Below are 57671 nucleotides of genomic sequence, written 5' to 3' on the forward strand. Positions count from 1 at the left end.
TGGATTATAGATCGTTTGCTCGCAAATAGTATTCGTTCTATATAGGTGGCATAGAGTTTTCGAAATAATTGTTGCCCCGACATTTTGTTCAACTAGATTAAAAATGGCTTGAACACTAGCTGTCTCTATTTTAGGTTTCACATGAAGCTTTTCTTTGCGAGCTGCACTATCAATTACTTTCCTACATTGATGGATCGTTGGGAATAATATAAGTGGAAGCTCTAAAACATCTTGAAATGCTATTTTTTCAGATGCTAATAGGGGATGCTCGCTATGCGCAACGAATAGCAATTCTTCAGTAAACAATGGAATTAGTTGAAGCTGCTCATGCTCATAATCAAAGTACTCTTGTTTATAGGAAATCGCAAAATCTATTTTATTGTCTTTGAACTGTTTTAATAAATCATCCGAGCTATTTATGCAGATTTGTAAATCTGGGTATTCAAGATGATAATCTAACAAATAGTCCGACACTAAATTAGTTAATTCACCAGGTAAAGTACCGATCACTAATTTCCCTGCTTTTAATTCTTTCAGTTCAATTATTTGATTGCTTGTATTATCTATTGCTCGAAATATATGGGTACATTGTTCATGCAATATTTTACCTGCATCTGTAATCGCTATTTTTTTCCCTAGACGATCGAATAGTGGAATGCCCAGTTCATTTTCCAATACTTTAATTTGATGGCTAAGCGTTGGTTGAGTAATATTCAATTTTTCGGCAGCCTTTGTAAAATGAAGTTCATTGCACAGTACTAAAAAGTATTCAAGCTGTCGTATCTCCATATACGTACCTTCTTTATTAAAAATATTTCTTATATTATAACATTATTCTTATAGAGACCCGTATATTTCATCAGAGAATTATTATCAAATTTAGTAATGTGCAAAGAAAAAAGGAAATATGAAAGGAGTCATGTACAATACTGAACTCAATTTGAATAAATTGCTTAGTGAAATAACCATTTCTATTTTTTGATCTCGTTATTTTACAATTTTCTCGGTATTATAAGTGAGAAATCAGGCTTTTCCTTGAAAATGCCAGTCAGTGTTCGGTCGATTCTATTATAAATTATAGTCGAACATTAACCTCAGTACCGTCCTTAGCTTTGACATCTACTAGCGCGATTCCTTTATAATTTTTCAGTTCCTTGGCGATAGGCTTTAGCGTTTTTTGTCTATTAGCGGAAAGGTAAAGTCCAGTTTTTTTCTTTCGTGCTCTATTGTCCATTTGTTTGCATTTATCTGAAAAAAACTTGAAGACAAAGTAGATTTCTTTAAGCTTGTAGGGGAGAATTATTTGAATACATATTTAAACATTAAAATCGACAACTGAAATATGCTAAATTCACGAACCATTGGTTATTTAACAAGCAATCGTGTAACTAAATTACTATACTCGAACGAAATATTTTCGTGGTATAATATCCCTAAAAAGGAGTGGTTTTTTTGGGAAATCGAAATTATTTTAAAGTCATGAAATTTCTAGTTTGTTTATCCGTTAGTTTATGTATCATGCAGTATCCAATTATTTCCTCCGCTGAAACACTTGATACCCATTTAACTAGTGAAAAAAGCAATTCTACTGACATTGATACGGGGATAGCAGACTTGAACTACAATAGCAACGAAGTTTTAGCGGTGAAAGGAGATAAGATTGATCGTTTTGTTCCAAGAGAAGGTATTAACTCAAAAGATAAATTTATAGTAGTTGAACGTAACAAAAAATCACTTACAACTTCACCAGTGGATATTTCAATTATCGATTCAATGGCGAATCGTACCTATCCAGGAGCTTTACAACTTGCAAATCAAGCTTTTGTAGACAATCAACCTAGTTTATTGGTGGCCAAAAGAAAACCACTAAATATAAGCATAGATTTACCTGGCATGAAAAGAGAAAATACAACGACCGTGGATAATCCTACATATGGTAATGTATCTGGTGCAGTAGATGAGCTAGTATCTACATGGAATGAAAAATATTCAACAACTCATACTTTACCTGCAAGACTACAATATTCAGAATCTATGGTTTATAGCAAATCTCAAATAGCAAGCACGCTAAATGTGAATGCCAAAGTTCTGGACAATTCACTGGGAATTGACTTTAATGCAATTGCAAATGGCGAGAAAAAAGTGATGGTTGCGGCGTATAAACAAATATTTTATACCGTAAGTGCAGAACTACCTAACAATCCATCAGACCTTTTTGATGATAGTGTTTCGTTTGAAGAGTTAACTCGTAAAGGGGTAAGTAATGAGGCTCCTCCCGTTATGGTGTCAAATGTAGCTTATGGTAGAACAATTTATGTGAAATTAGAAACAAGTTCTAAGAGCAAGGATGTACAAGCTGCATTTAAAGCCTTACTGAACAATGTTAATACGAATGTAGAAACTAGTGGACAGTATAAAGATATTTTTGAAGAAAGTTCCTTTACTGCTGTAGTATTAGGCGGAGATTCCCAACAGCATAATCAGGTTGTCTCAAAAGATTTTAATGATATTAGAAAAATAATTAAAGATAATGCAGAATTTAGTCTTAAAAATCCAGCATACCCAATTTCATATACAAGTGTTTTCTTAAAGGATAATTCAATTGCTGCGGTTCATAACAATACAGATTATATCGAGACGACATCTACAGAATACTCTAAAGGCAGCATCATCCTTGATCATTACGGGGCATATGTTGCTCAATTTGAAGTAGCCTGGGATGAATTTTCATATGATGAAAATGGAGAAGAAGTGCTATCTCATAAAACTTGGAATGGAAACTGGAAAGACAAAACAGCTCATTTCTCTACAGTCATACCACTTCCGCCTAATTCAAAAAATATAAGAATTTATGCAAGAGAATGTACAGGTCTTGCATGGGATTGGTGGAGAACAATTATTGATGAATACAATGTTCCTTTATCTAAAGAAATAAAAGTTTCAATTGGAGGAACTACATTATATCCAACAGGTACTATTAATTAGGTATTTCTCAAGAGGGTTTGAAGCGGATTAATTAAAATAAAGATCAAAACACGATCACCCATCCTGGAAAAAGAAACGGCTGAGACTCTTGTTACACAAGAACCTCAGCCGTTTCTATTTTCTCAAACATCCATCCTGATAAATGAACAAAAGAACACCACCAAGTCATGCCACCGTACATAGTAGCGTTGAAGTTAAGGAAGAAAAAAATACTACGGAGGGTTACGGCATAATATGGTAACTAATTTGTAACTTAGTTTAAACGAGTTCGTCGACTATTACGAGGGGGATGTGCATGAAGAAATGTTTTTTATATGTAGTTGCTCTTTTAGGCCTTACGATAACGGGGTGTTCAAATTCTATTGGATTGTCAGGAGAAAAGCCTCCTCAAGTCTTTATAGAGATTGAAAATAAAAAATTTGAAACGACACTCGGTACTTACTGTTGGCAAAATGGATGCGTTGATACTGTTGGACCAGTTGAACTGTTAGAAGGCAAAAAGCCTATAAAAGTTAAATCAGGTGAAAAAATAACACTTGTAATGGACTACGAATCAAAACCGAATGAATTTCATGTTGCACAAATAAGTGAAAACAAAGAAACTGAGGTCATAGTCAAAGACAATCGTTTTACTGCACCTACACAACGTGGCGTTTATTATTATTCTTATGGCGTATGGTGGATGGATGAAAAGGAAGCGAATGTATCTCATGGCGACGCTTTCTATGCTTTCGTTTTAGAAGTAGATTAGCTATCCTATTAAAAGAACGATTAAACTTACAAACTAAATAACTGAGAAAGAATCTATTTGGAATCAAGCTTTTTTTCAAATGGATTCTTTTTATTTGGCTGTTTTCGAAAAGAATGTTGCTATTCAACTAACGAAGCGGGTTAGTTAAAGAATATTGTTTAACTTGTGTTCAACAATCGGTAAAAGCAACCTTTTTATTGTGAAATTAGTCAGATTAAACAATGAGGTATTGTGAAAGGGAGTGTTCATCATTGGAATTTCATTAATAATTTTAATGGTTGTTGGCATTCTTGCATTTTTAACGTTTATCATTCCAGTATTTATAGCTGTTAGAAAAGACAAGAAAGGAAACCCACCTCGAAAAATCTCTTATGTATTAGTAGGACTGTTGGTTTTCCACTGGGTATTTTACTTAGTTAGTGGTTACGCTCTGTTACCAACAAATATTGCGGATGCTGTGTTTATACCCGTATGGTTAGCATTATGCCTCGCAGGTGCAATCACAGCAATCTATGAATTTAAAAACAATAAAGCTTTTGCTATTCCAGTTGCTGGCTTAACCATTATCAGTTTATTACTTTGTATTTTTAGCTATGGAATATCAAAGATGTAAATAATTCCATATACCCTTATTCAACTAACAGGGGACTTTAGTTAAGTTTCAATGCACGAAATATCAAAAAAAAAGCAGATTTATTCTACACGTTTTGTAGATTAAATCTGCCTTTTAATTTTAACAGCAAAAATCTTTTGGAAAACAATTTTTTATTTTTATAATAAAAACATTTATAAGGGGGACTGTAGGCAAAGAAAATAATAATTTTGTTTCGTTTGCGAACAACTTTAAAGGTTCATCTAGTTAGCGTGAAACGTCTTTTTTCGGGAAACCCTTACATTCGATTAATTTTGGTCTGAGGCAACTTATTTTTACTCTCGAATTTTATTTAGTAATGGTAAAAAAGATTGCTGTAGACCCACTCAATATTCGTCTGCTATCATAGTTGAGTGTGAATTGAAGGAAGAAGAGTAAAGGGTATTTGAGGAGAATTCTTCCCACATTTTTTATTGATAAAACTCTTACTCGGAGGAGAAATAAATGGTTAGTGAGAGAGAACAGATTAGCAAAAAAGTTGCATGGATTGCACTTCTATCCAACCTAATTTTAATGATCGGTAAAATCTTCTTTGGTCTTTTTGGGGATAGTGAGGCTGTTTTTGCAGATGGGATTCACTCTGGAGCAGATGTAGTAGCTTCGATTGCTGTGCTAGCAGTAGTTGGAATCTCTAATAAACCACCTGATAAGGATCATCCCTTTGGGCATGGTAAGGCAGAGGTTATTAGTGAAGCAATCGTTGGAATTATTTTAATAATAGTTTCACTATATATTTTAGTAGAAGCAATTTTAGCATTTTTTGAAGAACCTAGCGTACCACAATACAGTGCATTAATTGTAGCTATAATTTCTTACATAGCGAAAGAAATATTATATAGATACTCCATAAAACAGGGGAAAAAGTGGAATAGTAAGGCTATTATAGCGATTGCGTTAGATCATAAAGGTGATATCGTTGCTTCCCTTGCCGCATTTATTGGTGTCCTCTTAGCGATTATAGGAAATGCAATTGGGTGGACATTTTTGTTATACGCTGACGCTATTGCAAGTGCTTTAGTAGCTTATTTTATTTTTAGGATCGCAATGGAATTAGTTAAACCTTCTGTGGATGTGTTAATGGAAAAAAGTGTAGACCAGGAACTTTTAGACGACTATGAAGCTACTATTCATGAATTTAATCAAGTGCAACGAATAGACAAAATTCGCGCAAGAGAACACGGTCACTATAAGCTTCTAGACATTCGGCTTTCACTTAATCATGATTTAACAATTAAACAAGGCCATGATATAGCACGTGAGATAAAAAATGAACTATTAAATAAATACCCAGATGTAGGGGAAGTTCTTATCCATGTAAATCCTTACTATATAGAACCTAATCAAGAGTAGTAGTACCATTTTACGCAGCTTGAACTGGTGTCGCTAATATCGATGCAATTATTGCGTAAATTGAATCATGTATTTGATAAAAACAAGAAACCTTCGAAAAAAGGTTTCTTGTTTTTTTCTTGGCTAACCCTGATGGTGATGCAATTGTAGAGTGCTTAGAAGCCCTGTTCAATTATGAAAGCATCCATTTCGGTACCTGATTATTTATCTACTATCCACTTTTGGCCATATATTGGCGTAATCTATTTGGATTAAAGAAGATAGATAGTTAAATAAAAGTGTTATTTATCAGAAAATTCAGCGTATTCTTGTCATTTTCGTGGTAAAATTTGTATTGCGAAGAATTAGGGAAGGGTGTGTGAAAACTTTTTCATTTATTATTTTTTGTTCATCTGATCGGGTGTTCTAATGAAAATATTAGTGTATGGATTTTAATGAATTTGTATGACAAAGGTACATGGTCATCCTGTATTTTCTCCTCACGGTGTATGAAGAAGATTCATGAAGCGGCCCCTACTACCGATAAGAAGTTGAACCTTTGCTCAGTGACCCATCATATCGTGTAGTAACGGTGAGTCCTCAATGAAATTACCGCATCAAACGCTCCTGTACCATATGAATAGAATAATTGAATGACCTACTGTTAAGTTAATTTGACCGCAATCACCGGCCATCGAAAGGTAAGGAAGTTTCCCCTTATTATCTTCGTGTTGCTAATTACATTCGAAAGCATACAGACGCTCGATTCATAGAAATTGCAGATGTTTTTATGAAGAAATGAAGTGGCCCGTTTAGGGGTGGATGTCCAAAAGGTTGTCCGATTAATTAAAAAGGAGGCTAGGTCATGATAGAAGTCAATCAGGTTCACTATAGTTATGATTCAACCAAAATATTGCATGACTTTAATTTGTTAGTGGATGAGAAAATCATTGTTGGACTTTGGGGTCGAAACGGAACTGGGAAAACTACCTTTATGAAGTTGTTAGCTGGTCATTTAAAACCTAATCATGGTGAGATAAACATATTGGGATTTAATCCTTATAACCATGATCGAACAAATAATCATTTATGTTATATGCAAGAAGATCATCCATTCAGTAAGATTTGGAAGGTAAAAGATGCGTTACGCTTCGGTGATTATTACAATTCAAATTTTGATATAGATTTTGCTAAAGAGCTTTTAGCAGTTTTTAATTTGGACGAAAACAAAAATGTGAGCAGGCTCTCTAAAGGTATGAAATCAGCACTGCAATTTATTATCGGTATTGCCAGTAATGCTGATATAACAATACTTGATGAACCGACCAATGGTTTAGATCTAGCTATGCGAAAGAAATTACACAAAGTATTATTGGAAAGTTATGAAGAAAACCCAAGGCTCATTCTTTTATCCTCCCATCATATCGAAGAAATTCAAACTCTATGTGAAGCGTTGGTAGTGATTCATGATGGTAGAGTATTTCTCCATGAAACAATGGAAACGATGCGGGATAAAGGCATTTGGTTAAGTGGAGAGAAGACTTCCTTTTTAAATCTCATCCAATCGCACACTGTGTTGGAGCAACAAGAATTGGGTACGAAAATGAAAGTCATGCTTGATGAACCTTATACGAACGAATGGAAGCATTTTGCTCAGGCCCATGGGTTATCAATTGAACCAGCCTCTCTACATGATTATTTATTAAATAGAACGGAGGAACGAAATGGGGTGAACATATGAACTTGAACAGTGGGACATTTAGGATGGTTTATGAAGGGGCACTATTTGCCTTAGGAAAGATGCTTTTACTCTATATAACGTTCCCTTTACTGTTGTTATGGTTATTCATTGGCTATTTCTTTCACTTGGGTGAAGAGGTAATCGCCGCCATCTCAGGACCAACGTATTTTTTTATTCCTCTGTTTGCAATTAATGGATTTAGTACGATTTTCCCCGTCGCAATCGGAATGGGAAGTACAAGGATCCATTTGTTGAAAATCTTTTATGCGGTAGGTTTAGCAAGTGTACTGATTGTCACCTTTATTTTAAACGTCTTTCAATGGATTCTCTTAACATTTTATGAGCGATGGAACGTAGCGGCTCATATATTGCATCCAGCAACCTTTTTAAATCAGGAGTATACCTTCATATCCTATTATTTAATAGATTTGATGTTAGGTATTTTCACCTTCTCCTTTGCTTTTTTGTTTTTTACCATATATTATAGACTTGGTTTCAAAAAAAGTGTGATCTGGTTGATGGTGTTAGTGATCATCGGCACGCTATTAAACTACAGTGGTTTGATCGATTTTTCGATAGGGGAATGGTTAGTGACTCAGAACGTTCATATCATGGTGATATTTTCTTTTGTGATCATTATTAGCCTGATTGCATTGTTCATCACATATCCCATCATGCGCAATGCACCGTTAACGGCTAAGTCAAAAAAGGATTAGAAAAAGCCTAAGCAACCAATGTTCTTCAGTACTTCTGCTGGAGAACATTGGTTACTCTTTATGATAAAGCCAAATGTAACCTTGTGGAGGTGGTTTGAATAAACCTCTTTTGGATATATATTTTTAGCCAACAATAACGAACAATTTTACATTAAAGATTTCTGAATGTTCGTATTTAAGCAATGGAAGTGCGATTCGTCTATCGGCTGGATACTGCGTTAATTGAATTAAACACGAATATTACATTTGAAGTGGAATCTAAATATAAATTATTTAAGCTATTATTAATGGAGTTTAAGGATCAACTAATTCGTATTACTTTTTCAAAAATGGAGGACGAAATGTTATCGAATACATGTCCATATTTAAATAATGCTGTACTATTTTCTAGTCCACCAATAAATCAGACAACTGGAGTAAACCCATATTCTTAGCGTCAGCAAGTCGAGTTTCAATCAGAAGGATTTACAATGCCGTTAACAAACAACTAATCATTATCAGCCTATTTATCCAACGAATTTGAACGGTTACGATATTTTAATGTAGCTACTTTGGTGCTTTGTTACTCCAGACATCCCAGCAGTAAACAATAATTTCCTTATCTTTCGGAATGGCATTTAAACAATCAAGCAGCTCTTGTTGGGGAATAATATTAGCATCCTTAATTGTTAAACCACTTACAGATTTTCTGAACGAGAAAGCCCATGCCGGGTGTAGCCCGTCTTGAGACATGGGATGAAAGTGAGGTCAGACAAGAGGTAACTTTTGCTACCTTAATTGTCTGAAAGGGTGTTATACTTCATCTATAGACAAGTAAAAGTCTATAAAACACGCTCGTTCATTGAAAATTGGATATTGTATATGGTTCGATAGCCTAATTCATGCTATCGGTAAAACAATATGTGTCGTCACGAAAAAGACGCTAAAACACATCGGACGAAACCAACTATACGCTATGGTAACAGTAGTGTAGCCCTATCTGCTATATGCACTGGATAGGGAGGGGTAATGGGATACCCCAATCTTGAGAACTGTTCAAAACAGAAATGGACTGCGAACGCTTAGTTACTCAGGAATCCCACTGACATTAGTCAGCTTGTCCTTTTAGGGGTGGGAATCTCAAATGTTTAAGACCATTTCTTACATCAATCAAAAGAACAAAAAAAGCAGATTAGACTATTCAAATCTGCTTCTCGTTTTTAGCTTTTTCCATTTCATCTTTTTTACCTCTAAGGAGCAATGCAATGAATAAAAAACTTGCTACCCAAAAGGAAAAGAAAAAATTTTCAAGCAAAGCCAAATTATTATCTTTGAAATAATCCCAAACTGTTGTAAATAAAAACAGTGTTACAACGAAAGCGATATATAAACATTTTCCGAATGTAGTCAATTTAAGCACCTCGATATGTAATATAAGTAAATTAAAATATAAAGCTGTAGAAAATAATGTTTAAAGGGTCACTGGAAGGACCCTAAGTAACAAATGGGGGAGGCCGTGACGGTCAACTAACGCCACAACCTAAGTGCGTGCGATACACTCAATTATAATTTGTACAAATTATTATTTTCTATACATAAAAAAGCCACAACGTCGTCAAACGCTACAGCTCAGAATGGATTAAAGCCTTTCTAATAAAGTTTTGAAAATAGAGTTTTTTACTATCAAATTTGTTTCATATATAATTGTTCAAAGTAAGTAACATATAGGAGCAAATTATCATTGAAAAAATTTCGTGGGAAAAAGCGTTATTTTCATAATTTATCAAGGGAACTAGACGTAGCACACTATGATTTAGATTTTGGGGAGGAAGGATGGTTTGATATCTGGCATACCCATCTTGATTTTTATGGACTTGGAGATAGTAGTTTGAAGTTAAGAAGAGCGCATATAAAGGCTCATATAATTTTATACAATCGCTTATTAAAAAATCTTCAAGTATTTGAAAAACCTTATCAATCTTGGATAGAATTAGTTGATGAAGACGCAGGATTAGATGGGGTTTATATCCATACCTCTAACCCTAATGATAACAACTTCCCACTTAAGTTAGAAAATATAGAGTGGGATTATCCTATTCCAAAACAATACAAGGATTTAATAAATCTAAATGAGTTTAATGTAGGTCATTATACGGGAGAATCGAATCATCACTTCATAATTCAATCAAAAAATAATGAGATAAGATTATAGGATTTTATATAACGAGAGACTACCTAAAAATTTATGTTGTTATATTGTCCTAATTAACCCGTACCGTTACGCTGGAATGAAGTTTGAAAGTTAAATTACGCTACTTTACATTTTAAAATTGTGCATATTTTAATAATAAATCGAAACGCCAGGATCATTGGTAAGACATTGATCTTGGCGTTTTTAGTTGCTCTTACGTAATAAATAAGTCTGTTTTCTCGAATAATGCTGTTACTCTCTTGACCGAAGAAGGACGTAGAGCCTTATGTTGAGTTTATTGTACTAAGCAGCAGGTTAGTTGAAGAAAACAGGTTCTATTTCTGAAGTTGTAATAGAAAAAATATTTGTGAAAACTATGTATTTTCAAGAAAATACTGTAAAATTATTCTGAATAGCAAGAAAAGGTGAAATGATTATGAATTAGTTCCTTGTGAAAAAATCCACTGCAAGTCACTTCTTAGACTGTTTTAGATGAATGGGATAATATTGGTAATATCCGTTCTTTTTCTCTTTTCCGTTAGTTCGTTTCATTTACCAAATCAACTTGTTCCCATGTGAATGAAACAAGTTCTGAACGTCTTAAGCGATTGGAGGCAGTGGATGTAACTTGAATTCTACTCTTTTATTTGGGTATCTATTTATATCTACATTTTAATCAAATGTAGAAGTTTTTGAGATTGTTTTACAAAAACCTATCGATAGGTAGAAGAAGTATTAAACCCTTATTGAATAAGTAAATCATTCATAAAGTTTTTTGTTATTTTTTTAAAGATGTAAGTATCTACAATAAAATTTTAAAAAGGAGCTATCAAAAATGAAAAAAGTCTTCACAGGTGTTTTCCTTGCATTGATTCTAATCATAACATCGTCACCTGCTTATGCAGCAAAAGCAAACATTAAAATAAAGGTTGACGGTGTAATAGTTGCAACCGATGTGAATCCCGAAACTAAAAACAATCGTACAATGGTACCTTTACGTGTGATCAGTGAAAATTTAGGAGCTACGGTCAATTGGTCGGATTCCCAAGTGACACTCACTAAAAGCGATATACGAGTAATCTTAAAACTGAACAGTAATACAGTGGTGAAAAACGGTCAAAAGGTGTCACTTGATGTAAAACCATATTTAAAAAATGGGCGCATCTTCGTTCCACTTCGATTTCTTGCAGAAACATTTGATTGTAATGTCGATTATAAGGATTTGACAGTAAATGTCATTACAAAGCCACTGGTTATTAATGGTGTAGAAGTGAAAGCAATGCTTCATGAATACCACATGACTATGGGCGGAGTAGTAGAGCAAATAAAAGGGAATGCCTATGTAAAAGAAATGCATAATATTTTTGTAAAAAACAAAGGAAGTAAGGTCAAAGAACCTTCAAATTACACTTGGTCTGTTCACAGCACTATAATTGGTGGTTACTATAAAGGTGGTCAATATGATTTTATAGACCAAAAAGGGAACAGTATAAAACAGTTTGATCTCTATACTCTAGTTCAATCTTTCGATGAAACTTTGCCTGACCCAAAAGTTTTGATTTATGATGCTACTGACAATCAATGGTATTTGTTTAACGATGCATCAAAACAATCTATTTTTCAGTTAACTGATACCGCTGCTAAGAACGGTTTTCTGACAATTATCGAAAATACAGTTCCATGAGGTAGACTAAAGTGTTTTTCTGTTGCCATTAAAGGGCGCTTTTAAAAAGAGTAATGAAGGATAGTGCTTTATTGACAATAATCAGAAGCTTGAATAGAACAACAACCTTTCGATTTACTGTATCCAAGTGAAGATTGACGACAATTCTTAATTTGTTCGGCAACATCCGTAATATTGCCTTCAAAATAAAAAGATAGTAGAGTCCTTAGACAATAATCCAAGTAAATTTTCACATGAAACAAAGCAGTTACTTCTGTCTGAATCTCCTTCTTTGTTAAAAATTACGTTAAAGCAGCTTATAGATGCGCGAGATAAAACATTAGAAGAATGTTTTGCGACAGATATAATCTTGGCAAAAAACTTTTTAAAACATGAAGATTTCTTTGAAGGTGTACGCTCTGTCGTCATAGATAAGGATCAAACTCCACAGTATACCTATAAAACATTAGCTGAATATACAGATGAGGATAAGAAGAAGTTTTTTCATGATAACAGTGTAAAATTTTAGTTTTAGTTAAAAAATCCTGTTTGAAGGGGCAGTAAGCCTGATAATTCAATATTTGTTGCGAAGTTAGTTTTTTGCGACACAATGAAGCCTAGCTATTCAGTAGGCTTCATTCATTTTTCCATAGATACCATGGCAATTTATAATCCATTTTCTCACCTTGTTTACTAATTTTATCCTTCACTATCCAATTACCATCTTTCTTTTGTACTTGATAACTTACATTTGTACCATCTGACTGTTTAAAGAGTATATAACCTGTATTGCCTTTTATATAAGTTACAGGGTCTATAACATTTTTGTAGGGTATCTTTCGCTGGGGTAGCAAAATGTTGGTACCTATTTCTTCTACAAGTTTAAAAAGGGGTTTAAATTCATTATTTATTTCTGCTTGGTATTGCAATTGATTATATGTGTAGGAATGGTAAGTCGCTAAGTTCAGATTAAAAGTCTGTTTTATATCAGAAAGTGATGCACTATAGAATGCAATTAAATCCTTTTCTACTTTATCTCCCACGTGTTGAAAACTAATTGTTTTCAACACGTTAGGGCTTACTTCAAAAGTCATTGTTTCTGTACCATAAGGAGGGTCATGTGCATGTTCAAATGTTGTGACTTGAACTTCGGTAAGAAAGCTAAACTGACCTTCATGCTCTCTGTTGATACTGAGGATCTTAGCATCATATAAACCATATTGCTTAAGATAGCCATAGTAATGAATAATTTCCTTTTCTATAGATGGGTTAAGGATTGTAATCAATGTATCATACATAAGCTTATAATCAGCTTTTTCATTTTGGGCATAAATCGTACTGGGAATAATCAAAATAGTTACTGTAGCCATTAAAATATAAGTTAATTTTTTCACGGGATATTAAGCCTCACTAAAATACATTTTATAAATAACATGTGTTAATAAGAGCAAATTATCTAAAGTTTTTTAAGAAATTGAAGTAAACGATCCTGAGTTGAGAACTTGTTGTAGTGCAAGGAGGTCCCAACAAGCAGAGGAAGCAAGCGTATTCACACATGAAGATTACCGTGGTAAAGGGTACGGAATAGATATTACAAATGCTTGGGCAGCAGAGGTACAAAAAAGAGGTCGAATTGCTCTATATAGTACCTCGTGGGATAATTTCGCATCCCAATCTGTGGCAAAGAAACTGAAATTACATCAGTTTGGAATAGACATTCATATGAGTTAAAGTTACTGCTGAAAATTTTATAATACGACATGAAGGACCTCATTTTGATTAATTTTTCAAAATGAGGTCCTTCAAAAATGAGGCCACTCGACAGCTTTATTTACATTTACAAAAATCGTAAAATTTCTCCTTTTCCATCAATTCGAATCGTTTTATTCACCATATCAACTGCCTTTTTTAAGAAAAAAACAAAAATAGAAAATTAAGTATTTTGATTTACATTAGTGATATAATAATATAGTTATTTTAGATTATAGAATTGGAGAGAAATGTTATGTTGAAACGATTATTCTTTGTAAGTTTTCTATTTTATCTATGTTCTTTAATGTATATAGGAGGTGGTAACTACGCACATGCAAATAATGCATACTTTAATGAAGTAGTATTTTCAGATAGTGGTAAAGCCATAAATGGCAGAACTATGTTACCAATGAGAAGTATATTTGAATCATTAAATGCAACGATTGCTTGGGATGCCTCTAGCCAAACCGTAACAGCGAGTAGAGGTAATACAACTATTAAATTAAAGGTAGGTTCTAAAAAGGCAATAGTTAATGGTAAAGAATCTTTTCTAGATAGCCCAGCCATAATTATTAACTCAACTACAATGGTACCAGTAAGATTTATTGGTGAATCCTTAAATTTACCAGTTGAATGGGATTCAACACTAAGATTAGTTAATATAAACACAGAAGGGAAAAATATTTATATATATGTTAATGATCCTACAATAAATACAGATAAGAATTCTAATGTTAATAAGTATAATCAATTGGTGCATTTACAAAATAACCTTTCACGTGTATATCAAAATTTAGTGAGGCAAGAATCATTATACCCTACTTATTCTCAAGATTATCGTAATATATTAGATAAAGAGATACTGATGGCCAAACTTAAAATACAAGTAAACAATAGAATGATAGCACTATTAACTGAAATGACAAGACAAGGAACTAAAATTCGATAATAAGACATTAACTTCAATGCAAAAAGGGAACCGCAATTGCGATTCCCTAAATTTTTATTTATTTGCACTGTTTATTACACTAAGTGAATTGTTAAGAGCAGACTTGCACTTGTGGGCATCAGGGTTTGATGAACGAACGGATGCTAATACAACATCAATCGTTCCATCAATATCTGTCCATGTGTTGCCATCAATTGCCCTAAGTCTAGGCTCCTGTGTATCCCATTGATGTTCCAGATCATCCGCAACTTTTTTCGCTGAGGAAAAGTCATTTGAGTTAACAGCTTTTAGTATGTCATTTTCAATTTTGATAAAATCTGAAAACTGTCCAGCTAATGTCGTTTGCGATGCATTAGATTGTGATGCAATTTGGTTACTGCGCCAAATATAACTACCTACTCCAAAAACTAAGAAAATACACAATACCACAATGGTTTGTACCATAACATTTTTCTTGTTTCCGTTTGTCATTACTGTTTCATTTTTTGCTGTTATATCAATTTTTGAAACAGCAAGAAAGATGATGATGGCTAATATAGCTACAAGAAAAATGACACTTGTAACAGTTGTCCCTAAACCTAACCCTCCATTAGCTTTGGGTTGAGATAAGTAATCTCCGATTGATGCACCAAGCGGACGAGTCAAAATATACGCAATCCAAAATGCTAATATTCCATCCAATTTCATTTTCCATGCCAAGAATATACAAGCAATGATGACAATGACTGTTAATCCTGTTTTAAGATAGCCAAAACCTAATTGTTCAGAATATAAATCGCCAACTGCTGTTCCAAGTGCAAAGGTGAAAAGAATGGTAAGCCAATAGAAAACTTCTCTTTTTCTTGTATAGATCGAGTGGATTGACAATGTTTTTTCACTAAGATACCAAAATAGAAAAGTGAATCCAAGAAGTACTGAGAAAATTATTATACTAACCTCAAGGCGTATTCCCATATTATCGGTCATGTTATCTGTTACCAATGTACCAAATACACTTATAAGTACAACTGTTAACCAATAAATGCCTGGAACATATTTATTTACTCTAAACTGAAGGTACAAAACAATAAAAAAGGCGAATCCCATTATAATGGTCGTATTCATTAACCCAAATCCAAGATTCAAATTCAAAAAATCAGCAAACGTTTCCCCTACAGTTGTACATAAAACCTTGATGATCCAGAAGAAAATAGTAACTTCCGGTACCTTATTTAACAATTGCCAACTTGAAGGTTGGGCTATTTCAGTTTGTTCAGAATAGGATAAGTTTCCTTTCAAAGAATTCATCTCCTTTTTGTAAGTAGTCATTGTTACTAAGCAATTTCCATCTCTATTTTCATTTGAGATGAAGCCAGTCCCTGCTTTATTCGAAATTTGGGGACTATTTATTATGAATTGATTAAAATATACTTAATTGTTAATTAAGTATAGGCTGCTAAGCAACCGATGTTTTAAATGAAAGCATATTCCTTTTTTCACCTCCCAAAATGATTTTAAAATCTCAAAAACTTTGAATGCTTTAATAATTCCCTTCAAATAGTTTCATTCATGAAATCTAAAAATTTTTATGCATTCTAAAATAAGGCATCCTTAGTTTATAAAACAAAACTGTACATTTCCTATATAAAAACTTAAAAATTCCTTAATTGGCACCATTACTTTTAAAATAATGATAAATTGTAGATAAAGTTAAGGTGCTTCCTTCTTTTTTGAATAAATATTGTTAATAATTTTGGAGGCTTTTATGTCATATTTAATTACTTTATTTGAACAACATAGCTACTTGATTTTATTTATAGGGATCTTTTTAGAGCTCATGGCTCTTCCTATATCTGGGGAATTTTTAATGAGCTATGCAGGATTCTTTGTTTATCAAGGGGAAATGAATTATTTTTTGGCCATTCTCACAGTCTTTTTATCTGCTGGTGCAGGAATTACGTTAACTTATTGGATAGGGAAGGCAGGAGGCTATAAACTAATCGAGAAGTATGGTAAATATGTACACCTTGGACCTTAAAGATATAAAAAAACAGCTGCTTGGTTTGAACGATCAGGCAGTAAATTATTAGTTTTTGCTTATTTTATCCCTGGGGTAAGGCATTTTACTGGCTATGTTTCAGGTGTTTCAAAAATTCCTTTCCGAAAATTCATCATACCGGCATATACAGGTGCTTTTTTATGGGGAATTTGTTTTATTACCCTTGGAAAAGTATTAGGTCCAAAATGGGATACTTTCCATCAAGCAGCAGGTAAATATTTAATTATTTTTCTTATTGTTTTGGCTGTTTTTTTAGGAAGTTTCCTCATATTTAGGTTTTTTAAAATTCAAATTAAAAAATTTTTTATTCGTTCGATAACATGGTTAACAAACCGATTACGAACAATAAGAGCGACAGAAATTTTTCTTATATTCCTAGCGTCAGCTCTAATTGGTTTGGTGATCCTAATGTTTGGAATAGTACAAGATTATTTTGAAAATGATGTTGCCGAGTTTAATCAAATCGCAGAATATGTGGTTCATTCTAATTTTTATATAAACTGGTTGGGAGAGCTTTTGATTTTCCAACAGTCGATCACACTTAGCAGCATTATAGCTGTAACCATCCTAAGTATTTGGATTAAGAAACAGAACAGGTTACTAGAGTATCTTCTACTCATTGTTTCCATATTGGGAGGTATTCCGTTTCGTGCATTCATCTTGGAGGTTTTTTCGCTTCTCCAATCGATTGGATTTAGGGGCGAATTTCATTCATCCAATTTTCCTGATTTAAAGGCCACTTTGACAATTATCATTTATGGAACATGTATATTTTTACTTGTACGTCACTTGAAAAACAATTATTTGACAATTATTATTCCTTTATTGGGTTTACTCTTATTAATGGGGCTCGCGTTTGGGAATATTGTATCGACCAATGTTCTTCCCAGTGACATTGTAGGTGGTTATATTTGTGGTGGAGTTTGGATATTTTTTAACTTCCTGTTGTTTGAACTGTTTCGACTTGTGCTCGGAAAAAATGAAATATAGAGAAATACTTTTATAGGTGGAGAGAGGATGAGTATGAAGTGAAAGCACATGTTCTTTTAATTGAGGATGAAACGCAGATAGCTCGTGTCGTAAAAATGGAGCTGGAATATGAAGGTTATCAGGTCACAGTAGAACATGACGGTAGAGCAGGTTTTGAAGCAGCCTTACAAACAAACTTTGATTTAATTTTATTAGATGTGATGCTGCCTGGGCTAAATGGAATCGAGGTATTAAGAAGGCTAAGAAAGGAAAATAGGAATGTTCCTGTTATTCTTTTAACAGCTCGAAATACAACATTAGATATAGTATCAGGTTTAGATCAAGGGGCAAATGACTATGTGCCCAAACCATTCAGAATCGAGGAATTATTGGCCAGAATTCGAGCTTGTTTACGCAATCAATCTAAAGCAATTCATGAGAATTCCGTAATGAAGGTGAATGATTTAATAATTGATGCAGATGCAAGAGAAGTTACTAGGAATGGAAAAAACATTACGTTAACACCCAAGGAATATGACTTTTTGCTTTATTTAGTCATGAATAAAAACAAAGTGGTCACACGGGAAAATATTTTACTGAATGTTTGGGGATGGGAATATGAAGGTGAAGGCAACATACTCGATGTTACTGTAGCCCATCTCAGAAAAAAAATAGACGAAGGATTTTCCTCCCCATTATTCACGACCGTTTGGGGAGTGGGGTATACCCTAAAGGAGAAAACAAATGAGGATTACCACAAAAATTAATCTATTAACGACTGCTTGGATGCTGTGTATTTTGATACTTGTAAATATCGCTGTCTACTTTTCGTTTATTAAATTCACGACTAATATGGAAGAAGTAGAACTGTATCAAAAAGCAGAGGACATAATAAAAGTTATTGATTCACTCGATGGATCCAGCAATATTAACGAAAAATTAGGTGAATTTTTAACTCCCTATTCCTATATAAGAATTATACATCCGAATAACAACGTCATTCACGAAATAACCAATGATTCATTACTTTCAAAAACGTTGCAAGGTAAATACTCTGAAACAAAACAAGCACAAACACATTTGATTTCGGCAGAACAAGTTGAGGAACAGGTTTTAATTGTTCGTGTTCCAATTAAAAATGGTAATCAAATTACCGGGAGTTTAGAAATTGGAGAACGATTATTAGGTTTTGAAACTGATAAAGAGATACTTCGTGCCATTCTAGGCCTCTGCACCTTATTAGCTGCGATTTTTTCCTTGCTTGGTGGCAAATGGTTGTCCAGTATGATTATGAAGCCCATTTCAAGCATGATTAAAACTATGGAGGAAATTGAAATAAGTGGGGTTCCTAAGCCCATCGCCATTCAAAATCAGACAAAAGATGAACTCCATACAATGGCAAGAACGTTTAATCGAATGATTCACAGACTTCAAGAAAATATGGAAAAACAAAAACAGTTTGTGTCTGATGCGTCCCATGAATTAAAAACACCTTTAACTATCATTATGAACTATACTGATTTTTTAAGAAGGCATGGATTAGAAAATCAAGAAATTACAGATGAAGCAATCAATGCCATTACTTCGGAAGCGACCAGAATGCAAAAAATGACACAGACACTTCTAGACTTAGCTACCTTAGAGAATGAAAGTGCTCTAGAATTGAATGAGCTAAATTTGGTGTCTTTATGCCAGAGTATTTTAAATCAAATGAAACAAGTTTATGGGCGTGAAATATCGTTACATTATGATGAGGATCCAATTGTTATATTTGCGGATGAATTAAAAATTAAACAGCTTATGATTATTTTGCTAGATAATGCCATGAAATATAGTAATGATAAGATTGATGTATTTATTGAACAGGATCATCAACATGCCATTATACGTGTAAAAGATTATGGAATTGGGATACCACAGGAAGAGCTTCGTAATATTTTTGAACGATTTTACAGAGTGGATAAAGCAAGAACCAGAAAAACAGAAGGCTCTGGTTTAGGACTAAGCATTGCGAATAGAATTATGAAATTATATAAAGGTGAAATTAAAATTACAAGTAAAGAGGGAACAGGGACGACAGTAGAATTGTATTTACCATTTATTAATAAAGTATAAACAGGTCTCGTCAATACTGGCTCAATTAATTATGAGCCTGGGCATTTGTGTTTATTAGAACTTATTCCAACTACGCCGGCCAAATATGAAGTTTGCAATCAATTTTAGTTTTAATAATTAAATTTCTGTAACATAGAACTTATTATTTTGTAAGTGTTAGGGGACCATGTTGACAATCTAATATTTTTCTATTATTATTTTAAAAACGTTAAGGAATTAATATAATTTCGTATAACCCCAATAATATGGTTTGGGGGTCTCTACCAGGAACCGAAATTCCTGATTACGAAGAAAGTACAAAACTTGTATTTTCTTTGTAGTCAGGAATTTTTTTGTATTTTAATCTAAAGAAATATTTCAGGAGGTCAAAAATGAACTTTTTAGCATTGCCCAAAATTGAACTTCACTGTCATTTGGATGGAAGCCTAAGGGTTGAAACTATTATCGATATTGCACAGAAGGAAGGCATTCAGTTACCCACTTTTGATAAGGATGGACTGCAAAAGGAGCTGATTGCTCCGTTAGAATGTGAATCTCTTGATGAGTATTTAAAAAGATTTTCTCTTCCTAATTTGGTCATGCAGTCCAAGGAGAACTTAAGAAGAATTACTTTTGAGCTATTTGAAAATGCAACAAGAGAAAATGTGAAATATTTAGAAGTCAGATTTGCCCCGTTACTTCACACATTACAAGGTCTTGGTGTTGAAGAAGTTATTCAATCTGTTATAGAGGGGATGAGGGACGCTGAAAGCTGTTACGAAATAAAGGGAAATATAATCCTGTCTTGCATGAGGACGATGTCTGTAGAAAGCGCATTTGAGGTGGTTGAAAAGGGGAAAAAGTTCCTTGGAAAAGGTGTGGTGGCAATTGACCTATGTGCATCCGAAGAAGAAGGCTTTTGTGAAAAATTCGTAGATCCGATCGCATTAGCCAAAAAATATGGCTACAGAGTCACTATTCATGCCGGTGAAACGGGAATTGGTAAAAATGTTCTAGAGGCTGTTGAAATGTTGGGTGCTGAAAGAATAGGACATGGAGTATTTATTAAAGATTGTGCCGAGGCTTATAAGATTGTGAAAGAAAGACAGGTAGTGCTTGAAATGTGTCCAACAAGTAATGTCCAGACGAAAGCTGTTCATCATTATTCGGAACATCCGATTTATAAGTTTCATAAAGATGGAATAAAAGTGACATTTAATACAGATAATCGAACAGTATCAGATACTACAATGGCAAAAGAAATCCATTTAGTTAACAATGAATTTAATCTAAGCGAAGAAGATTATCGGCAAATTTATTTAAATAGTGTAGAAGCATCCTTTGCGGATCAAGAAACTAAAGAATGGTGCTTAGCACAATATTAAAGAAAATTAGGCTTAGCAACAAAAACAAAATTAGCAGATTGTGAAGAAATGTATTTAAAAATAACCAGCTTCGATATCTTTTTTTAAGCAAGTCTCTTTTGGAACGCAGATGCACCATTTTCCATACACAATGATGAGAGTTTGGCTCTTTTCCTTTTAGTTAATCTGCCCCATTCAAATAAGAGCGTGTTTTGATCAATCTTTTTCAAAACATGCTCTTTAGATTGGTTCTCATATCAAGGTTAATATCATTAATTTAATCAAACTTTATGACAAAACTACAGGGATTAGGTTTGTAAGTTCATTCTCTTTTTATAAGTTGTAATTATTCAGTAAAGGACACGCCATAAATAAAAGGTAGCGTATGATTCCCAGTTTTTCCACGGAAACGATAGTTCTAAGATTTCCTCTTTCGTAGGCTTTCGGTCCATATTACGTAATAATTTTATCGAATTAATAAGACCCACGTCATCGATTGGGAAAGCTGTCTGGAATCTGAGACAGCGCATTAGAACATAGTTGGCTGTCCAGGGACCGATTCCTCGTATTTTAATTAAGCTTTTTTCAGCATCTTTAAAGTTCATTGTCACTAATTTTTCCCTCGATAATTCTCCACTTGCCATTAATTTGGCAATCCCAATGATATATTCACTTTTTTTTACCGTCATTTTAATATCTGCTAGGTCGGTAGGTGTTAACTGTGCAATTCGTTCATACGATGGGAACACCCAATACTTTTTACCATTCCATTCGATAGAATCGCCAAATCCTTCTACAAATTGCTTCTTTAAGGAGTACGCGAAGGCTAAGTTAATTTGTTGCCCTAAAACTCCCCAACATAAAGCCTCAAATAAATCGGGAATGCCGACAACTCGCAATCCATAGAATTTCCGGGCAGGCATTTTAAGTAATGGGTCTGCTTTTACCATTTCATAAAATGGTGTTAAATCGTTATCAAGATCAAACCATTCATGAATATATTTTACAATCTCTTCCCGTTTCCACTTTTCAATAGGTCTAGAATCATTTAGGAATTGAACAACCATTTGTTTATTATTGATGACGCTTACCTGTACTAAGGACCGAATTTCCCCAATGGCTATAACTTTTGTAATAATATCGTTTTCTATTTCATACATGCATTCATTTTTTTCCCTTGTTAGATAGGCTAGGTTTGCATTCATGTCGAAATTGTCAGGTAGTGTGATTACAATATCATCATTGACTTCATACCATGTCACTTTTTCATTCTCCTCATCTTATTACGATTTTCTATTGCAATTTTACTTTATCACATAATACTCTTTACTAATTTTGTTATCTTGCTATTACATTCTAAACACCTTATTTTTTTCTACTTATGAGGTTATAGTGTTAGTTATCAAGAATGCTAAATAGGGGTGGATAAAAATGGTCCAAGATATAAAAACACGTATCGAAAACTTAAATTGGGATTCAATTCAAAATGACTTAGATGAGCAAGGATTTACAAAGCTTCCAGCGATTTTAACAAAAGAGGAATGTGAATTCTTCATAGAATTGTATTGTGAGGAAGAGTCATACAGAACGACAATCAATATGACGAGATATCGCTTTGGGAATGGAGAGTACAAATATTTTTCCTATCCATTACCTGAAATCATCCAAAGTTTAAGAGAGTCCTTTTATGTAGAGTTGGCCAAGACAGCTAATCGATGGTTGGGTTATTTAAAGAAAACAGAACAGTTTCCAGATCATCTTCAAGATTTTTTGAACACCTGTGAAGAATATGAACAAACTAGACCGACACCTTTACTATTAAAGTATGAAAAAGGCGGGTTTAATTGTTTGCATCAAGATTTATATGGCGACATATTTTTCCCGTTTCAAGTAGTATTTGTATTAAATCAACGAGAGAAAGACTTTTGCGGTGGAGAATCTCTATTAGTGGAACAAATTCCACGTGCTCAGAGTAGGGGACATGTCATTACTTTAGAACAAGGCAGCGCGCTGATCTTTCCGACTAACCATAGACCTGTTCTAGGTAAAAGAGGATATTACAAAAATACGGTTCGTCACGGAGTAAGCACGGTTACTTCTGGAGAACGATTCGGTCTTGGAATCATTTTTCACGATTCTAAATAAAGTGAAACTTTGATCAGTGGGGGTTTTCTTCATCCCCCACTGATCATTAGTTAAACCAATCGGGCCTTTACGGGCTGTTCATCTCCCACCTAAACTTCTCCGATTTTTCTAAGTTTTGAGGTGGGAGTCTTACAGCCCGTTAATGCGGGATGAAAATTAAACTTCAATATCTTGCTATTCCATTCCCAGAACTATACATTCTGAATTTAAAGGGAGTATATTGTTAGAAGAGGTGAGATAAATGCCGGATAGTATCAATAACGGACATAAAGAGAGCCATGATCATAGAATTTCGGATGATGTAGAAATGATAACAGATGAAAAGTGGCAAGCAATATTAAATAATGATGCAGCGTACAATCATCAATTTTTCTACGCTGTAAAGTCAACAGGGATATTCTGTAAACCATCCTGTAAATCTCGCGTTCCGAAAAAAGAAAATGTATGCATTTTTCCAAACGCAGAACAAGCTATTCGCGCAAATTTTCGCCCTTGTAAACGGTGCAAGCCCACTAATGAAAATCTGCCTGATAGCGAGTGGGTTGATGTAATTACTGAATACATTGATAAAAATTTCACAGAAAAATTAACGCTAGAATCGTTAGCAACTATTTGTCACGGGAGTCCGTATCATATGCATCGAACTTTTAAAAAGATAAAAGGTATTACGCCGATAGAGTATATACAACAAGTTAGAGTACACGCGGCTAAAAAGTATTTGATTCAGACAAATAAAGCGATTGGAGATATCGCCATATGTGTGGGGATGGCTAACGCGCCTTATTTTATTACTTTATTTAAAAAGAAAACTGGACAGACACCAGCACAATTTCGGCAAATGAGTAAAACGGAGGAAAAGTACAATGGAAACAAAGAATAAACCAACTCTTTATTGGTCTTTACTAACGTTTAAGGATTGGCATTTTTATATTGCTTCAACTTCTAAAGGGCTTGTGTTTGTAGGTTCACAGAACAAACCATTCGCGGAATTGTTCGAATGGGCTAAGAAACGCTTTCCAGGAAGTCCTCTTGTTGAAGATGATGAAAAGCTTGAACCCTATGTCGTTGAAATCATTCAGTATCTAGAAGGAAAGCGAAAAACCTTTACTGTTCCATTTGAGTACGTAGGTACGCAATTTCAGCTAGCAGTCTGGCACGCACTTTGTGAAATTCCTTATGGACAGACGAAATCCTATTCCGACATTGCAAATGCTATAAATAAACCAGCAGCTGTTCGTGCTGTAGGCGCAGCGATTGGGGCTAATCCGGTATTAATTACTGTACCGTGCCATCGTGTAATAGGAAAGAGTGGCTCATTAACTGGCTATCGGGGTGGATTAGAAATGAAGACACTACTCCTGGATCTAGAAAAGCTAGCTTCATCTAGCAATGAGTAATTATTGCCGCACAATAATGGAGGTACCGTCATGAAAAATGAATTATTCTATAAAAATCCGAAAACCATTCTGAATAAAGGGACTGGCTTTCTTTCTGGCTATACTCATTCACTAAATCCTTATACAGGCTGTTCATTTGGGTGTTCCTATTGTTATGTACGCGAAATGCCTGTATCTCTTTTTCGAGAAGGGGAATGGGGAAATTGGGTCGATGTGAAAAACGGAGCTGCGAATTTATTAAAAAAGGAGCTTCATCGCGCCAAAGCCAAAGGGGATGTAACGATTTTTATGTCATCAAGTACAGATCCATATCAACCAATAGAGCATAAGGAAAAAGTGACACGATCTTTACTAGAAGTTATGGTAGAAGATCCCCCTGACTTCCTATTAGTACAGACTAGAAGCCCACTTGTAAGCCGAGATATTGATTTACTACAACATTTTAAAGATAAAGTGCGAGTAAGTATGACTATTGAGACAGATTCGGATACGATACGTAAACATTTTACACCAAAGGCACCCCCAATCCAGGCGCGCTTTATGACATTGGAAAAATTAGCAGCTGCGGGAATACCGACCCAAGTTGCTATAGCCCCCATCTTACCGAGTGGGGAATATTTTCCTGAGAAATTGAAGCCATTCGTCGATCGGATATGTATGGATGACTACTTCATGGGCGATGGCAGTGGTGGAAAACGCACAAGAAAACTTGGTATTGAGAAAAAATATGCCCAACTTGGTTTAGAAGAATGGTATGGACCACATGTAATTAATAAAGTATATAACCAATTTATTGAAATCTTTCCGGAAAATCAAGTTTATGTAAGCCAGGCTGGGTTTGAGCCGTAAAAAAATAGGCAGTAATTTATTGCAAATACAATAAAAATAACTTAAATTTAATAGAGAGTTAACTATAAAGGAGTGTAATCAATGACAGTAAAATTAGCTAAGTGTAGTATAGGAGATTTAATAAAACTACAAGAAGTCAGTATCGAAACATTCAATGACACATTTAAAGATCAGAACTCACCTGAAAATATGAAAACTTATTTGGAGAAAGCATTTAATACTATACAGCTGGAGAAAGAATTGTCCAATCTAAATTCGGAATTCTATTTCATCTATTACGACGAAGAAACCGCTGGCTATTTAAAGATAAATGTCAATGAGGCTCAATCAGAACAAATAGGGGATGAATCACTAGAAATTGAAAGAATTTACATTAGAAATAAATATCAAGGAAAAGGACTTGGAAAACATTTAATCAACAAAGCGATGGAAATAGCTGTAGCACAAAACAAAAAAAGCATCTGGTTAGGTGTTTGGGAAAAGAATGATAATGCATTAGGTTTTTACAAGAAAATAGGTTTTATCCAAACTGGGGCTCACTCTTTTTATATGGGTGATGAAGAACAAATTGATATCATCATGACAAAAACACTTCTATAAAATATTTATGGCAGAAACGTTGCTATAACAACATTTCCGCCTTCTTTTTTAATCACTTTCTATTTTTCTTCATGGCTTCTGCCACTGCAGAAGCATTAGGATCCTCTTCTTTATAAAGCTTACTTATAATATTTGCGTAATCAGTAGCATTACGATTTTGACTTAATTTATAGGCAGCTTGAACTTCTTTTATTTTAATTCTAAATCCTTTTATTCCTTTTATCTCTTGTTGTAACATTTCAGGAGAAAGATTATCCCACAATACAGGGTTTTCACGAAATCCCTCATATTTTTCAAGTAAATTAGTCAAATCCTGTTCTAACTCATTTCCTTCCATGAGACTTGCTTTTCCATAAACATGAACGGATTGATAATTCCAGGTCGGCACATTTTCTTTTTCATACCAAGAAGACGAAATATACGCATGTGGACCATTAAATATAACTAATATTTCATCTATGTCCTCAAAAGTTCTCCATAGAGGATTTCCATATGCAAAGTGACCTGTGAGGAAATATTCATCCTTAATTTTATTCAATAATAATGGTACATGGGAGGCTATTGGTTTTCCTTTTCTTATGGAAACAATTGTTGCAAAGGAATTGTCTTTAATAAATTCTTTGATTTCTTCTACATCAGTTATTTTGTAGTACTTAGGAATATACATGTTAAATCTCTCCTTATATAATAGAAATCATTGTGGTTTTTTAAAAAGAATTATTATCGGACATGTGTTTACATTTTCTCTGCCACAATGTAGATTTTATTATAATAACCCTCTGGTATTGTTAAAAGTGCCAAGAATGTTATTTGCCAATAATATATGCTTGAAATTACACCAATATGAAGAACCACTATATTTTCAATTTATATAAATTCATAAAAGTTGAACTAAAACCAAATTGCATCTCAACGAAGCTTAGCTAAACATTTAAACATTAGTCGCAACACAGTTGACGCTGCATATCAACAGCTTCTTGTAGAAGGGGATGTGGTAAGTAGAGAAAGAGAGGGGCTATTTGTTGTAGAACTTGAAAAGGATTACTTAGCGGGTATTGGTTTCCCAGCATATCTAAACTCACCATCATAATCGTCCTCTAGCTCATGCCCAGATCAGAGAAGATTCTGACTAACTTTAAGGTGTCGAAAAAATAATGATTTAAATTATGATAGCAATAGCGCCCCCTGAACAAAACAGGTGGGTGCTATTTGACGCTTACCTTTATTCTTTCTTTGCTATAATATTATGCTGCGGATGAATCCTCATCATTTGGTATAATAAAGAATAGATTTTTTGGAACGGAGCGATTGATATGAATGGAGCGCAAAAAGCGTTTTTTGAGGAAAAGGAGCGTTCACTTGGTGTTCGTCTAAATGATGTGCAGACGCAGGCGGTGTTGCAAACGAATGGCCCGCTGTTACTATTGGCATCTCCAGGTTCAGGAAAAACGACGACGATTATTATGCGTATTGGCTATATGATTGAGGCGCTTGGTGTGAATCCTTCTCGCATAAAGGCTGTCACGTTTAGTAAGGCATCGGCCGGTGATATGAAGTCACGTTTTGCAAAGTTTTTCCCGCATTTGCCACCGGTTGATTTTTCGACGATTCATAGTTTAGCATTTCAAGTTGTGCGGCAGACACTTGAACGTCAGGGCATTTCGTACGGCATCATTGAAGAATCGGACAAGCCTGGTGTTGTTTCAAAAAAACGAGTGCTTCGCGAGATTTTTGAACAATTAAATGGCTCAAAAATTACCGAAGACCAGTTAGACGAGCTACTGACGTACATAACGTTTATCAAAAATAAAATGCTGCCAGAACAGGAATGGGCAATTGCAGAAGTAAAGGTGCCAAGAAAAGTCGAGATTTTACAGCGTTATGAGGAATATAAACGCACAGGTAGTGACCGTTTGTTAATTGATTTTGACGATATGCTATTAATGGCGAATGATATTTTCACGAAAAATCGAGAGGTGTTGGCGCAATACCAACGCCGCTACGATTATTATTTAACGGATGAAAGTCAGGATACATCGCCCGTTCAACATGCGATCATCGCGAAGCTCGTCGCAGTCCATCAAAATTTATGCGTCGTTGCAGATGAGGATCAGGCCATTTATAGCTGGCGTGGTGCAGAGCCAGATTATTTGTTGAATTTCCGAAAGATATATCCGGAGGCGCATGTTTTACTTATGACGCAAAACTATCGTTCATCTGCAACGATTGTAGAGCCAGCCAATATATTCATTCAGCGAAATAAAAAGCGTTATAACAAGCAAATGTTTACGGAAAATCCTGCAGCAGAGCCAATCTCGTTTAAAATCTTAGAGAATTACAATTTACAGGCCAAATATTTAGTGGACCGATTGAAGAATCTGGCTAAGCGTGGCTCCACGGCTATTTTATATCGAAATAATACGTCAGCCATTCCGCTTATGGACGCGTTTGACAGAGCAGGTTTGCCTTTCTATATGAAAGATTCCACGATTCGCTTTTTCACGCATTGGGTAGTGGAGGATATTATGAACTTCATGCGTCTAGCGTACAATACAAAAAATACCACGGTATTTGAAAAAGTTTACAGAAAAATGAATGCTTATATTACACCAACGCAATTGAAGGCGCTACAGAAAGTGCAGGAGGATAGCTGTGTATTCACACAGTTGTTAGAGCATGTGGAGTTAAAGGATTATCAGCCTGAATATATTAAGCGGATTCGCAAAACGTATGATAGCATTCAATTTGATAAAACGACGCCAACAGCCATGCTAGAGCATATCCGTTATGACTTTGGTTATGAGCGTACCTTAAAGAAAATGAGTGAGAACCTCGGATTTAATTATGAAAATTTACTAGATATTGTGGATGTACTTGGTTTAATTGCTCGTCATACGCCGACGATGACCGAATTTGCAGGTCGTTTGAAGCAGCTTGAAAATTTAGCACGTTCGTCCAATATAAAAAATGAATTGAATGCAATTACACTGACAACATTGCACAGTTCGAAAGGCTTGGAATTTGACCATGTGTATTTGATTGACTTGATTGAGGGGATTTTACCTAGTGAGGCAGAAGAAGAAATCGAAGAAGAAACGCGACTCTTTTATGTCGGTATCACGCGCGCGATTCGCCATTTGGAATTAATTTCGTATAGTAAGCGCTTTAAAACAAGTGTGGTGCCATCGATTTTCATGAAGGCGTTAAAACAAATCGTCTCACCGCAGGAATTGCCAAAGAAAGCGCCGAAAAGTCTAAAGAAAGCACCGAAGCAATACCGTAATGAGCGGACGATTACAACCGAGTCAGCGTTAATCGTTGGCTCAAAAGTAAAGCATGTGATTTTGGGAGAAGGGGAAATATTAGCCGTTACGAGTAGCACGATTGAATTGTCATTTGCTACGGGGATTAAGAATTTTTTGACGGATGCATGTTTACAGCAAGGCTATTTAGAAACGATTGAAGAAAGAACGGTTGAATACCGTTAACGTCTTACTCTCTACTTATATTATAACCCCATCTGATAATTATTTATAGACTACTTTTTCACCCATTCCTTACCTTATACTGTTATACGCAAGTTAAAAAAAGTATAAGGGGTGCGTTTATATGAATGACAAAAATAATATCTTAGATCTCGGTCCGTTCTTTCATGGTACTAAAGCAGAACTGAAAATCGGAGACCTACTTGAACCTTATTATCCCACTTGAAGATATTTCTGCACATCATATCTGAAAGTGAAATAGCTTATAATATTCGGACTTTGGGTCATAAACTTCGTATTTGGCTGGTGTTGAAAAATGAACAAGAAAGTGTTGTAAAATAATGTAGAAACTGAAGACTTAGGAGATGATGGAGGATGCAAATGAGATTATTACAGAAATCAAAAGATATGGCAGAAGTCTATTTGCAAAACCCGAAAATTGAAGCTATAATCCTGGCAGGATCGGTTTCAAGAAACTTACAGGATGAAAATTCGGACATAGAATTGCACATTTTGTGGTCAACACCACCAGAAGAGGAAGACCGAAAGACCCCCATTAAAAAGGTTGATGGAAACATTTTGGCGTATCATCCTTATGAAGAGGAAGAGTGGTCTGAATCCTATCTAACTGGAGATGGGATTAAATTAGAAATAAGCAACTTTTTAACCATAACAGTTGAACGCTTTATCTCAGATGTGGTGGATAAGTACGAAACTGCCTATAATCAACAATGTATTGTAGCCTCAATTTATGATGGAGTAAGTTTATATGGAAAAGAAAAAATAAGAGAGTTAAAAAATAGAGTTGTAGAATATCCCTTAGAACTTTCTAAATATATGATTTCCGAAAATCTTTGGTTAGGAAACCGATGGAATAACCGAAAAGCTTTATTAAAACGAAAAGATTGGCTTATGCTTTATGATGTAATTTGTGAAGTACAAAAGAAGTTGCTTGGTGTTTTGTTCGGTATGAATAAAATGTATGTACATCATCCTGCATTTAAGTGGATGGAATATAGTATTGAACAAATGAGAATCAAACCTAAAAATCTCTATGATCGAATGACCAATATTTTGTTAAGAAATCCAGAACACGGTCTATATGAATTGGAAGTATTAATTGAAGAGGTACTAATTCTTGTTGAAAAATACTTCCCAGAATTGAATATAAGTGAACAAAAGAAGCAAATTGGATTTCTGAAGTAAAGGGGCAGTACAACTAGAGGGACACTTGAGATAGAGTGACCAAAAGTCAGAGGGTATAAAAGATAAACATTTAATAAGTTATATAGCAGTAGCGAAAGAATTAGAAATTAATCATTCAATGGTAAGACGTTGGGTTTCAGGCAAGAGACTACTAAAGTGCCACAGCAGAAGAATTTTATTACTCTTTGTAATACGGTTACTAAACAACAACACTTGGAAATGTTTAGGATAAACAATGGCTTTAAGGGTTTACCTCGTGAATGCAGCAAAAGCAGGAGCAAATAAAATTGAAACAGCTAAACTTGCATAGGTCATTAATGTTATAGCGCGTAACACTAATGCCCAGTTCTCAATTGTACATATATGCAATGTATCACATTGAGACTCCCACCCCTAAAGGGACAAGCTGACTAATGTCAGTGGGATTCCTGAGTAACTAAGCGTTCGCAGTCCATTTCTGTTTTGAACAGCTCTCAAGATTGGGGTAGTATCCCATTACCCCTCCCTATCCAGTGCATATAGCAGATAAGGCTACGCTACTGTTACCATAGCGTATAGTTGGTTTCGTTCGATGTGTTTTAGCGTCTTTTTCATGACGACACATATTGTTTTACCGATAGCATGAATTAGGCTATCGAACCTTATACAATATCCAATTTTCAATGAACGAGCGTGTTTTATAGACTTTTACTTGTCTATAGATGAAGTATAACACCCTTTCAGACAATTAAGGTAGCAAATGTTACCTCTTAGTCTGACCTCACTTTCATCTAAAGACGGGCTACACCCTGCATGGGCTTTCTCGTTCGGAGAATCTGTAAAAGGTCAATTTTTTTAGAAAAATGGGTGGAAATCTATTGCATTTATTATTCAGCAAGCATAATATAAGTGTATAGTTATATATTAATTTAGTCACCTGTATTTATCCGGTGATTTTATTTTAAACCATATATAAGCAAATGATTATACAAGGAGAGCAGATATGGAAAACACACTAATTGAAAAACAACTAAAGGCAGCAGCTGACTTGAATCGCATTAAACTACTTGCATGCATGAAAAATGGGGAGGTCTGTGTATGTGATTTTGTGGATGTTCTAGGAATATCACAACCTGCAGTTAGTCAGCATCTTCGAAAATTAAAGGAGGCAGGTATTATTACTGAGCGAAAAGTAGGAACTTGGAAACATTATCGTTTAGTTGAGGAGCAAACGCCGTTGATGAAGGGCATTTTAGAACAAATCCAGCCTGTAACTGGATGCGATTGTGGCACAGACTGTTGCCATATAGGAGGAGATGTAAATGAGTAATGAATCCTTAACGAAACAGCTTTCTTTTCTAGATCGCTACCTTACGTTATGGATTTTTGTAGCGATGGGGCTAGGTGTTTTATTAAGTATTACAATGCCTAATATTGGCGAAGCATTAGAATCCATGTCTATTGGGACCACATCTATACCGATTGCTTTAGGGTTAATTGTCATGATGTATCCACCTTTGGCAAAAGTGAAATACGAGGAAATGTGGCGTGTATTTAAGGATTGGAAGGTTCTCTTACTGTCACTATTCCAAAACTGGCTGTTGGGTCCGTTTTTAATGTTCTTTTTAGCGATCATCTTCTTAAGAGATTATCCAGAATATATGGCAGGGCTCATTATGATTGGTTTAGCTCGATGTATTGCAATGGTAATCGTGTGGAATGATTTAGCGCGTGGAGATCGTGAATATGTTGCTGGTCTAGTTGCATTTAACTCCATTTTTCAAATCTTAACGTATTCGATTTTTGCCTACTTTTTCTTAAATGTACTACCTGGTTGGTTTGGTTTAGAGAATTTCAATGTGTCCATTTCAATGTGGGAAATTACGAAAAGCGTACTTATTTACTTAGGGATACCATTTGCTGCCGGAATTCTAACACGATGGATCGGCATCAAAACAAAAGGGAAGCAGTGGTATGAAGAAAAATTCTTACCTAAGATTTCTCCACTTACTTTAATTGCACTGCTTTTCACCATTGTGATGATGTTTGCATTAAAGGGTGAAAAATTAGTCGAATTACCACTCGATGTTGTACGAATCGCTATCCCATTATTTATTTACTTTGTTGTGATGTTTGCTGTTTCATTCTTCTCTTCACGTAAAGCAGGGGCGTCCTATCCTGTCACAGCCGCCCTGTCGTTTACAGCGGCTAGTAATAACTTTGAATTAGCAATTGCTGTAGCTGTAGGTGTTTTTGGACTTCATAGTGGAGTAGCTTTTGCCGCTGTCATTGGTCCACTTGTTGAAGTACCTGTACTCATTGGACTTGTATGGGTTGCTCTACGATGGCAAAAGAAATATTTTAAAACTATTAAATTATAAGAATTATAAGGAGTAATGTGGGATGTATTAGATGAACATTATGAAAAGGGTACGCCAATAACTATGTTTGTAGAAAGGAAACTTTAAGATGTTAGAAAATGGCGTTATTTAGTTTTTAATCGCCACTCGAAAAACAACAATCAAGTTAAACAGAACCTACTTTTTAAATAAGGCTATTCGTAATTAATAGTGGAATGTAACTTATAAAAACTATATTCCACTATATATTTGAAACAAAATGTGCAGTAAAAAAGCCAATTAGAACATTCTAATCAGCTTCTGTTTTTTAGTTTTTTTCCTGTTTCAATACCCGCACCGAAAACTGCCGATACCATACAAATGAAATATAGAATTTGTTGGAATCTATCTGCTGTCCAATATCCCAAAAAATTCATAAATACAAGGATGACAAACAAAATTGAAGAAACAATGAGTGAATAAAAGCTAAAACTATGAGACATTTTAACCCCCTAATTTATGTTAATGAAATTACATTTTCAGGTTAACATAAATTAGGTGTTAAAACCATATTACTACTGAATACTTTGAGGGAATTGTTTAGCAGAGGAAAATAATATAGGGTATTCCACTACTTATTATGAATACCTTATATTATTTGTCCTTATTTTTAGTATATATAACACAGAAACGTGCGTGATGTTATTGGCAAACGTATTGAACAATTTGTAGCAGAGGAGTCGAAATAAAATGAAAAAAATTCATATTTATGAGCAAGCAATGTGCTGTTCTACAGGATTATGTGGACCATCTATTGACCCAGAGTTATTACGTATGTCATTTGTAATGAATAATTTAAAGAAAACAGATATAGAAGCTGAACGATTTAATTTAACAAATGAACCAAATGCCTTTGTAGAAAATGAAGCCATCAATCAGCTTCTAATGTCAGAAGGAATGGATGCACTGCCTGCAACGTTTGTAGATGGAGAACTACTTTGTAAAGGGAAATACCCTACAAATGAACAATTTTCACAGTGGTCAGGACTTTCAGAAGAAGAACTAGTACAAAAACCAAAAGTACGCATATCACTAAAAGGAGATGCGTAAAAATGGAACGCTTTACAAGAAGTCAATTCCCGGATACTCCTTTCCTCTTTTTCACAGGGAAAGGGGGCGTTGGAAAAACGTCTGTAGCTTGTAGTTTATCAATAGCCATTGCAGATGAGGGAAAAAAGGTGCTGCTAATTAGTACGGACCCAGCATCCAACTTACAAGATATTTTCGGTCAAACACTTTCTAATACCCCAACAAAAATTGAAGGTATAGACAATTTATTTGCATTAAATTTAGATCCTGAACAGGCAGCACAACATTATAAAGAGCAAATGGTTGGCCCGTACCGAGGAAAACTGCCTGATGTTGTAATACAAAACATGGAGGAACAACTTTCAGGTGCATGTACAGTTGAAATTGCTGCATTTAATGAATTTGCAACACTATTGACAAATAGTTCAATGATTGAAAGCTTCGACACAATCGTGTTTGATACAGCTCCAACAGGGCATACATTACGTCTATTACAACTACCTTCTGCATGGTCTACATTTTTAGATGATAACACTACTGGTACTTCGTGTTTAGGTCCATTAAAAGGACTAGAGCCTCAACGTGAAATCTATAAAGAGGCTGTTGAACGTTTAAAAAGTGCCGATCAAACGACACTAATGCTTGTGACACGTCCTGATGTAAATCCTTTAAAAGAGGCAGCACGTGCATCTCATGAACTGTTCGAAATCGGCATTCAAAACCAGATCTTACTAGTTAATGGCTATATGAAAGATCTTAATTCAAATGATGAAATGGAGAAAGCATTCATTGCACGCCAAACTGAAGCATTAGAGATGATTCCTAAAGAGTTAAAACAATTTGAACAATACTACTTACCGTTTGTACCTTACTCATTATCAAATATGGAGCGTATGCAAGCATGGATGACAGATCAGGTTATCACACATGAAAATGAACCAGAAAAAGGTATTACAATTCCAGAAGTAGAGGAAATGATTACTCATTATTTAGAACGAAAACCGAAGCTTATTTTCACGATGGGTAAAGGTGGTGTTGGTAAAACTACAGTTGCTTCGTATATTGCCCTACGATTAGCAGAAGAGGGCGTGCATGTGCATTTAACTACAACAGATCCAGCCGCTCATCTAAATTGGACATTCGGAGATGACAAAGTTAAAAATGTAACGGTTAGTCGTATTGATCCGAAAGTAGAAGTTTCAAACTATGAGGCAGAAGTGCTTGCAAAGGCCAGTGAAACGATGAATGAAGAAGGTTTAGCATTTGTCAAAGAAGACTTGGCTTCTCCTTGTACAGAAGAAATCGCAGTATTCCGAGCGTTTGCCAATGTTGTAGAAAATCATCAAGATGAAGTCATTATTATTGATACAGCTCCGACGGGTCATACGTTGTTGTTATTAGATGCGACAGAAGCTTATCATCGTGAAATAAGCCGTTCGCAAGGTGACATCCCTCCAGCTGTTTCAAACCTGTTACCACGATTACGTGATGCAAGTTATACAAGTGTAGCAATCGTAACACTGCCTGAAGCAACACCTGTTTTTGAAGCAACACGTTTACAGGAAGATTTACAGCGAGCTGGTTTATCTGTTGGTTGGTGGGTTGTCAATCAGACATTTTCATCTATCAAAACAACAAGTCCAACATTAATACAAAAACAACAGGCCGAAACAAAATGGTTAGAAGAAATCAAATCCATCAGCAACAATCAATTCGTGGCAATCCCATGGGTAAAAACACCACCAGTAGGAACAAAAGGTTTACATGAACTTAAAGGAGAGAACATCAAATGAAAATGAGTCCAGAAGGTAAAAATTATTTAGAGCAAGTATTAGCTGATTCTGAGGTGAAAACACTGCGTTTCTTCGGCATCCCAGGATGCTGTGGTGTTAATTTAGGTGTGGGCTTAGAAGCACCAACAAATGAAGATGCTGTAGAGACAATTGAAGGGATCGAAGTTGCCATTCATCCTGATATTGCCCCTCAATTAACAGAAGTCACAATTCATGCAGAAGAAGAAAATGGTGAACTAGGTTTAGTGTTAGTAGGATATTCACCAAAATCTTGCTAAGGTGGGGTTTTAAATGAAAAGAGAAGATGATATTCGTGCAAATGTACGTGAAAATTATGCGAAAGTAGCCTTAAAATTAAACAGCACACAAGGATGCTGTACACCGGCTTCTAGCTGTTGTAATCCGGATGACAATCAAAATATTTCCATTGAAGAAATTTCGCAAAAAATGGGCTATACAAAAGAAGAGCTAGCTTCTATTCCTGACGGAGCTAATATGGGGCTTAGCTGTGGCAATCCACAAGCTATCGCGGATTTGAAGCATGGAGAAACTGTTGTCGATTTAGGTTCTGGCGGAGGTTTCGATTGCTTCCTAGCTGCACCAAAGGTAGGGAAAGAAGGTCAGGTAATTGGTATTGATATGACACCTGAAATGATTTCTAAGTCACGTCGGAACGCAGAAAAACCGGGTTTTGAAAATGTAGAATTTCGTTTAGGTGAAATTGAACATATGCCTGTTGCGGATCATACAGCTGATATTATCATTTCAAATTGTGTGATCAATCTATCACCAAACAAACAACAAGTATTTAAAGAAGCCTACCGTATTTTAAAAACAGGTGGTCGTTTAGCGATTTCAGATGTTGTGTTAACAGCAGCCTTACCAGAAAGTTATTTAACAGATATGAATTTATATTCCGGATGTATCTCTGGTGCTATTTCAATTGAAGAATATGAAGAACTGCTAAAGGATGCAGGCTTTACAAATATCTCAATTGAACCAAAAGATGATTCAAAAGAATTTATCCGTGAATGGGAACCTAATTATGATTTAGAAAGTTATATTGTCTCAGCTATTATTCAGGCCGTTAAATAGAAGGGTGAACAATGGTGACCGTTAATCATGCTAGTGTGTTAACAAAAGAATATTTCATTTCATATTTGACTCTAATTATGAAAAGTAGAGAATATACATTACCTCAGGCTGAATTATTTGCTTATGATTTCTTCTTTAAAGGAGATAAAGAACGCTATGGCGATTCAACATGGTTCCAATTCGAAAAAGCTACAAAAGAAATAGAGAAAAAATTGTGTGAAAATGAAGGTTGATAGTTGCATCATATTAAATTACGTCTAGCTTAATGCTAGACGTAAAAAATACACTATATATAAGAAAATGCTTATGTTCCAAAATTTTATAGAGAAGAAGGAATTAATTTATGAAAACACTTAACGTAATTAAACAAAATGGTTCTTGCTGTACTACTGCTAAAAACAATGAGGTACAAGAGACTTTTAGTGATATAAATAAGGAACTACCTACTGTAATAATTGGTGGTGGTCCAATTGGGTTAGCTGCAGCTGCTCATTTAGTGGAACAAAATCAGTCCTTTATTTTACTAGAGGCTGGGAGTGAAATAGCTCATAATATTCGTACTTGGGGTCATGTTACACTATTTTCTCCGTGGCGATATAACATCAATAAAGCTGCGAAAGCTTTACTTGGGGAAACTGATTTCGCAACGTATGGAATTAGAGCTACCAGAAACAGGCGTATGCAGTAGTAATCTTAATAAATCAAATACATGTTGTTAATTATTCGACTGTTAGCTTTTGCTAACAGTCCTTTTCAAAATAGTAAGGGGAAAATTGTATGATCACATTACTTATTCGTAAAATGGAACAAAAAGATTTAAAAGAGGTATTAAAGATCTATCCAGAAGGAATCGATACTGGTATGGCTACCTTTCAAACGGAAGTTCCAAGTGAACGAGTATGGGATGAAGGACATCATGCTGCTTTGCGCTTTGTAGCAGAAGAACACAATAGAGTGGTTGGTTGGATTGCCATTTCACCTGTCTCTACACGCGCTGTGTATTCTGGAGTTGGTGAAGTAAGTATTCATTTATCGAATAATAGTAAAGGAAAAGGCATTGCCTCTAAGTTGTTTAAATCACTAATTGAAGATAGTGAAAAACAAGATTTTTGGACACTTCAATCATCTATTTTTGCAATCAATGCTTCAAGTATTCAATTACATAAAAAGATGGGTTTTAGAATAGTTGGTATGAAAGAACAAATTGCTCAGTTACATGGGAAATGGCATGATACCGACGAACAAGTGCCTTAGTAATATCATTTGGTCAAATAATTGATTATGTGACGACTATAGTAAGGCAAAAGCTGTTCAGATCATATTCGTAGTCAACAAGTGTATTTCAGAAGAAACTCATCGATAATAGCATTGATTAACATAAATAACGTTTAAACGAAGATAATTATCGTTCAAAAAATCGATAAACGGTTCACGACAAATTATTGAGGAACTTGTCACAACAAATAAAAGATTGTACGTGGACATGAATCTACGGACACCCGAAAAGTCATTAAACAAAAAGAAATAGTTGTTGATGGATAAGATCAATCTCAGTTGGATAAAATATTTGTGAACTTAAAAAGTTCAGATTTCAAGGATTGGGAGGACTAAATATGTCATCTGAAATGGGAGAAACACATCGTACTGGTCGAGACATTAACGACGAAATAGTACATTTTGGTGGGCAAGCTGAGAGTATTTTTAGTTCATTGGCTGAACAAGGTCGACTTTCAATACAAAAGAAAGCAGACGAATTAGCTGCACAGTATCTTGAAAGTAATCCTAATCCAGACTATTATGATTGTGTTGAAATTGTAGCAGAGGGAGTTTTGACAGCAGGGAAAGAAATAAAGGCTAGCAGTGGTTCTTGGGGAGAATCAGTAGATGCAGCACTTGGTGCTGGTGTTGAAATTCCAGCAGCAAAAATAGCTTGTAAAAGAATAACGATGTTGTCTTAACATTAATTTTTGAAAAAGCGTAGGCGTAAAAAGCTTATGCTTTTTGATATTTATTGATTTCTTTTATCCTCTCCTCAATAGTAATTTTAGTTTACATAATATAAATACATTGGTCACAACTTTCTAATTATCGGATGTTTCCCATATTTTATCGTTCAAAAGGGGATTATTCGTTTAAATAATGCTAATTATCGTTTAATGTAGATTTGTCCAATATTCATAAAAGTTATTCATAAGTGTGAACAAACTAAGCTAGTTGATACCTTATCTTAACAAAGGATAAAAAGTTGATATGGAGTATTTCTCCTTATCAACTTTTTTAAAATAGGCTTTGTTAAATTTTAATGTTGATTTTTAAGTAAGATGTAGGAACTCCAGATATTATGGAGTTCCTACTGCAATTAATTCCAATAGTTAAAGATAATCTGTCCTATCGTTTCAGGCTTCCAGTAAGATATCTGTACCAATTCAGCACAATTTAATACGCTCTTTTCTCCTGAATTTTGTTTAATAGGAAGGTTTAATTCAACAGTATCTATTACTTGATAGAAAGGCGTAAATATCGTTGGAGTCAGACTAACGGATGGGCTCTATGGCCATAGTTCATCGACCTTCTTCGCTAGCCATACTAACCTATACCTGTTGGTTTAGAAAAAAGTTTGATTATTAATTACTCTAAACCCTTGACTTTACTGTATATAAAAAGGTGTCGTTTTGAATAAAGATTGATCAAAATGACAGCTTTCTTTTATTATTAATAACTGTTTATATTAATAATAATGATTCCTAATACAATGAAAAAGAGCCCTTAACTGTCATATAAAAACAGTTAAGGTTTTTTTATTAAAATTCTTTGATATATTGGTAATGTATGTTATATTACAAATATAACATACATTATACAGAGAGGAGGGTGGATTCCTTTGATTATTCATTTAGAGTTTGAGTCTAAAATACCAATTTATATACAGCTTATCCATCGTATTATTGCAGGTATTGCAAAGCAGGAGCTTGTTCCAGGTGAACGATTACCATCTGTTCGTTCATTAGCAGCAGATATAGGAATCAATTTACACACGGTGAACAAAGCGTATAAAGAGCTAGAACAAAAAGGATTTATTATAAATCATCGTCAAAAAGGAGTTGTGGTTAATCCAGAGGGAATTCCAAAGGCAGATGTATCTTTTCAGGAAGAAATGAAAGAAATATTACATCCCCTAATTGCAGAGGCCATTTGCCGAGATGTAAATAAAGAAGATTTTATGAAGCTTTGTGAAGAGATTTTTACTTCATATGTTCACCAGGGGGGAAGCTAACCAATGGATCATATCATTTGGATTTCAATTATTTTATTCATACCTATTTTTATTAGTTTGATTGGTATGCCGTATTGGACACGACGTACAGAGAGTTTTGGAGTTTCTATTCCGTCTGATGTCTATATGGATGAAAAACTAAAAAAAATGCGAAAACAATATGCTTCGGCTATGACAGCTTTTAGTATTGTTATACTATTTATTTTTTATTTTATCGTAGGAAAGTATTCTCCAAACGATGGAGAGACAATGGGGATTGTTTTATCGATAACTATACTTGGTTTTATGATTATTTCATTTTTAATCTATTTAGTGTTTCATAAGCAAATGAAACAACTCAAAGAAAAAGAGAAATGGAATGAACAAAGACAACAGAAGATTGTACTACAAACAAATTTTTATCAGCAAAAATTAATTCATTCTAATTATTGGTTTTTAATTGCTTTTGCTTTAGTAGCTGTCACGCTATTTATTACCTTTACGCAGTATGGAAGAATTCCTGAACGGATTCCAATGAAATATGATTTCTTTGGTGAGGTTACCAATTGGGCAGAAAAATCATATCGATCTGTCTTAATCATGCCAATAACACAAATCTATATGATTGCTTTATTCATGTTTATTAATTGGATGATTGGAAGATCAAAACAACAGCTGAATGCTCAAAATCCAGATGAATCAATAGAACAAAACATTATTTTTCGTAGAAGATGGTCGGTTTTCCTAATTGCTAGTGGAATCTTGCTTACAGTTCTTTTTAGTGTAATCCAGCTATCATTTATTTATTCGATTTTAACAACTTATATGACTGTAATTTCGTTAATGATTACAGCAATCATGATTATTGGTGTGATTGTACTTGCCATTACAACTGGGCAGGGTGGAAGTCGTGTGAAAAATGTAAGAACGACAGATGGTACAGTGATAAATCGTGATGACGATCATTATTGGAAACTTGGTCAATTTTATTTTAATCGAAAAGATCCCTCATGGTTCTTAGAAAAACGTTTTGGAGTTGGCTGGACAATGAATTTAGCAAATCCGCTTGCTTGGTTAATTTTAATCGGAATTATTGGCATAGCTGCTGGCTTACCAATATTACTAAGTAGATAGGAGAGGGGAAAATGGATGTTTTATTGCAGGGATAAATTGACCTCGACTAATATATGTTCTTTTGTAATATAACAAAAGAAACAAAGATACGTTATTCAATAACTTTCAAGCTAGGAGGTTACTTATGATAAAGCAAAAAAGTATTAAAGGATTATTAATTTATTTTTTGATTGGAATCATTGCATTATTTTTCTCGTATCTTTTTGGACTATCGACAAATTCGACTCAATTAGAGCAATTGAGTGAAATGACGGGGATATCAGGACCACCTGAAATGTTAGGCTTACTCGCCGTTATTCCAAATTTTATTATATTCATCATTACTCTTGTCATTGGATTTTTCATTGCTCATAAAGTAGGTTTAAAATCGGCTATTATTCACCCTCATGCTAGAGATAAGTCAAAATCAGAATGGATAAAAGGGATTAAACTAGCTATCATATTCGGTTCGATTGCAGGAGTCGTTTTGAGAGGATTCGATTATCTTTTCCAACCGTTCTTACCAGATGGTTTAATAGAACTATTACGACCTTATAATGCATTAGAATTTATAACAGCTTTACTCTACGGAGGAATTCTAGAAGAACTACTAGTGCGTTTTGGTTTAATGAGCTTGTTAGTTTTTGCTTTTTGGAAACTATTTGATCGAAAATCGGCAAAACCTTCAAACTGGGTCTTTATCCTTGCCATATTCATTAGTGCCTTATTATTTGCATTAGGTCACTATAACATAACCGCAAGTAATATAGAAATGACCGCATTCATTTGGTTCCGAATGATTCTCCTAAATGGTTTACCTGGCTTGTTCTTTGGTTGGATTTATTGGGAGCATAATCTAGAACTTGCCATGCTTGCACATATGTTTACGCATATTGTCATGAATTTACTAATGTTGATTCTCTCCTTTTAAATAAATGCGGTGAAAATACACTTTGAAAATTTGCTTGTAGAAAATGTATCTATATGAGGATGTAGACAAGAAAGGATGAGGTTATATGATTGAAAAAAGCAATTGGATATACTGCCCAATTTGTGATTCAAAGACACGTACTAAGGTATGTGCCGATACAATATTAATTAGCTTTCCTCTTTACTGTCCTAAATGTAAACAAGAAAGTTTAGTTAACATAAAAAAATATAAAATTACCATAATTAAAGAGCCAGACGCTAAGACGCAGAGCCGATAATTTTGAGGTTAATATATCTCATTTTATCGGTTCTTTTTATAGAAATTTAGGTTCATTCATCTTTGGTGTTATGAGCTTGTTAGTTTTTGTTTTATGGAAACTATTTGATCGAAAATCGGCAAAACCTTCTAACTGGGTCTTTATCCTTGCCATATTCATTAGCGCATTATTATTTGCATTAGGTCACTACGGGTCAACCGCACTTATGACAGAAATGACCGCATTCATTTGGTTCCGAATGATCTTCATGAATAGTTTAGGCGGCTTGTTCTTTGGTTGGATTTATTGGAAGCACAATCTAGAACTTGCCATGCTTGCACATATGTTTGCGCATATTGCCATGAATTTACTAATGTTGATTCTCTCCTTTTTTATGTGAAAATATCAAAAAAGGACGTAACATTATCAGCAAAAAAGTTACGTCCTTTTACCAATAAATTGGATTAGAAGAAACTAATAAAACATCATAAGTTAAGGAGATGAAAGAATGGGAATCCTAGATATTAAAAATTTTTCAAAAGTGTATAAGGGTGGAAAAAAAGCAGTCGATAACATAAGTTTATGTGTTGAAAATGGCGATGTTTTTGGATTTATAGGTCATAATGGAGCAGGGAAAAGTACAACGATCAAATCAGTAGTAGGAATACTAGATTTTGAGGAAGGCGACATCTACATTGATGGGCATTCTATTAAGAAAGAGCCTCTTGAATGCAAATCGAAATTTGCTTATATCCCTGATAGTCCCGAATTATATGAACATTTGACAGGAATCCAGTATTTAAATTTTGTAGCAGATATTTTCGGAGTTCCGGAAGATGTTCGAGTAAAGAGAATAAAAGAACATTCTGGAATGTTTGGAATAACAGAAAGTCTTGGAAATCTAATATCCTCTTATTCTCACGGAATGAAGCAAAAGTTAGCAATAACTGGGGCTATTATTCATGAACCAAAGCTTTTGATTCTGGACGAGCCATTTGTAGGTCTTGATCCAAAAGCAGTAGTTGTTTTAAAAGAGATAATGAAGAAAATGACTGCTAAAGGGAATGCAATATTTTTTTCAACACATGTCTTAGATGTTGCAGAAAAGCTTTGTAATAAGGTGGCTATGATTAATCGTGGAAAGCTAGTTTATAGTGGTACGATGGATGAAATAATACAAAATCAAACATTGGAAGAGTTCTTTATGAAGGAGTTAAAAGATGAGGCATTTATCGATTCTTCTAAAAATTAGGATTGTTTCACTGGTGAGACTTAATACCCTAAAAGGTAAAGCCGGCATTGGTGATAAAATGGCTATTGTTGGTATATTTATTGCGGCTGTTTTCGGGCTAGCGTATATTACAAGTCTTGGATATATGCTGAATGAAAATAATATGAGAGAACACATACTTGCATTTTCATTTTTATTGAGTACTCTTTTATCATTGTTTATAGCATTTTTTAGTGCTAGTGATGAGTTTTTTGGAAAAAGAGATTATGAGACATTAATGTCACTTCCTATTAAAACATCAATAATAGTTGTAAGTAGATTCTTATATATATATTTCTTGAATACGGTAGTATCTTTAATAATCATGCTTCTAATGGGAGCAGTATATTTCTTTACAGGAACAGTAAGCGGAGTTTTTTGGATAAAGATGATGATTGGAATACTTACAGTTGCATTAGTACCATCAATTGTAGCGTCAATTGTTAGTATATTAGTTTTAGAAGTTTCATCGAGAGCAAAATATTCTCGTGCGGTCTCTTCAATTAGCTATATTATTTTATTTTTAGTATTAGCACTAACATTGAGTGGTGGTTATAAATTAGATCAAAGCGATATAAAATTGATATTAACAAATATATTGAATCAGGCTAACCAAGTGTATCCAATGTTTTATTTGTATAATAAAATACTGGTAACAGGAAAAGTGGGAGATTTTCTTATATATATAGCAGTTTCATTATTGTTAACAGTGATTTTCATTATTAGTCTTTCGTTTGTATACAAAGGACTAAATACTAAAATTCGATCAATGAGTAGTAACAAAAAATATGAAGTAAAAACATTAAAAAGATCAAGTAAATTAAAAGCATTATATGTGAAAGAAATCAAGCGACTATTTTCGTCCACAACGTACTTAATAAACACAGGATTCGGAATGATCATGATGGTTATTTTTACGATTTCTTTAATGAGCTCAATCACAAAAGTGATGGAAAAAATGCCTATGGATAATATTAATACAGTAGCGACTCTGTATGGAGTAACACCATATATAATGTCATTGTTGGTATGTCTATCAAATACAAGTAGCGTGTCTTTTTCACTTGAAGGTAAAAATATTTGGATAATCAAAACTTTTCCATTGTCGAAAGAATTGGTTGTAAAGAGTAAGATACTTGTTAATCTTACGGTTACAATACCTCTTACGATTATAAACGGAATAATAATCGGAAGAGTGTTTGGAGCAACATTATTTGATTCCATCATATTAGTACTTCTTCCATGTGTATTTGCAGTATTTTCAGCAATATACGGTGTTGCTATTAATTTAAGATTTGTAAATTATAGTTGGCAATCAGAACTCCAAGTAGTAAAGCGGAGTGTATCAAGTATATTGGGGTTTTTCGGTGCAGCGATTCTGGTACTCATTGCAGCAGTTCCAAGAGTACTATGGTCAGGTTCGATATTAGGCATATATGATGTTGGTATTATTTTATGCTTGGGCATCGTAACTAGCATGTTATATTCTAAAACAATAAATGGTGAACCTATTTAATTTGGGAAAAGTAGTGTGAAAACGAAATTAATAAATAATACTGAAAAAAGGTAAGCTAAATAAAGACCGCAATTAATTGAAAAATCTATTAAAAAAATAAAGTGTTCCGCTCACTCGTTTTCATTACTGTTTGTGTCGTGAAGCGGACACGGGAGAGAATGGAGATTATTATGAATAAATCTAAAAAGTCAGTACGTATAATTCCTTGGATATTTTGTGCCTTATTTTTTGTGTTTTCAATTATTGGTGTACAAAATATATCGGATGAGATTCCTATTACCTTCAACATGGCCGGTCCAAATTTGAACGGCAGTAAGTATTTTATCTTTATTTATCCTGTATTGTCATTTTTTATAGGGATTACTGCGTTAGGTGGATTAGGGAAAAAGAAAAATATTAAATTACAAGGAAACTTACTATTTATAATTATTGGGAACTTAGTAGTAGGTGGATTTATGGTTTATACAATCTTATCAAATTGGAATATGTAAATAGAGATATTCGTGGGCTTAAATTTAAAGATAGTGTAAAAAGCTTTATGCATTCGATTTGTAGACATGATTTTGTAATTAGTATTATCAGCGATAATTATTTAAAGTCAGTACATAGCGCGATTATGAAAGAAAAGAATTTTGTTTTAGAGGAATATTTAGACTATTGTCCAATATTGATGAAAATTATTCACAAGAGTGATGAACTTAGCAACGGGAATGTCTGAAGAGTCGAACATACAAATTTGTATGTTCGACTCTTTTTAATTGATTGGATAATTTTCTTTTAAATTTTACTGAATTTGACTGAGAAACAGTAATAAGTCCGGCAAATCAAAACGGCTTATAAACATTAGTTTAGTTCTTTTGTTAAACAAAGGTTATTATTAACGTCGTCGTAAAATTAGAGTTAATAGTAATTGCGGAAGTAGTAGGGATTTTTAGTCTTGTCAATCAAACCAACGAGACTTAACTAAAGTAGCAGACTGCGGGGGAATTTAAATGGATAGTTCAATTACTATTAATTCTATGTGTTCAATTATGGAAGGTGGACCGAACGCATATAATTCTAGAGCTGAAAAATAAAGTATAAAAATTAATAGCCTGAGTTATATGAACTTCCTAAAGCATTAGGAATGGGGGATTAATGCGTTAATATCATCTAAATCTAAAGTTAATAATTTATGGTCTTCCTTGAACCCATTTTTTCTTTGAAGTGGATGTTTCGGAAACTTAATCCGTTTGTTTAATCTACCAAATTCAAAAGCTCTAAGTTTTCTCAAGTTGGTGGCTAAGAATGTTCTTAATGGGTAGTGACTAGATAATGTAGGAATACCCCATTTTTGGCCACTCTTTCCCCACGCTAAAACTGCAATCTCGAATTGACTAACTGCAAATTTAATGTACTTCCACGCTTCATCGTCGACTACAAAATCCGGTTCATCAGCTTCCTTGGTCCTAATAAAAGGGCCGGTGTTAACAACGTACAAAGATCCACATTTGTTGTGCTTTGCAACCTCCATCATAAATTCTACTGTAGGATCGTTAGAACAAGATGAGGCAATACTCGGATTCATACCGAAGAAGGTCATAGTCGGTAGACTACTATCCCAACAACGGGATAAAAAATAACGTCTGTGAGTTGAATGGCTATGGTTGTTAATTTTGTATTTGCTATGAAAAACGGTTATATTTCTTCCTACTTGAATTTGGGAGGGTAGCTGCTCCGAGAGCAAAAGAATGATTTTGCGATACGGTATATCCCTTTGCTAAAAGCCATTCATTTAGTTCGGCTTCAATTTGTTCTTTGGAATTACCGTTACCGGATTCGATTAAGGTGTTTAATAACAGTGGCATAATAAGTTCCCTTCATATGTATTTGCACTTTACTTCAGATTCACCAATATTATAGCTTCGGGGATCCACTGATGAATTAGTATCGTGCGCTGTTTGAATATCGGTAGCAGCTTGATTTAACGAAACTGCTCCAATGCTAAAATAAATTCTACAATAATAATGGTATATCTTTCTAGTGTTAATTCCACAATTTAGTAAGTACATATTGAAAGTTGTAGGTGAAAATGATTAAATAATTAGTAATAAAAAATAGGTGGGATTGTATGAAAAAATGGTTTAGCTTTAGTATCCTTTTTGTATTTATTTTGATGGTTATGTATGCTTGCACAAGTAAAGAGGATAATGTTGTACAAAATAGTTCGAAAACACAGAACCAAAAAGAGAAAACATTGGCCGAGCAATTAGATGATGTGGAACTTGACGAATATGATAAACTTCAAAAGTTTTATATAGACTTTGAAGATTCTTGGAATTACGATACAGCTATTGGAAAAGTTAAAGAACAAGGTTTTTATTTTACTGAGAATTCCAATGCATACGGAAAAAGTGCGAAAGTCGCCTTAGATAATGAGGTTGCACCAATGACACACGCAAAGGAAGGAGATTACATAGAGTTTAGTTATGATACAGAATCCAAATTTGAATACTTAACATATTTCAATCAAGATATATTTATCACCCTATTAGACTATAAAAAGGGTACTTATTTTGATTTTAGAGACAGTACGGATTATCAGGGATTGTATGTTAATACTTACTTAGATAAAGCAGGCTCATTCACTTTAAAATATTCAAATGAGAATACAACAGAAGTAGATTACTTAAAGTTAAATTCCAAAGAAGAACAATTTAAATATATGAAACTATACTCAGATAAAAAGAGATAAGTAATTACATATATAAACGCTTGGATAAGTTATGTCCAAGCGTTTTTTCGTGTTAAATGACGTGTAATATGTTTTGCAAATACACTATATAGAGAGCTTCTTTTTAGAGGTCTTTCATTTCTCCAAAAATGAGATACCAACATATCTATGAGGCATCTCATATAAACGAATTAACTTTCGGGACAAAGGTTATCTGCCCGTGCTACGCAACAGGATCTTATGGTATAAAAGGCTACTTCATAAGAGAAGATAAACCAAACCACTACGGTCTAGGAACCGTATTATTTGAGCTATCAGAATACTTATCATCACCAAGTCGGATTTCAACCTGAAGTATTTACAATGCCGTCAACAAATTTGAATTATCCATTCAACCGCAGTCAATGACTAATCATTATCAACCTAATTATCCAACACATTTAAACGGTTACGAAATATTTAATAAAAGATAACTACCCAATTACGGGGAGTTTCTTTCCTAGAAAGGAATCAAAATATTCGAAAAGAATCAATTGCTTTCTTTTTCTGCTCAAACTCAACATGGGTATAGACTTGGGTTGATGTAATACTTTCATGGCCAAGTAGTTCTTGAAGTGTTTGTAAGTCATCGTTTTCTTTATTTTGCTGTAACATCAATGTTGCAAAAGTATGCCGTAAGTGATGTAGTGTGAAGCGGGTAGGTGGGAGGCCTGCCTTTTTCAACACATCTTTAAAGATGACATGTAAACCCCGCGGATCTAATGCTTTACGATTTTTATTTAGAAAAACAGGCTCTGTTGGATAAATTTGATATGATCTAAAAGAAGCTTTATAGGTTGCCAGAAGCGGAATTAAGTGTGGATGTAGGGGCAATATCCGTTCTTTTTTCCCTTTTCCATCAATTCGAATCGTTTCATTTACCAAATGAACTTGTTCCCATGTTAATGAAACAAGTTCAGAACGTCTCAGGCCTGTTGTCGCTAATAATTTAAACATTAGCTCATTCCGCATCGAAAAACGTGATTAGGCGCGTTCTAAATAGTTAAATAGCTGTTGTAGATCCGTCAAGGTCATATAGATTGTAAGTCGAAAAGTATAGATATTATGGGTAGTTGACGAAGCACTCTTTCACACAAAATAATTTTAGTTTACATAATATAAATATCTTCGTCATAAACTTCTAAGTATCGTTTAAAGTATATTTAAACGATACTTGCAAAAATTATTACATAAGTAATACATACATAAGTTGCAAACATTGTGTTAACTTTCTTTTTGGGATATTAAATGAGGTATGCATGACATATAAATAAAGAAATGTAGTTATTCAGTACAATTTATATCTATCTGAAATATAAATTTTTACAGTAAGTAGAACGAAAGAGAACATTTAGTTGACCTTATTGCAAAGCTGCCTTTCATACAGCATAGAGCCATTAATAGTACTTATTTCTCTCATCAGGAAGGGTGATGGCCAATTATGAATAGACATTCTTTTGGACTAGACCATAAGAAAATTTTATTATTGCTGGTTGGATGTCTTGTATTAATGATGATACTTGGTGCTTGTACAAATGAAAAAAAAACAAGTCAATCAGAATTTAAAAAACAATATTTTGAAGGTATAAGTGATAATTGGTATATAAAAATGGTAAGCGAGATGGATAGCAATAGGAGCTATATCATCTCTTATATTGGAGAAGGAATTAAACCATTAAATTTTAAATATGAAATATATGAATCTTCATACAACCCAACATTTGGCGAAGGCGAATTTAAAAATCAAGAGGAATTTGAAATTTATGTAAACTGCGGTGGGCCGTGTGATGCCCTTCCTAATAGTGTACCTATTCAAATTAAATGGGAAGGAAAAGAAGAAAAAGTAGCGATTCGTAATAAAAAATAGAATGATGTCAATAACATCGTTCTATCCTAAACTTTTTGAATTATTTAGTAGACATTACATCAAATCTCGAGAGAAATACAAGTTGGACTAATCTACCAATCTGATGGAACGAATGCTCTACAAGTGTATGTACACCTGCATTATCAGTAATTAATTGACCCTAAGTTAATTCAACAAGATCAGAACGCCGCATACTTGTAGTTGCTAGCAATACAACATTGCCATATTCCTAGGTGCTAAACGGCCTTCAGCTCGCTCTAAATAAGCTAAAAAGCGAAGTAGCACTTGCAATGTCTAATAAGTAGGTAATTTCTTATCAATTTCGGCTTTTCAATACCAATCAATATTTTCATTCACACCATTTTTAACGAAAGAACGTAAGGATGAAATTTTACAAATCAATTGAAGATGGGGCCAAATGATCATTTTAACACGTTCATGGATATACCAACGAACAAGTGCTTTAGTATTATCATTTGGTCTAATATTCGATTATGTGACTCTAGAAAGGCACAAAGCTGTTCAGATCATATTCGTAATCAATAAGTGAAATGTCCGAGCGATTTTTTCAACTTCTAAATACATAAGAAATTCATCGATAGTAGCATTGAGTAACATAAATAACACCTCCGACGATAAATCACAAAAATTGACAACTTGTTTAAACCGAGGTAATTATCGTTCAAAAAATCGATAAACGGTCCACAATAAATCATTGAAAATAAGCGGGGGATTGAAGTGATATATAGTTAGAGACGATTGTTTACAAATTTCCTAACAAAAGATAATTAACGAACTATCTTTCTAAGGGTAAAACCAAATGTTCGTATTTAAGCTACAAAAGTGCTATTCGTCCATCGCATGGATACTTCATCATTCAAGCAAAACACGAATATTATATTAGAGGTATCTAAACGTAAATAATAACGGCTGTTTTCCCAAAAATTGTTGCTCTCTTGACCAAAGAAAGACTTAGTGCCTTTATATCGAACTTATTGTACTGACGGCGCTGGATAGTTGAATAAGCAATTTAGATACAAGTTGTTGAAGTAGTAATTATATAGCCATTGTTCAGATAACGATGCCAGGAAATGATCAATACATAAATAAATCGAAGTTACAGATTAAACAATAATTATTTGCTTTTATAGGTATTACTTCTGTAGTAATAATTTTCTTTACAGTTCCTAAATTAACAATAATAACAACTATAATTACTAAATACGAATCCATTGAAAAAGTAATCACAAGTAAATTTCTTGAAGCTGAAAAATCTAAAGTTTAGATAAAATAAAGTCACTAGCGTGGCTTTTTATTATGCTTTTAAAGGTTGAAAGGTGGAATATAAAAAAAGGTCACCGGAGGATAGTGACCCTTAGTAATGAAATAGAAGTGAAAGGATAAGTTTGTTTTATCCTAATAGTTATGAGCATTAGAGGCGGTGTTAGGTATTAATAACCTTTAGTCATGAAAGTAGCGCCGACAATAATTAAAAGAATGAATAGAACAACAATTAGCGCAAATGCTGATCCAGTTCCACTACCGTAGTACTCAGACATAGTAATTCCCCTCCTTCCATAATTTATAATATGTAAAGTTTTCAATAGGGATTGCGATAATTATCTACTTAATAAATTTCATTTTAAAAAATAATTTTCCAAATATATCAAAAGTCTTATTGAAAAAGGTCACTCTAATAAAAGGACCCTTAAATGAGGTGGTGTAAACCTAAATAAGCTGTACACATCATTCTCGCTATTTGTGATTTGGTATTAACAAAGACTTTTTAGATTAATACATGAAAGCAGCGCAGACAATAATCAAAAGGATAAATAGAACGACAATTACAGGAAGCTATTGCGGAGGGACTTAGAATAAAACTTATAAACACCGAGCCTGCTGTTTCATTAAGAAAATAAAGTTATGGCGTTCTACGAAATCCTTTGTTGACATGGTTTCATAGAACTAGAAATCGATGTTACTGTGACTTTAAGGTGGAATAACATATGATGCATGAGGCTATATCATGTGCCAAAGTGGTACAATGTCAACTATCAACCATTATAGATATGCTGGTTATTGTTATGATAAAGATATATGAATCCTTTATCGTTGAAATCTATAAGATGGAAACGAATTAAACAAGAGAAAACACAACATAATTAAACAGATCGAACAGCCAAAACCCGTTAATAAGGTAAAGAAGAGCCGTAAATCATATTCATAACTCATGACCGTATTGACCAGTATTTTTTCAATCTCAATATAGCAATATACAAAATAAACTCATCAATGGCAGCATGTTGCAAGTATAAAAACTTCCAGAACAATACTTCTTATCTGTACAAAATCATCCCATTATCGTAAAAAAGGAGAATTATCGTTCACATGAAAATTATAAGGAACTTCAGAATTACAAGTCGAAAAGTACAGATATTATGGGGAGTTTACGTATTCAAGCTCTCCTCCTCGCCAAATAATTTTAGTTTACATAATATAAATACCTTGGTCACAACTTTCTAATTATCGGATGTTTCCCATAATTTATCGTTCAAAAGGGGATTATTCGTTTAAATAATGCTAATTATCGTTTAATGTAGATTTGTCCAATATTTATGAAAATTATTCATAAGTGTGAACAAACTAAGCTGGTTGATACCTTATCTTAACAAAGGATAAAGACTTTTATTATGCGCTGGGAGAGTAATCGAGATGGGCAACGGTACGCGTTACTGAATCTCGATACGTCTCATAGCGCTATCATTATTTTGAAAATTAGTAAATTACATCAGTTGAAGCATTAAGAAAAGATAAAGAGCACCATTTACCAGATGCTTTTTAAACGGATTCATTGGAGTACTGTTATTCAACTAACGGCAGTTTAGTTGAATAGTGTTATCTAACAAATGTTCAACAATCGGGCCATATTATTGAATAACATTCTTTTATGAAAGGTTACCTTACAATGATTAAAAACCTCCCAAAACCACGCTTAATAAGAACCAGACCTATATAATTAAACCCAAATGTGTTCATACACTCCAAACATTGTAAAGCGGTTGTTGTACTTTAGCTAAATTAATAAATATAACAGACAGAAATGAGCTGCAAAGAGGCAAATCTTTTCTGTCTATTTTTTGTTTGTATAAGAAAGGAGTCGTTTTAATTTAAATGAGCTTTTCGAAGTAGTTAATTAAAACAACAGCAACTTCATACTCATCTACATATTGATAATCTAATCGTTTATATAATGCCTCTGAACGAGAATTCTATTGATCTACTTTTAGAGATACACAAGAGTGAGGAAGGAAGTAACGTGTGCTTTCCCTGGAACTCATAGACTTATAATGAAAGATACAAAAGTAAGATATAGTAGAGCTAATTTAATAATAAAGCTCCCAGCCAAAAATTAAGATGACAACTAGTAGCGCAGAGACACAAGAAAGTCCATAGCGAATTTTTTGACCACGTGTTGTCGTCTTTTTCCGCCACTCTAATAATAGTGCAACTATACAAACTGCTACCATGACAACATACGCATAATTTATCCAAAAATGAATTCTTAGTGAGGCATAAGGAGTGTAATTAAATGTTCTATAAAATAAAATAATTACATTTATAACAGGTATGATATTCGCTAAAAGTAGTATTGTTTCCCGTTTTTTTGAAATTGTAGATTGAACTGTTTTTTTTCTGTTATTTATAGATTGGATTAAGCTGATTAGTAGAGTAATGACTGTATAAAGAATACTAAAAGTTACGGCTACGATACTGAGCAGCTTAAAGATTTTCGAACTTTGAGAGACCGGTATCATATCACTTGTTAGCATTGAGATTTTTTCCATTTGACCATTGTTCAAAGTCACATGAAGATAATCATTAGAATCATCTGTAGATTTATAAAGAAACGGAACAATTTGTTCATACGTCCCTCCAAAAGCATTAATTCTGTTTGGTTCTGTCACTTCAATATTAGTAATATTTAGCGCCCCATATAGCTTGGTGAAACCTTTATAGGGCTGCCTTGCCCAATAGTAACTGCCCTCATGCTTCTGTACATTGGGCATGGCTTGATTCCCGTTTGCTGGTGAATATTCTCCGAACAGGAGTGTTGGTAAGCCATAACTAAGCTCTACTTCATTCTTCTGATTGGTCATGATAATTAAACTCAATTTGTTTTCTTTGGAAAAGATGAAATTGCTAGAAAAACTATCCGTATTTCCTGCATGCCCCAATACACCTACTGCATAAAGACCTTCCCAAAAACCATGCGCATTTCGTGGAAAGCCATTGTCATAAAAATCACTCGTCGTCAGCATTTCTTCTAATGTACTATTGTTTTTAAATAATGGGCTATTCTCACCATCTGCTGGCATAAGCGCCATCATAAATTTAGCTAAATCCCCTATAGTACCAATTGCACTACCATCTGGATACAAACCGATAAAGATACGCTCATTTTTTGAAATACTTAACTCACCTTCACTACCACGATATCCAAAAACTGCATCTCTTTTTGTTGCTATATTTAGGTTATCTTGCTGTGTAGGGTGAATCGATGTGTCTTTCATATTCAAAATAGAAAATATATGTTCATTTACATATTCATAAAATGGTTGTCCAGTGAGATGTTCTACAATCAAAGCGGCCAGTGCTACACCATAGTTTGAATAGGCAACTATACTTCCTGGCTCATGCACTTGATAAGGCTTAATAATGTGAAGCATTTCTTCTAAGGGCTTTATTTCATTTGCTGACTTATAGAATAAATCTATATATCTATCCTCCCACCCAGCATTATGGTGCATAAGATTCAACATCGTGATAGGAGCATTATATTGCAGTTTGGTTAAAAATCCGTCTGGCAAATACGTGCGAATATCTTCATTTAATTCTAACTTTCCCTGCTCTACAAGTTGCATTACACTGCTCCACACAAGAAGCTTCGCAACAGAACCCCACTCAAAAACAGTATCTGGTGTGACTTTAATCTGATTTTCAATATCTGCGTAGCCATAGGACGTATTCATGAAAATTTCTCCGTCCTTCACAATTACTACATTCGCGCCAGCTGTAGATGTCCCAATATATTTAGAAACATATTCATCCACACGATCCTTTAATTCAGTATAAGGAATCCCTGAAGGTGTCATCACATCTTCATTTGCAGAAACAGCTGATACAGAACAAAACACTAGTACTAATACTATTAAAATTATTTTTCGCATTAACGCTCTCCCTTTTACATCAATCTATTGGAAATGTTTAAATATTCCATTCGATTATATTGTAATTAAGAATAGGTAAAATAACTAGTGGAATATAATATTTCATTTAAATGGGAGCGAAACCTGTATAATAAAACCCACCAACATCTCTTGTGTTGCCACTTATACTCCACACATATGGTATGCGGGAACATAGTCTACACCTAAAATAATTTTAATGTTGAAAAATTTAGGGGTGAAATAATTCTAATTCTTAGTTTGAATAGACAAATATGATGTTCAACAATCGGGCGCTTTCCTGGAAAAAGGGGAAGGCCCCTTTTCTAATTTTAACTGGTTAAAAAGACTTTAGAAATTATCAATATCTTAGCTTATTGAATAATCACTGTATGAAAAAGCCTCTCTCTGAACATAATAGAATATAGAATACTAGATTTAACCTTAGAAGGAGAGTGAAAGATAAATGTTATTATCCGAGGCGTGGAAAAAATACCAACAAGATAAAAAAATCGAGGGATATTCAACACTTACATTAAAAACATATTGTTTTCAATACAATCTTTTATTGCGGTTTTTTGGTGATATTGATATGAACGGATTTAGTACAGAAAAATTAAAAGAATACTTAATACAGTCAGGAAATCACTTAAAGCCTTCTAGTTTAGGGCATAGGATTCGTTGTGTTTAAATGGTCACATGAAGAGGGATATATTCTAAAAAATCCTGCTGCTAAATTGAAAGAGCCGAAATTAGGTAAAAGAATTCCTAAGTTTCTCTCAGAATTAGAGATTGAACATCTAAGGGAAGCTTGCCAAACAACGATGGAAAATGCGCTATTTGAATTTATGTATTCAACCGGTTGCCGTATTGGGGAGGTAGTAAAATTAAATCGTGAAGATATTGATTTTCGAACAAATTCCGTCATTGTACAAGGGAAAGGTGATAAAGAAAGAGAAGTATACTTTAATACTCGCTGCTCCATTTGGTTAAAAAGGTATTTAGATGAACGAGAGGATGAAGATCCTTGTTTGTTTATTACGGACAGAAAGCCTAAAAGGCGTATGAGCATTGATAATTTAAGATATATTATTAAGCGCGTATCAAATCGGGCTGGAATAAAAAAGAGTATACATCCGCATCAATTACGACACAGCTATGCAACGCATATGATTAATAACGGTGCGCCAATAGATGTCATCCAAAGTTTACTTGGGCATGAAAAGAGTGAGACTACAAAGATATATGCTCAGTTAAGCGGAAAACTAAGACAAGATTATTACAGTAAATACTTTTAAAATTAAACTCTTAGTAATTCAAGACACCCATGTAAAAGTGCGTGTCTTTTCTGTTATAGGGCCATATTGTGGAGCAATACCACCCAAGAAATAGTCTTATGGACCGACCTAGATAATGATGTTCAAAGGACAGTCTAGCTTACATACTAAGCTAACCAACGTTTGAAAAAATGCATTACCAAGTAACTTCTTAGAAGAAACTTAGGTAATGCATTTCGTGAGTATGTCTATTTAGTAAACAATCGTATGTGGTTAATATCTTTTTCTGAAAAGGACTGTTGTAAGATAGTATTTACCTCACTTCAAACCGCGGTTAGCTTTTTTTAACTGTAACAAGAAATCTTCTTTCGTGTTAGTACTTTGTACATCTTTCATATAGAACAAAATGGAGTTGCTATCAGCAGGTCCCCTCATGTCTTCGACGACCACATAGGTAATGGGAGCGCCACTTTGTTTTATTAAATTTTGCAATTCAAAGAAACGGTCCAATTCATTTTTTTCAAAGGTAGCCATTTCAATTGGAGCAGCAGTATATAAATAAAGAGCATGCTTTTTCGTTTCATCCGAAAAGAGTATGCTGATCTCCTTATTAGTATAGTCTGGACCTTGAAACCCGAGGTCTTCAATAGCTGGAATCACTTTATCCAATTTGTGCAATGCTTTATCCGCTTCCAAGGCCCTTGCATGGTTATCTGTTATCGTATCTGAATAAGGATTTAGTATGATTTTGAATTCTAAATGTTGATGATCTTTTGGAAAGACAACGTATTCATAATCAGAACCAATCCCTGTTCTATATAATTGTTTAATCTCTACATCATAGCCATATGTATCTTCTGCATACTTTTTAACTTTGCGTTTTTCAGAAAAGTCACTAAAATATAACGCGATACTTGCGATCAATAATACAAAAACCCCAAGTATAGTTAAAAGAACTTTTATAAAGGTATTCATTCTTTCACTCCGTGCTTTAAGCATATTTATTGTAGTTTAACAATATATTTTTGATTTTATCAAAATACCTTGGTAGTAAGAATGGG

56 protein-coding genes, 6 pseudogenes and 1 riboswitch (1 of these 63 only partly in view) are annotated in these 57671 nt (G+C 34.1%); of the genes and pseudogenes, 47 read left to right on the forward strand and 15 right to left on the reverse strand.

The genetic code is table 11. The features are described from left to right. Positions 1-789 carry the 5' portion of a LysR family transcriptional regulator gene (locus ACFCYJ_RS02325; RefSeq protein ID WP_376070164.1) on the reverse strand. The gene continues 162 nt to the left of window position 1, outside the view, so the window shows 789 of its 951 coding nt (coding positions 1-789); its start codon is at positions 787-789; its stop codon lies off the left edge, out of view. Positions 790-1075: 286 nt separating this feature from the next. Beyond that, positions 1076-1269 (reverse strand): annotated as a pseudogene (locus tag ACFCYJ_RS02330) (hypothetical protein). Between the two features lie 210 nt (positions 1270-1479). Between ACFCYJ_RS02330 and ACFCYJ_RS02335 the strand changes: the two are divergent. From ACFCYJ_RS02335 to ACFCYJ_RS02365, 7 genes are all read left to right on the forward strand, one after another. Then, positions 1480-2985, forward strand: coding sequence for a thiol-activated cytolysin family protein (locus tag ACFCYJ_RS02335; RefSeq protein ID WP_376070601.1), 1506 nt, complete (start codon positions 1480-1482; stop codon positions 2983-2985). A gap of 295 nt (positions 2986-3280) precedes the next feature. Next, complete coding sequence (locus ACFCYJ_RS02340) at positions 3281-3736, forward strand: hypothetical protein (RefSeq protein WP_376070166.1); 456 nt, start codon at positions 3281-3283, stop codon at positions 3734-3736. 241 nt (positions 3737-3977) lie between these two features. Continuing rightward, the gene (locus ACFCYJ_RS02345; RefSeq protein ID WP_376070169.1) at positions 3978-4349 is read left to right on the forward strand and encodes a hypothetical protein; all 372 of its coding nucleotides are present in this window, start codon (positions 3978-3980) and stop codon (positions 4347-4349) included. 483 nt (positions 4350-4832) lie between these two features. Continuing rightward, positions 4833-5738: a cation diffusion facilitator family transporter gene (locus ACFCYJ_RS02350; protein WP_376070171.1), complete on the forward strand. Its 906-nt coding sequence runs from the start codon at positions 4833-4835 to the stop codon at positions 5736-5738. 844 nt (positions 5739-6582) lie between these two features. After that, the gene (locus ACFCYJ_RS02355) at positions 6583-7458 is read left to right on the forward strand and encodes an ATP-binding cassette domain-containing protein (RefSeq protein WP_376070174.1); all 876 of its coding nucleotides are present in this window, start codon (positions 6583-6585) and stop codon (positions 7456-7458) included. Continuing rightward, positions 7455-8174, forward strand: a complete 720-nt coding sequence (locus ACFCYJ_RS02360) for a hypothetical protein (protein ID WP_376070177.1) — start codon at positions 7455-7457, stop codon at positions 8172-8174. Before ACFCYJ_RS02355 ends, ACFCYJ_RS02360 begins: the two co-directional genes overlap by 4 nt. A gap of 188 nt (positions 8175-8362) precedes the next feature. Then, entirely contained in the window at positions 8363-8608 is a 246-nt protein-coding gene (locus tag ACFCYJ_RS02365; RefSeq protein ID WP_376070180.1) for a hypothetical protein, read from the forward strand. Between the two features lie 112 nt (positions 8609-8720). Here ACFCYJ_RS02365 and ACFCYJ_RS02370 read toward each other — a convergent pair whose 3' ends face one another. Continuing rightward, complete coding sequence (locus ACFCYJ_RS02370; protein WP_376070183.1) at positions 8721-8906, reverse strand: rhodanese-like domain-containing protein; 186 nt, start codon at positions 8904-8906, stop codon at positions 8721-8723. Between the two features lie 448 nt (positions 8907-9354). Next, positions 9355-9564 carry an RNA polymerase subunit sigma gene (locus ACFCYJ_RS02375; protein ID WP_376070186.1) on the reverse strand — a complete coding sequence of 70 codons (210 nt, stop codon included), beginning with the start codon at positions 9562-9564 and terminating at the stop codon, positions 9355-9357. A gap of 330 nt (positions 9565-9894) precedes the next feature. Here ACFCYJ_RS02375 and ACFCYJ_RS02380 point away from each other — a divergent pair, with 330 nt between their 5' ends. The 3 genes and pseudogenes from ACFCYJ_RS02380 to ACFCYJ_RS02390 form a co-directional block, all read left to right on the forward strand. Further along, complete coding sequence (locus ACFCYJ_RS02380) at positions 9895-10365, forward strand: hypothetical protein (protein ID WP_376070189.1); 471 nt, start codon at positions 9895-9897, stop codon at positions 10363-10365. Positions 10366-11179: 814 nt separating this feature from the next. Next, positions 11180-12028, forward strand: a complete 849-nt coding sequence (locus ACFCYJ_RS02385) for a copper amine oxidase N-terminal domain-containing protein (protein ID WP_376070192.1) — start codon at positions 11180-11182, stop codon at positions 12026-12028. A gap of 187 nt (positions 12029-12215) precedes the next feature. Then, positions 12216-12536: pseudogene (locus ACFCYJ_RS02390) on the forward strand (enoyl-CoA hydratase/isomerase family protein); the annotation flags it as partial. Positions 12537-12642: 106 nt separating this feature from the next. On the opposite strand, the gene ACFCYJ_RS02395 reads toward ACFCYJ_RS02390, so the two are convergent. After that, entirely contained in the window at positions 12643-13401 is a 759-nt protein-coding gene (locus ACFCYJ_RS02395) for a DUF3888 domain-containing protein (protein ID WP_376070195.1), read from the reverse strand. A gap of 100 nt (positions 13402-13501) precedes the next feature. On the opposite strand from ACFCYJ_RS02395, the gene ACFCYJ_RS02400 reads away from it, so the two are divergent. Then, positions 13502-13738, forward strand: a complete 237-nt coding sequence (locus ACFCYJ_RS02400) for a GNAT family N-acetyltransferase (RefSeq protein WP_376070197.1) — start codon at positions 13502-13504, stop codon at positions 13736-13738. A 274-nt stretch (positions 13739-14012) separates the two neighbouring features. Further along, entirely contained in the window at positions 14013-14708 is a 696-nt protein-coding gene (locus ACFCYJ_RS02405) for a copper amine oxidase N-terminal domain-containing protein (RefSeq protein ID WP_376070199.1), read from the forward strand. Positions 14709-14762: 54 nt separating this feature from the next. Here the strand turns inward: ACFCYJ_RS02405 and ACFCYJ_RS02410 are convergent, their stop codons facing one another. After that, complete coding sequence (locus ACFCYJ_RS02410; RefSeq protein ID WP_376070202.1) at positions 14763-15986, reverse strand: hypothetical protein; 1224 nt, start codon at positions 15984-15986, stop codon at positions 14763-14765. A 466-nt stretch (positions 15987-16452) separates the two neighbouring features. Between ACFCYJ_RS02410 and ACFCYJ_RS02415 the strand changes: the two genes are divergently transcribed. From ACFCYJ_RS02415 to add, 6 genes and pseudogenes are all read left to right on the forward strand, one after another. Further along, entirely contained in the window at positions 16453-16725 is a 273-nt protein-coding gene (locus ACFCYJ_RS02415; protein ID WP_376070205.1) for a DedA family protein, read from the forward strand. An 18-nt stretch (positions 16726-16743) separates the two neighbouring features. Further along, positions 16744-16905, forward strand: a pseudogene (locus ACFCYJ_RS02420) (DedA family protein); the annotation flags it as partial. A 249-nt stretch (positions 16906-17154) separates the two neighbouring features. Further along, positions 17155-17736, forward strand: coding sequence for a hypothetical protein (locus ACFCYJ_RS02425; protein WP_376070208.1), 582 nt, complete (start codon positions 17155-17157; stop codon positions 17734-17736). 38 nt (positions 17737-17774) lie between these two features. Continuing rightward, positions 17775-18482 (forward strand): response regulator transcription factor, encoded by a 708-nt coding sequence (locus ACFCYJ_RS02430; RefSeq protein ID WP_483869450.1) that lies wholly within the window; start codon positions 17775-17777, stop codon positions 18480-18482. 85 nt (positions 18483-18567) lie between these two features. Continuing rightward, a complete protein-coding gene (locus ACFCYJ_RS02435; RefSeq protein WP_376070211.1) occupies positions 18568-19830 on the forward strand; it encodes an ATP-binding protein in 1263 nt (420 codons plus the stop codon). 207 nt (positions 19831-20037) lie between these two features. Then, a riboswitch (purine riboswitch) is annotated at positions 20038-20136 on the forward strand. A gap of 65 nt (positions 20137-20201) precedes the next feature. Beyond that, a complete protein-coding gene (add, locus tag ACFCYJ_RS02440) occupies positions 20202-21194 on the forward strand; it encodes an adenosine deaminase (RefSeq protein WP_376070214.1) in 993 nt (330 codons plus the stop codon). A gap of 329 nt (positions 21195-21523) precedes the next feature. Here the strand turns inward: add and ACFCYJ_RS02445 are convergent, their stop codons facing one another. Further along, a complete protein-coding gene (locus tag ACFCYJ_RS02445; protein ID WP_376070217.1) occupies positions 21524-22435 on the reverse strand; it encodes a DNA glycosylase in 912 nt (303 codons plus the stop codon). A gap of 169 nt (positions 22436-22604) precedes the next feature. Here ACFCYJ_RS02445 and ACFCYJ_RS02450 point away from each other — a divergent pair, with 169 nt between their 5' ends. The 5 genes from ACFCYJ_RS02450 (at position 22605) to paiA (ending at position 26164) form a co-directional block, all read left to right on the forward strand. Beyond that, positions 22605-23318, forward strand: coding sequence for a 2OG-Fe(II) oxygenase (locus ACFCYJ_RS02450; RefSeq protein ID WP_376070220.1), 714 nt, complete (start codon positions 22605-22607; stop codon positions 23316-23318). Between the two features lie 241 nt (positions 23319-23559). Beyond that, on the forward strand, positions 23560-24198 hold the full coding sequence (locus ACFCYJ_RS02455; protein WP_376070223.1) for a bifunctional transcriptional activator/DNA repair enzyme AdaA: 639 nt from the start codon (positions 23560-23562) through the stop codon (positions 24196-24198). Next, positions 24182-24715: a methylated-DNA--[protein]-cysteine S-methyltransferase gene (adaB, locus tag ACFCYJ_RS02460; RefSeq protein WP_376070225.1), complete on the forward strand. Its 534-nt coding sequence runs from the start codon at positions 24182-24184 to the stop codon at positions 24713-24715. Before ACFCYJ_RS02455 ends, adaB begins: the two co-directional genes overlap by 17 nt. A gap of 30 nt (positions 24716-24745) precedes the next feature. Next, entirely contained in the window at positions 24746-25564 is an 819-nt protein-coding gene (locus tag ACFCYJ_RS02465; RefSeq protein ID WP_376070228.1) for an SPL family radical SAM protein, read from the forward strand. An 81-nt stretch (positions 25565-25645) separates the two neighbouring features. Further along, positions 25646-26164 (forward strand): spermidine/spermine N(1)-acetyltransferase, encoded by a 519-nt coding sequence (gene paiA, locus ACFCYJ_RS02470; RefSeq protein WP_376070231.1) that lies wholly within the window; start codon positions 25646-25648, stop codon positions 26162-26164. Between the two features lie 52 nt (positions 26165-26216). Here the strand turns inward: paiA and ACFCYJ_RS02475 are convergent, their stop codons facing one another. Then, positions 26217-26831 (reverse strand): FMN-binding negative transcriptional regulator, encoded by a 615-nt coding sequence (locus ACFCYJ_RS02475; RefSeq protein ID WP_376070234.1) that lies wholly within the window; start codon positions 26829-26831, stop codon positions 26217-26219. A 646-nt stretch (positions 26832-27477) separates the two neighbouring features. On the opposite strand from ACFCYJ_RS02475, the gene ACFCYJ_RS02480 reads away from it, so the two are divergent. The 21 genes and pseudogenes from ACFCYJ_RS02480 to ACFCYJ_RS02580 all read left to right on the forward strand — a co-directional run bounded on the left by ACFCYJ_RS02480 (position 27478) and on the right by ACFCYJ_RS02580 (position 45980). After that, positions 27478-29652 carry an ATP-dependent helicase gene (locus tag ACFCYJ_RS02480; RefSeq protein WP_376070236.1) on the forward strand — a complete coding sequence of 725 codons (2175 nt, stop codon included), beginning with the start codon at positions 27478-27480 and terminating at the stop codon, positions 29650-29652. A 121-nt stretch (positions 29653-29773) separates the two neighbouring features. Then, positions 29774-29866: pseudogene (locus ACFCYJ_RS02485) on the forward strand (NAD(+)--rifampin ADP-ribosyltransferase); the annotation flags it as partial. 164 nt (positions 29867-30030) lie between these two features. Further along, complete coding sequence (locus tag ACFCYJ_RS02490; RefSeq protein WP_376070238.1) at positions 30031-30855, forward strand: DUF4037 domain-containing protein; 825 nt, start codon at positions 30031-30033, stop codon at positions 30853-30855. A gap of 982 nt (positions 30856-31837) precedes the next feature. Continuing rightward, the gene (locus ACFCYJ_RS02495) at positions 31838-32164 is read left to right on the forward strand and encodes an ArsR/SmtB family transcription factor (protein ID WP_376070240.1); all 327 of its coding nucleotides are present in this window, start codon (positions 31838-31840) and stop codon (positions 32162-32164) included. After that, complete coding sequence (gene arsB, locus ACFCYJ_RS02500; RefSeq protein ID WP_376070242.1) at positions 32157-33215, forward strand: ACR3 family arsenite efflux transporter; 1059 nt, start codon at positions 32157-32159, stop codon at positions 33213-33215. Before ACFCYJ_RS02495 ends, arsB begins: the two co-directional genes overlap by 8 nt. 708 nt (positions 33216-33923) lie before the next feature. Beyond that, positions 33924-34283 carry an arsenite efflux transporter metallochaperone ArsD gene (gene arsD, locus ACFCYJ_RS02505; RefSeq protein ID WP_376070245.1) on the forward strand — a complete coding sequence of 120 codons (360 nt, stop codon included), beginning with the start codon at positions 33924-33926 and terminating at the stop codon, positions 34281-34283. A 2-nt stretch (positions 34284-34285) separates the two neighbouring features. Further along, positions 34286-36055, forward strand: coding sequence for an arsenical pump-driving ATPase (gene arsA / locus ACFCYJ_RS02510; RefSeq protein WP_376070248.1), 1770 nt, complete (start codon positions 34286-34288; stop codon positions 36053-36055). Then, positions 36052-36333: a Fe-S cluster assembly protein HesB gene (locus tag ACFCYJ_RS02515; RefSeq protein WP_376070251.1), complete on the forward strand. Its 282-nt coding sequence runs from the start codon at positions 36052-36054 to the stop codon at positions 36331-36333. The genes arsA and ACFCYJ_RS02515 overlap by 4 nt, the downstream gene beginning before the upstream one ends. Positions 36334-36346: 13 nt before the next feature. Next, positions 36347-37150, forward strand: a complete 804-nt coding sequence (locus ACFCYJ_RS02520) for an arsenite methyltransferase (RefSeq protein ID WP_376070254.1) — start codon at positions 36347-36349, stop codon at positions 37148-37150. A gap of 11 nt (positions 37151-37161) precedes the next feature. Further along, positions 37162-37383, forward strand: a complete 222-nt coding sequence (locus ACFCYJ_RS02525) for a hypothetical protein (protein ID WP_376070257.1) — start codon at positions 37162-37164, stop codon at positions 37381-37383. A gap of 110 nt (positions 37384-37493) precedes the next feature. After that, a pseudogene (locus ACFCYJ_RS02530) lies at positions 37494-37793 on the forward strand (FAD-dependent oxidoreductase); the annotation flags it as partial. 134 nt (positions 37794-37927) lie between these two features. Then, positions 37928-38404, forward strand: a complete 477-nt coding sequence (locus tag ACFCYJ_RS02535) for a GNAT family N-acetyltransferase (protein WP_376070260.1) — start codon at positions 37928-37930, stop codon at positions 38402-38404. 359 nt (positions 38405-38763) lie between these two features. After that, complete coding sequence (locus ACFCYJ_RS02540; RefSeq protein WP_376070263.1) at positions 38764-39108, forward strand: hypothetical protein; 345 nt, start codon at positions 38764-38766, stop codon at positions 39106-39108. 923 nt (positions 39109-40031) lie between these two features. Next, positions 40032-40424 carry a GntR family transcriptional regulator gene (locus ACFCYJ_RS02545; protein ID WP_376070266.1) on the forward strand — a complete coding sequence of 131 codons (393 nt, stop codon included), beginning with the start codon at positions 40032-40034 and terminating at the stop codon, positions 40422-40424. 3 nt (positions 40425-40427) lie between these two features. Next, on the forward strand, positions 40428-41537 hold the full coding sequence (locus ACFCYJ_RS02550) for a DUF1648 domain-containing protein (protein ID WP_376070269.1): 1110 nt from the start codon (positions 40428-40430) through the stop codon (positions 41535-41537). Between the two features lie 124 nt (positions 41538-41661). After that, the gene (locus tag ACFCYJ_RS02555; protein ID WP_376070272.1) at positions 41662-42447 is read left to right on the forward strand and encodes a CPBP family intramembrane glutamic endopeptidase; all 786 of its coding nucleotides are present in this window, start codon (positions 41662-41664) and stop codon (positions 42445-42447) included. A gap of 85 nt (positions 42448-42532) precedes the next feature. Beyond that, the gene (locus tag ACFCYJ_RS02560) at positions 42533-42724 is read left to right on the forward strand and encodes a cysteine-rich KTR domain-containing protein (RefSeq protein ID WP_376070275.1); all 192 of its coding nucleotides are present in this window, start codon (positions 42533-42535) and stop codon (positions 42722-42724) included. Positions 42725-42800: 76 nt separating this feature from the next. After that, positions 42801-43103 carry a CPBP family glutamic-type intramembrane protease gene (locus tag ACFCYJ_RS02565; RefSeq protein WP_376070278.1) on the forward strand — a complete coding sequence of 101 codons (303 nt, stop codon included), beginning with the start codon at positions 42801-42803 and terminating at the stop codon, positions 43101-43103. A gap of 114 nt (positions 43104-43217) precedes the next feature. Continuing rightward, entirely contained in the window at positions 43218-43955 is a 738-nt protein-coding gene (locus ACFCYJ_RS02570; protein WP_376070607.1) for an ABC transporter ATP-binding protein, read from the forward strand. Further along, positions 43924-45489 carry a putative ABC transporter permease subunit gene (locus ACFCYJ_RS02575; RefSeq protein WP_376070281.1) on the forward strand — a complete coding sequence of 522 codons (1566 nt, stop codon included), beginning with the start codon at positions 43924-43926 and terminating at the stop codon, positions 45487-45489. Before ACFCYJ_RS02570 ends, ACFCYJ_RS02575 begins: the two co-directional genes overlap by 32 nt. A 170-nt stretch (positions 45490-45659) precedes the next feature. Next, a complete protein-coding gene (locus tag ACFCYJ_RS02580; RefSeq protein WP_376070284.1) occupies positions 45660-45980 on the forward strand; it encodes a hypothetical protein in 321 nt (106 codons plus the stop codon). 629 nt (positions 45981-46609) lie between these two features. On the opposite strand, the gene ACFCYJ_RS02585 is transcribed toward ACFCYJ_RS02580, so the two are convergent. Together ACFCYJ_RS02585 and ACFCYJ_RS02590 are read right to left on the reverse strand one after the other, a co-directional pair. Beyond that, positions 46610-47215, reverse strand: coding sequence for a DUF1643 domain-containing protein (locus ACFCYJ_RS02585; protein WP_376070287.1), 606 nt, complete (start codon positions 47213-47215; stop codon positions 46610-46612). Beyond that, positions 47154-47336, reverse strand: coding sequence for a hypothetical protein (locus ACFCYJ_RS02590; protein ID WP_376070636.1), 183 nt, complete (start codon positions 47334-47336; stop codon positions 47154-47156). Before ACFCYJ_RS02590 ends, ACFCYJ_RS02585 begins: the two co-directional genes overlap by 62 nt. A gap of 263 nt (positions 47337-47599) precedes the next feature. Here ACFCYJ_RS02590 and ACFCYJ_RS02595 point away from each other — a divergent pair, with 263 nt between their 5' ends. Continuing rightward, positions 47600-48223, forward strand: a complete 624-nt coding sequence (locus ACFCYJ_RS02595; protein ID WP_376070290.1) for a hypothetical protein — start codon at positions 47600-47602, stop codon at positions 48221-48223. A 489-nt stretch (positions 48224-48712) separates the two neighbouring features. Here ACFCYJ_RS02595 and ACFCYJ_RS02600 read toward each other — a convergent pair whose 3' ends face one another. Continuing rightward, positions 48713-49213, reverse strand: a complete 501-nt coding sequence (locus tag ACFCYJ_RS02600) for a tyrosine-type recombinase/integrase (protein WP_376070293.1) — start codon at positions 49211-49213, stop codon at positions 48713-48715. Between the two features lie 469 nt (positions 49214-49682). Between ACFCYJ_RS02600 and ACFCYJ_RS02605 the strand changes: the two genes are divergently transcribed. Further along, positions 49683-50108 (forward strand): hypothetical protein, encoded by a 426-nt coding sequence (locus tag ACFCYJ_RS02605; RefSeq protein WP_376070296.1) that lies wholly within the window; start codon positions 49683-49685, stop codon positions 50106-50108. 1451 nt (positions 50109-51559) lie between these two features. Here the strand turns inward: ACFCYJ_RS02605 and ACFCYJ_RS02610 are convergent. The 3 genes from ACFCYJ_RS02610 to ACFCYJ_RS02620 all read right to left on the reverse strand — a co-directional run bounded on the left by ACFCYJ_RS02610 (position 51560) and on the right by ACFCYJ_RS02620 (position 55336). After that, complete coding sequence (locus ACFCYJ_RS02610) at positions 51560-51667, reverse strand: YjcZ family sporulation protein (RefSeq protein ID WP_376070299.1); 108 nt, start codon at positions 51665-51667, stop codon at positions 51560-51562. 232 nt (positions 51668-51899) lie between these two features. After that, the gene (locus ACFCYJ_RS02615; protein ID WP_376070609.1) at positions 51900-51953 is read right to left on the reverse strand and encodes a YjcZ family sporulation protein; all 54 of its coding nucleotides are present in this window, start codon (positions 51951-51953) and stop codon (positions 51900-51902) included. Between the two features lie 1538 nt (positions 51954-53491). Further along, entirely contained in the window at positions 53492-55336 is a 1845-nt protein-coding gene (locus tag ACFCYJ_RS02620; RefSeq protein ID WP_376070302.1) for a serine hydrolase domain-containing protein, read from the reverse strand. 463 nt (positions 55337-55799) lie between these two features. Between ACFCYJ_RS02620 and ACFCYJ_RS02625 the strand changes: the two are divergent. Further along, positions 55800-56631: pseudogene (locus ACFCYJ_RS02625) on the forward strand (tyrosine-type recombinase/integrase). Positions 56632-56928: 297 nt separating this feature from the next. Here the strand turns inward: ACFCYJ_RS02625 and ACFCYJ_RS02630 are convergent. Next, positions 56929-57585 carry a hypothetical protein gene (locus tag ACFCYJ_RS02630; RefSeq protein ID WP_376070305.1) on the reverse strand — a complete coding sequence of 219 codons (657 nt, stop codon included), beginning with the start codon at positions 57583-57585 and terminating at the stop codon, positions 56929-56931. Positions 57586-57671 lie beyond the last annotated feature (86 nt).

Source organism: Lysinibacillus sp. NPDC056232 (genome assembly GCF_042267565.1).
In the GTDB taxonomy this organism is placed as follows: Bacteria; Bacillota; Bacilli; order Bacillales_A; family Planococcaceae; genus Lysinibacillus.

Coding starts and splice junctions, on each gene's coding strand:
- ACFCYJ_RS02590 (WP_376070636.1), bottom strand. CDS start 47,336: ATGCCACTGTTATTAAACACCTTAATCGAATCCGGTAACGGTAATTCC.
- ACFCYJ_RS02490 (WP_376070238.1), top strand. CDS start 30,031: ATGAGATTATTACAGAAATCAAAAGATATGGCAGAAGTCTATTTGCAA.
- ACFCYJ_RS02495 (WP_376070240.1), top strand. CDS start 31,838: ATGGAAAACACACTAATTGAAAAACAACTAAAGGCAGCAGCTGACTTG.
- ACFCYJ_RS02450 (WP_376070220.1), top strand. CDS start 22,605: ATGGTCCAAGATATAAAAACACGTATCGAAAACTTAAATTGGGATTCA.
- ACFCYJ_RS02575 (WP_376070281.1), top strand. CDS start 43,924: ATGAGGCATTTATCGATTCTTCTAAAAATTAGGATTGTTTCACTGGTG.
- ACFCYJ_RS02415 (WP_376070205.1), top strand. CDS start 16,453: ATGTCATATTTAATTACTTTATTTGAACAACATAGCTACTTGATTTTA.
- ACFCYJ_RS02425 (WP_376070208.1), top strand. CDS start 17,155: ATGTTTGGAATAGTACAAGATTATTTTGAAAATGATGTTGCCGAGTTT.
- ACFCYJ_RS02535 (WP_376070260.1), top strand. CDS start 37,928: ATGATCACATTACTTATTCGTAAAATGGAACAAAAAGATTTAAAAGAG.
- add (WP_376070214.1), top strand. CDS start 20,202: ATGAACTTTTTAGCATTGCCCAAAATTGAACTTCACTGTCATTTGGAT.
- ACFCYJ_RS02480 (WP_376070236.1), top strand. CDS start 27,478: ATGAATGGAGCGCAAAAAGCGTTTTTTGAGGAAAAGGAGCGTTCACTT.
- arsA (WP_376070248.1), top strand. CDS start 34,286: ATGGAACGCTTTACAAGAAGTCAATTCCCGGATACTCCTTTCCTCTTT.
- ACFCYJ_RS02600 (WP_376070293.1), bottom strand. CDS start 49,213: ATGCGGAATGAGCTAATGTTTAAATTATTAGCGACAACAGGCCTGAGA.
- ACFCYJ_RS02335 (WP_376070601.1), top strand. CDS start 1,480: ATGAAATTTCTAGTTTGTTTATCCGTTAGTTTATGTATCATGCAGTAT.
- ACFCYJ_RS02475 (WP_376070234.1), bottom strand. CDS start 26,831: ATGTATATTCCTAAGTACTACAAAATAACTGATGTAGAAGAAATCAAA.
- ACFCYJ_RS02360 (WP_376070177.1), top strand. CDS start 7,455: ATGAACTTGAACAGTGGGACATTTAGGATGGTTTATGAAGGGGCACTA.
- ACFCYJ_RS02610 (WP_376070299.1), bottom strand. CDS start 51,667: ATGTCTGAGTACTACGGTAGTGGAACTGGATCAGCATTTGCGCTAATT.
- ACFCYJ_RS02370 (WP_376070183.1), bottom strand. CDS start 8,906: ATGTCTCAAGACGGGCTACACCCGGCATGGGCTTTCTCGTTCAGAAAA.
- ACFCYJ_RS02455 (WP_376070223.1), top strand. CDS start 23,560: ATGCCGGATAGTATCAATAACGGACATAAAGAGAGCCATGATCATAGA.
- ACFCYJ_RS02340 (WP_376070166.1), top strand. CDS start 3,281: ATGAAGAAATGTTTTTTATATGTAGTTGCTCTTTTAGGCCTTACGATA.
- ACFCYJ_RS02435 (WP_376070211.1), top strand. CDS start 18,568: ATGGAAGAAGTAGAACTGTATCAAAAAGCAGAGGACATAATAAAAGTT.
- ACFCYJ_RS02555 (WP_376070272.1), top strand. CDS start 41,662: ATGATAAAGCAAAAAAGTATTAAAGGATTATTAATTTATTTTTTGATT.
- ACFCYJ_RS02540 (WP_376070263.1), top strand. CDS start 38,764: ATGTCATCTGAAATGGGAGAAACACATCGTACTGGTCGAGACATTAAC.
- ACFCYJ_RS02605 (WP_376070296.1), top strand. CDS start 49,683: ATGAATAGACATTCTTTTGGACTAGACCATAAGAAAATTTTATTATTG.
- arsD (WP_376070245.1), top strand. CDS start 33,924: ATGAAAAAAATTCATATTTATGAGCAAGCAATGTGCTGTTCTACAGGA.
- ACFCYJ_RS02355 (WP_376070174.1), top strand. CDS start 6,583: ATGATAGAAGTCAATCAGGTTCACTATAGTTATGATTCAACCAAAATA.
- ACFCYJ_RS02550 (WP_376070269.1), top strand. CDS start 40,428: ATGGATCATATCATTTGGATTTCAATTATTTTATTCATACCTATTTTT.
- ACFCYJ_RS02515 (WP_376070251.1), top strand. CDS start 36,052: ATGAAAATGAGTCCAGAAGGTAAAAATTATTTAGAGCAAGTATTAGCT.
- ACFCYJ_RS02465 (WP_376070228.1), top strand. CDS start 24,746: ATGAAAAATGAATTATTCTATAAAAATCCGAAAACCATTCTGAATAAA.
- ACFCYJ_RS02620 (WP_376070302.1), bottom strand. CDS start 55,336: ATGCGAAAAATAATTTTAATAGTATTAGTACTAGTGTTTTGTTCTGTA.
- ACFCYJ_RS02560 (WP_376070275.1), top strand. CDS start 42,533: ATGATTGAAAAAAGCAATTGGATATACTGCCCAATTTGTGATTCAAAG.
- ACFCYJ_RS02405 (WP_376070199.1), top strand. CDS start 14,013: ATGTTGAAACGATTATTCTTTGTAAGTTTTCTATTTTATCTATGTTCT.
- ACFCYJ_RS02520 (WP_376070254.1), top strand. CDS start 36,347: ATGAAAAGAGAAGATGATATTCGTGCAAATGTACGTGAAAATTATGCG.
- paiA (WP_376070231.1), top strand. CDS start 25,646: ATGACAGTAAAATTAGCTAAGTGTAGTATAGGAGATTTAATAAAACTA.
- ACFCYJ_RS02595 (WP_376070290.1), top strand. CDS start 47,600: ATGAAAAAATGGTTTAGCTTTAGTATCCTTTTTGTATTTATTTTGATG.
- arsB (WP_376070242.1), top strand. CDS start 32,157: ATGAGTAATGAATCCTTAACGAAACAGCTTTCTTTTCTAGATCGCTAC.
- ACFCYJ_RS02630 (WP_376070305.1), bottom strand. CDS start 57,585: ATGAATACCTTTATAAAAGTTCTTTTAACTATACTTGGGGTTTTTGTA.
- ACFCYJ_RS02385 (WP_376070192.1), top strand. CDS start 11,180: ATGAAAAAAGTCTTCACAGGTGTTTTCCTTGCATTGATTCTAATCATA.
- adaB (WP_376070225.1), top strand. CDS start 24,182: ATGGAAACAAAGAATAAACCAACTCTTTATTGGTCTTTACTAACGTTT.
- ACFCYJ_RS02525 (WP_376070257.1), top strand. CDS start 37,162: ATGGTGACCGTTAATCATGCTAGTGTGTTAACAAAAGAATATTTCATT.
- ACFCYJ_RS02580 (WP_376070284.1), top strand. CDS start 45,660: ATGAATAAATCTAAAAAGTCAGTACGTATAATTCCTTGGATATTTTGT.
- ACFCYJ_RS02350 (WP_376070171.1), top strand. CDS start 4,833: ATGGTTAGTGAGAGAGAACAGATTAGCAAAAAAGTTGCATGGATTGCA.